Origin of the sequence: Paenibacillus sp. OK003 (assembly GCF_900109515.1) — a bacterium.
GTDB lineage: Bacteria > Bacillota > Bacilli > Paenibacillales > Paenibacillaceae > Paenibacillus > Paenibacillus marchantiae.
In genome coordinates, this window is sequence record NZ_FOBD01000024.1 from 1 (window position 1) to 57,380 (window position 57,380).

The 57,380-nt window shown below is 46.0% G+C and carries 56 protein-coding genes, 15 tRNA genes, 1 rRNA gene, 1 pseudogene and 1 other annotated feature; of the genes and pseudogenes, 58 read left to right on the forward strand and 15 right to left on the reverse strand.

The annotated features are described in order from the left end of the window. The 16 genes from BMW94_RS26770 to BMW94_RS26845 form a co-directional block, all read left to right on the forward strand. Window positions 1-95: ribosomal RNA gene (locus BMW94_RS26770) — 23S ribosomal RNA — on the forward strand; the annotation flags it as partial. A gap of 68 nt (window positions 96-163) precedes the next feature. Then, window positions 164-239: transfer RNA gene (locus BMW94_RS26775), tRNA-Asn, on the forward strand. 3 nt (window positions 240-242) lie between these two features. Next, window positions 243-334 (forward strand) — tRNA-Ser (locus tag BMW94_RS26780). 6 nt (window positions 335-340) lie between these two features. Next, window positions 341-412 (forward strand) — tRNA-Glu (locus BMW94_RS26785). 68 nt (window positions 413-480) lie between these two features. Beyond that, window positions 481-556 (forward strand) — tRNA-Val (locus tag BMW94_RS26790). A gap of 18 nt (window positions 557-574) precedes the next feature. Continuing rightward, window positions 575-648: transfer RNA gene (locus BMW94_RS26795), tRNA-Met, on the forward strand. A 27-nt stretch (window positions 649-675) separates the two neighbouring features. After that, a tRNA-Asp gene (locus BMW94_RS26800) sits at window positions 676-753 on the forward strand. Between the two features lie 96 nt (window positions 754-849). Next, window positions 850-925: transfer RNA gene (locus BMW94_RS26805), tRNA-Phe, on the forward strand. 16 nt (window positions 926-941) lie between these two features. Then, window positions 942-1,017, forward strand: a tRNA-Thr gene (locus BMW94_RS26810). A 9-nt stretch (window positions 1,018-1,026) separates the two neighbouring features. After that, window positions 1,027-1,112, forward strand: a tRNA-Tyr gene (locus BMW94_RS26815). 6 nt (window positions 1,113-1,118) lie between these two features. Then, window positions 1,119-1,192, forward strand: a tRNA-Trp gene (locus BMW94_RS26820). A 30-nt stretch (window positions 1,193-1,222) separates the two neighbouring features. Further along, a tRNA-His gene (locus BMW94_RS26825) sits at window positions 1,223-1,295 on the forward strand. A gap of 13 nt (window positions 1,296-1,308) precedes the next feature. Continuing rightward, window positions 1,309-1,383 (forward strand) — tRNA-Gln (locus BMW94_RS26830). 4 nt (window positions 1,384-1,387) lie between these two features. Next, window positions 1,388-1,462: transfer RNA gene (locus BMW94_RS26835), tRNA-Gly, on the forward strand. A 6-nt stretch (window positions 1,463-1,468) separates the two neighbouring features. Next, window positions 1,469-1,542 (forward strand) — tRNA-Cys (locus BMW94_RS26840). A 26-nt stretch (window positions 1,543-1,568) separates the two neighbouring features. Then, window positions 1,569-1,647: transfer RNA gene (locus tag BMW94_RS26845), tRNA-Leu, on the forward strand. A 327-nt stretch (window positions 1,648-1,974) separates the two neighbouring features. Here the strand turns inward: BMW94_RS26845 and BMW94_RS26850 are convergent. Continuing rightward, window positions 1,975-4,362: a helix-turn-helix domain-containing protein gene (locus BMW94_RS26850; RefSeq protein ID WP_175480867.1), complete on the reverse strand. Its 2,388-nt coding sequence runs from the start codon at window positions 4,360-4,362 to the stop codon at window positions 1,975-1,977. Window positions 4,363-4,860: 498 nt separating this feature from the next. Here BMW94_RS26850 and BMW94_RS26855 point away from each other — a divergent pair, with 498 nt between their 5' ends. From BMW94_RS26855 to BMW94_RS26915, 13 genes are all read left to right on the forward strand, one after another. After that, on the forward strand, window positions 4,861-5,169 hold the full coding sequence (locus BMW94_RS26855; protein ID WP_062324034.1) for a LiaF transmembrane domain-containing protein: 309 nt from the start codon (window positions 4,861-4,863) through the stop codon (window positions 5,167-5,169). A gap of 33 nt (window positions 5,170-5,202) precedes the next feature. After that, window positions 5,203-5,877: a PspA/IM30 family protein gene (locus BMW94_RS26860; protein ID WP_091001783.1), complete on the forward strand. Its 675-nt coding sequence runs from the start codon at window positions 5,203-5,205 to the stop codon at window positions 5,875-5,877. Window positions 5,878-5,881: 4 nt separating this feature from the next. After that, the gene (locus tag BMW94_RS26865; RefSeq protein WP_091001784.1) at window positions 5,882-6,118 is read left to right on the forward strand and encodes a PspC domain-containing protein; all 237 of its coding nucleotides are present in this window, start codon (window positions 5,882-5,884) and stop codon (window positions 6,116-6,118) included. 17 nt (window positions 6,119-6,135) lie between these two features. After that, window positions 6,136-6,642, forward strand: a complete 507-nt coding sequence (locus BMW94_RS26870) for a PspC domain-containing protein (protein WP_091001785.1) — start codon at window positions 6,136-6,138, stop codon at window positions 6,640-6,642. 1 nt (window position 6,643) lies between these two features. Further along, the gene (locus BMW94_RS26875) at window positions 6,644-7,351 is read left to right on the forward strand and encodes a PspA/IM30 family protein (RefSeq protein WP_091001786.1); all 708 of its coding nucleotides are present in this window, start codon (window positions 6,644-6,646) and stop codon (window positions 7,349-7,351) included. A gap of 150 nt (window positions 7,352-7,501) precedes the next feature. Continuing rightward, a complete protein-coding gene (gene liaF, locus BMW94_RS26880) occupies window positions 7,502-8,149 on the forward strand; it encodes a cell wall-active antibiotics response protein LiaF (RefSeq protein WP_091001787.1) in 648 nt (215 codons plus the stop codon). Between the two features lie 31 nt (window positions 8,150-8,180). Next, window positions 8,181-9,302 (forward strand): sensor histidine kinase, encoded by a 1,122-nt coding sequence (locus BMW94_RS26885; protein ID WP_091001788.1) that lies wholly within the window; start codon window positions 8,181-8,183, stop codon window positions 9,300-9,302. Further along, window positions 9,238-9,912, forward strand: a complete 675-nt coding sequence (locus BMW94_RS26890) for a response regulator transcription factor (protein ID WP_254790386.1) — start codon at window positions 9,238-9,240, stop codon at window positions 9,910-9,912. Before BMW94_RS26885 ends, BMW94_RS26890 begins: the two co-directional genes overlap by 65 nt. Window positions 9,913-10,154: 242 nt before the next feature. After that, window positions 10,155-10,892 (forward strand): YwmB family TATA-box binding protein, encoded by a 738-nt coding sequence (locus BMW94_RS26895; protein WP_091001789.1) that lies wholly within the window; start codon window positions 10,155-10,157, stop codon window positions 10,890-10,892. A 247-nt stretch (window positions 10,893-11,139) separates the two neighbouring features. Further along, on the forward strand, window positions 11,140-12,690 hold the full coding sequence (gene zwf / locus BMW94_RS26900) for a glucose-6-phosphate dehydrogenase (protein ID WP_091001790.1): 1,551 nt from the start codon (window positions 11,140-11,142) through the stop codon (window positions 12,688-12,690). Between the two features lie 401 nt (window positions 12,691-13,091). Then, complete coding sequence (locus tag BMW94_RS26905) at window positions 13,092-13,490, forward strand: DoxX family protein (RefSeq protein WP_091001791.1); 399 nt, start codon at window positions 13,092-13,094, stop codon at window positions 13,488-13,490. 359 nt (window positions 13,491-13,849) lie between these two features. Further along, complete coding sequence (locus tag BMW94_RS26910) at window positions 13,850-15,433, forward strand: peptide chain release factor 3 (protein ID WP_091001792.1); 1,584 nt, start codon at window positions 13,850-13,852, stop codon at window positions 15,431-15,433. A 245-nt stretch (window positions 15,434-15,678) separates the two neighbouring features. Beyond that, the gene (locus tag BMW94_RS26915) at window positions 15,679-16,479 is read left to right on the forward strand and encodes a hypothetical protein (protein WP_091001793.1); all 801 of its coding nucleotides are present in this window, start codon (window positions 15,679-15,681) and stop codon (window positions 16,477-16,479) included. 220 nt (window positions 16,480-16,699) lie between these two features. Here BMW94_RS26915 and sspI read toward each other — a convergent pair whose 3' ends face one another. Then, a complete protein-coding gene (sspI, locus tag BMW94_RS26920) occupies window positions 16,700-16,933 on the reverse strand; it encodes a small acid-soluble spore protein SspI (protein ID WP_024634144.1) in 234 nt (77 codons plus the stop codon). A 184-nt stretch (window positions 16,934-17,117) separates the two neighbouring features. On the opposite strand from sspI, the gene BMW94_RS26925 reads away from it, so the two are divergent. The 5 genes from BMW94_RS26925 (at window position 17,118) to BMW94_RS26945 (ending at window position 21,139) form a co-directional block, all read left to right on the forward strand. Continuing rightward, the gene (locus BMW94_RS26925) at window positions 17,118-17,780 is read left to right on the forward strand and encodes a potassium channel family protein (protein WP_091001794.1); all 663 of its coding nucleotides are present in this window, start codon (window positions 17,118-17,120) and stop codon (window positions 17,778-17,780) included. A 103-nt stretch (window positions 17,781-17,883) separates the two neighbouring features. Further along, complete coding sequence (locus BMW94_RS26930) at window positions 17,884-18,672, forward strand: TrmH family RNA methyltransferase (protein ID WP_091001795.1); 789 nt, start codon at window positions 17,884-17,886, stop codon at window positions 18,670-18,672. A 361-nt stretch (window positions 18,673-19,033) separates the two neighbouring features. Further along, complete coding sequence (locus BMW94_RS26935) at window positions 19,034-19,633, forward strand: PBECR4 domain-containing protein (RefSeq protein WP_091001796.1); 600 nt, start codon at window positions 19,034-19,036, stop codon at window positions 19,631-19,633. Window positions 19,634-19,800: 167 nt separating this feature from the next. Next, window positions 19,801-20,391 (forward strand): sigma-70 family RNA polymerase sigma factor, encoded by a 591-nt coding sequence (locus BMW94_RS26940; RefSeq protein WP_175480868.1) that lies wholly within the window; start codon window positions 19,801-19,803, stop codon window positions 20,389-20,391. After that, window positions 20,378-21,139, forward strand: a complete 762-nt coding sequence (locus tag BMW94_RS26945) for a DUF3600 domain-containing protein (RefSeq protein ID WP_091001797.1) — start codon at window positions 20,378-20,380, stop codon at window positions 21,137-21,139. Before BMW94_RS26940 ends, BMW94_RS26945 begins: the two co-directional genes overlap by 14 nt. Window positions 21,140-21,303: 164 nt before the next feature. Here BMW94_RS26945 and BMW94_RS31400 read toward each other — a convergent pair. Further along, window positions 21,304-21,411, reverse strand: a pseudogene (locus BMW94_RS31400) (hypothetical protein); the annotation flags it as partial. 559 nt (window positions 21,412-21,970) lie between these two features. Here BMW94_RS31400 and BMW94_RS26950 point away from each other — a divergent pair. Next, on the forward strand, window positions 21,971-22,366 hold the full coding sequence (locus tag BMW94_RS26950) for a helix-turn-helix domain-containing protein (protein WP_139209438.1): 396 nt from the start codon (window positions 21,971-21,973) through the stop codon (window positions 22,364-22,366). A 43-nt stretch (window positions 22,367-22,409) separates the two neighbouring features. On the opposite strand, the gene BMW94_RS26955 is transcribed toward BMW94_RS26950, so the two are convergent. Further along, a complete protein-coding gene (locus tag BMW94_RS26955) occupies window positions 22,410-22,730 on the reverse strand; it encodes a winged helix-turn-helix transcriptional regulator (RefSeq protein WP_024632671.1) in 321 nt (106 codons plus the stop codon). 415 nt (window positions 22,731-23,145) lie between these two features. Between BMW94_RS26955 and zwf (BMW94_RS26960) the strand changes: the two genes are divergently transcribed. The 4 genes from zwf (BMW94_RS26960) (at window position 23,146) to yunB (ending at window position 27,700) form a co-directional block, all read left to right on the forward strand. Beyond that, window positions 23,146-24,600 carry a glucose-6-phosphate dehydrogenase gene (gene zwf / locus BMW94_RS26960; RefSeq protein WP_091001799.1) on the forward strand — a complete coding sequence of 485 codons (1,455 nt, stop codon included), beginning with the start codon at window positions 23,146-23,148 and terminating at the stop codon, window positions 24,598-24,600. Between the two features lie 393 nt (window positions 24,601-24,993). Then, window positions 24,994-25,887 (forward strand): phosphogluconate dehydrogenase (NAD(+)-dependent, decarboxylating), encoded by an 894-nt coding sequence (gene gnd / locus BMW94_RS26965; protein WP_091001800.1) that lies wholly within the window; start codon window positions 24,994-24,996, stop codon window positions 25,885-25,887. A gap of 86 nt (window positions 25,888-25,973) precedes the next feature. Beyond that, window positions 25,974-26,618, forward strand: coding sequence for a fructose-6-phosphate aldolase (fsa, locus tag BMW94_RS26970; protein ID WP_024632668.1), 645 nt, complete (start codon window positions 25,974-25,976; stop codon window positions 26,616-26,618). Between the two features lie 206 nt (window positions 26,619-26,824). Next, window positions 26,825-27,700: a sporulation protein YunB gene (gene yunB, locus BMW94_RS26975; protein WP_175480869.1), complete on the forward strand. Its 876-nt coding sequence runs from the start codon at window positions 26,825-26,827 to the stop codon at window positions 27,698-27,700. A gap of 122 nt (window positions 27,701-27,822) precedes the next feature. Here the strand turns inward: yunB and BMW94_RS26980 are convergent, their stop codons facing one another. Further along, window positions 27,823-28,893: a M23 family metallopeptidase gene (locus BMW94_RS26980; protein ID WP_091001801.1), complete on the reverse strand. Its 1,071-nt coding sequence runs from the start codon at window positions 28,891-28,893 to the stop codon at window positions 27,823-27,825. A gap of 203 nt (window positions 28,894-29,096) precedes the next feature. Here BMW94_RS26980 and lipA point away from each other — a divergent pair, with 203 nt between their 5' ends. Both lipA and BMW94_RS26990 read left to right on the forward strand, forming a co-directional pair. Further along, on the forward strand, window positions 29,097-29,996 hold the full coding sequence (gene lipA, locus BMW94_RS26985) for a lipoyl synthase (protein WP_091001802.1): 900 nt from the start codon (window positions 29,097-29,099) through the stop codon (window positions 29,994-29,996). Window positions 29,997-30,010: 14 nt separating this feature from the next. Next, a complete protein-coding gene (locus tag BMW94_RS26990; protein WP_254790387.1) occupies window positions 30,011-30,394 on the forward strand; it encodes a YutD family protein in 384 nt (127 codons plus the stop codon). 29 nt (window positions 30,395-30,423) lie between these two features. Here the strand turns inward: BMW94_RS26990 and BMW94_RS26995 are convergent, their stop codons facing one another. Both BMW94_RS26995 and ylbJ read right to left on the reverse strand, forming a co-directional pair. Further along, window positions 30,424-31,227, reverse strand: a complete 804-nt coding sequence (locus tag BMW94_RS26995; RefSeq protein ID WP_091001803.1) for an NAD kinase — start codon at window positions 31,225-31,227, stop codon at window positions 30,424-30,426. Window positions 31,228-31,331: 104 nt separating this feature from the next. Continuing rightward, window positions 31,332-32,585, reverse strand: a complete 1,254-nt coding sequence (ylbJ, locus tag BMW94_RS27000) for a sporulation integral membrane protein YlbJ (RefSeq protein WP_091001804.1) — start codon at window positions 32,583-32,585, stop codon at window positions 31,332-31,334. 562 nt (window positions 32,586-33,147) lie between these two features. Between ylbJ and BMW94_RS27005 the strand changes: the two genes are divergently transcribed. Both BMW94_RS27005 and BMW94_RS27010 read left to right on the forward strand, forming a co-directional pair. Next, entirely contained in the window at window positions 33,148-33,525 is a 378-nt protein-coding gene (locus BMW94_RS27005) for a globin domain-containing protein (RefSeq protein ID WP_024634405.1), read from the forward strand. A 36-nt stretch (window positions 33,526-33,561) separates the two neighbouring features. After that, on the forward strand, window positions 33,562-34,293 hold the full coding sequence (locus tag BMW94_RS27010; RefSeq protein WP_091001805.1) for a DUF2225 domain-containing protein: 732 nt from the start codon (window positions 33,562-33,564) through the stop codon (window positions 34,291-34,293). 17 nt (window positions 34,294-34,310) lie between these two features. On the opposite strand, the gene BMW94_RS27015 is transcribed toward BMW94_RS27010, so the two are convergent. Both BMW94_RS27015 and BMW94_RS27020 read right to left on the reverse strand, forming a co-directional pair. Beyond that, window positions 34,311-34,544 carry a hypothetical protein gene (locus BMW94_RS27015; protein WP_063566143.1) on the reverse strand — a complete coding sequence of 78 codons (234 nt, stop codon included), beginning with the start codon at window positions 34,542-34,544 and terminating at the stop codon, window positions 34,311-34,313. Beyond that, window positions 34,541-34,711, reverse strand: coding sequence for a YycC family protein (locus BMW94_RS27020; RefSeq protein ID WP_064506463.1), 171 nt, complete (start codon window positions 34,709-34,711; stop codon window positions 34,541-34,543). The genes BMW94_RS27015 and BMW94_RS27020 overlap by 4 nt, the downstream gene beginning before the upstream one ends. Before the next feature lie 118 nt (window positions 34,712-34,829). On the opposite strand from BMW94_RS27020, the gene BMW94_RS27025 reads away from it, so the two are divergent. Both BMW94_RS27025 and BMW94_RS27030 read left to right on the forward strand, forming a co-directional pair. Beyond that, complete coding sequence (locus tag BMW94_RS27025) at window positions 34,830-36,629, forward strand: M3 family oligoendopeptidase (RefSeq protein WP_091001806.1); 1,800 nt, start codon at window positions 34,830-34,832, stop codon at window positions 36,627-36,629. A gap of 272 nt (window positions 36,630-36,901) precedes the next feature. Continuing rightward, the gene (locus BMW94_RS27030; protein ID WP_063566141.1) at window positions 36,902-37,315 is read left to right on the forward strand and encodes a hypothetical protein; all 414 of its coding nucleotides are present in this window, start codon (window positions 36,902-36,904) and stop codon (window positions 37,313-37,315) included. Window positions 37,316-37,393: 78 nt separating this feature from the next. On the opposite strand, the gene BMW94_RS27035 is transcribed toward BMW94_RS27030, so the two are convergent. Beyond that, window positions 37,394-37,627: an alpha/beta-type small acid-soluble spore protein gene (locus BMW94_RS27035; RefSeq protein WP_063566140.1), complete on the reverse strand. Its 234-nt coding sequence runs from the start codon at window positions 37,625-37,627 to the stop codon at window positions 37,394-37,396. Between the two features lie 201 nt (window positions 37,628-37,828). Next, window positions 37,829-38,803: an aldose 1-epimerase gene (locus BMW94_RS27040; protein ID WP_091001807.1), complete on the reverse strand. Its 975-nt coding sequence runs from the start codon at window positions 38,801-38,803 to the stop codon at window positions 37,829-37,831. Between the two features lie 250 nt (window positions 38,804-39,053). Then, window positions 39,054-39,319: a binding site (T-box leader), on the forward strand. 65 nt (window positions 39,320-39,384) lie between these two features. Between BMW94_RS27040 and trpS the strand changes: the two genes are divergently transcribed. Continuing rightward, on the forward strand, window positions 39,385-40,377 hold the full coding sequence (trpS, locus tag BMW94_RS27045) for a tryptophan--tRNA ligase (RefSeq protein WP_091001808.1): 993 nt from the start codon (window positions 39,385-39,387) through the stop codon (window positions 40,375-40,377). A gap of 109 nt (window positions 40,378-40,486) precedes the next feature. Here the strand turns inward: trpS and BMW94_RS27050 are convergent, their stop codons facing one another. Continuing rightward, window positions 40,487-40,684: a hypothetical protein gene (locus BMW94_RS27050; protein WP_090904539.1), complete on the reverse strand. Its 198-nt coding sequence runs from the start codon at window positions 40,682-40,684 to the stop codon at window positions 40,487-40,489. A 120-nt stretch (window positions 40,685-40,804) separates the two neighbouring features. Here BMW94_RS27050 and BMW94_RS27055 point away from each other — a divergent pair, with 120 nt between their 5' ends. Then, the gene (locus tag BMW94_RS27055; protein ID WP_017692386.1) at window positions 40,805-41,023 is read left to right on the forward strand and encodes an alpha/beta-type small acid-soluble spore protein; all 219 of its coding nucleotides are present in this window, start codon (window positions 40,805-40,807) and stop codon (window positions 41,021-41,023) included. A 105-nt stretch (window positions 41,024-41,128) separates the two neighbouring features. Here the strand turns inward: BMW94_RS27055 and BMW94_RS27060 are convergent, their stop codons facing one another. After that, window positions 41,129-42,109 (reverse strand): metal-dependent hydrolase, encoded by a 981-nt coding sequence (locus tag BMW94_RS27060; protein WP_091001809.1) that lies wholly within the window; start codon window positions 42,107-42,109, stop codon window positions 41,129-41,131. 253 nt (window positions 42,110-42,362) lie between these two features. On the opposite strand from BMW94_RS27060, the gene cyoE reads away from it, so the two are divergent. Both cyoE and BMW94_RS27070 read left to right on the forward strand, forming a co-directional pair. Continuing rightward, window positions 42,363-43,292, forward strand: a complete 930-nt coding sequence (gene cyoE / locus BMW94_RS27065; protein WP_091001810.1) for a heme o synthase — start codon at window positions 42,363-42,365, stop codon at window positions 43,290-43,292. A 230-nt stretch (window positions 43,293-43,522) separates the two neighbouring features. Next, entirely contained in the window at window positions 43,523-44,137 is a 615-nt protein-coding gene (locus BMW94_RS27070; protein ID WP_368086956.1) for an SCO family protein, read from the forward strand. Between the two features lie 82 nt (window positions 44,138-44,219). Here the strand turns inward: BMW94_RS27070 and BMW94_RS27075 are convergent, their stop codons facing one another. Together BMW94_RS27075 and BMW94_RS27080 are read right to left on the reverse strand one after the other, a co-directional pair. Continuing rightward, window positions 44,220-44,567, reverse strand: a complete 348-nt coding sequence (locus BMW94_RS27075) for a toprim domain-containing protein (protein WP_091001811.1) — start codon at window positions 44,565-44,567, stop codon at window positions 44,220-44,222. A gap of 381 nt (window positions 44,568-44,948) precedes the next feature. Beyond that, window positions 44,949-46,121, reverse strand: a complete 1,173-nt coding sequence (locus BMW94_RS27080; RefSeq protein ID WP_091001812.1) for an MFS transporter — start codon at window positions 46,119-46,121, stop codon at window positions 44,949-44,951. Between the two features lie 216 nt (window positions 46,122-46,337). Here BMW94_RS27080 and BMW94_RS27085 point away from each other — a divergent pair, with 216 nt between their 5' ends. From BMW94_RS27085 to BMW94_RS27125, 9 genes are all read left to right on the forward strand, one after another. Further along, on the forward strand, window positions 46,338-46,793 hold the full coding sequence (locus BMW94_RS27085; RefSeq protein WP_091001832.1) for an ATPase: 456 nt from the start codon (window positions 46,338-46,340) through the stop codon (window positions 46,791-46,793). 18 nt (window positions 46,794-46,811) lie between these two features. Continuing rightward, window positions 46,812-47,960, forward strand: a complete 1,149-nt coding sequence (locus BMW94_RS27090) for a transglutaminase family protein (protein WP_091001813.1) — start codon at window positions 46,812-46,814, stop codon at window positions 47,958-47,960. A gap of 105 nt (window positions 47,961-48,065) precedes the next feature. Continuing rightward, window positions 48,066-50,090 carry a peptidoglycan D,D-transpeptidase FtsI family protein gene (locus BMW94_RS27095; protein WP_091001814.1) on the forward strand — a complete coding sequence of 675 codons (2,025 nt, stop codon included), beginning with the start codon at window positions 48,066-48,068 and terminating at the stop codon, window positions 50,088-50,090. A 395-nt stretch (window positions 50,091-50,485) separates the two neighbouring features. Beyond that, window positions 50,486-52,438, forward strand: coding sequence for a peptidoglycan D,D-transpeptidase FtsI family protein (locus BMW94_RS27100; RefSeq protein WP_254790391.1), 1,953 nt, complete (start codon window positions 50,486-50,488; stop codon window positions 52,436-52,438). 240 nt (window positions 52,439-52,678) lie between these two features. Then, window positions 52,679-53,626 carry a metal ABC transporter solute-binding protein, Zn/Mn family gene (locus tag BMW94_RS27105; protein ID WP_091001833.1) on the forward strand — a complete coding sequence of 316 codons (948 nt, stop codon included), beginning with the start codon at window positions 52,679-52,681 and terminating at the stop codon, window positions 53,624-53,626. Window positions 53,627-53,657: 31 nt separating this feature from the next. Further along, window positions 53,658-54,479 carry a metal ABC transporter ATP-binding protein gene (locus BMW94_RS27110; RefSeq protein WP_254790388.1) on the forward strand — a complete coding sequence of 274 codons (822 nt, stop codon included), beginning with the start codon at window positions 53,658-53,660 and terminating at the stop codon, window positions 54,477-54,479. A 3-nt stretch (window positions 54,480-54,482) separates the two neighbouring features. After that, window positions 54,483-55,442, forward strand: coding sequence for a metal ABC transporter permease (locus BMW94_RS27115; RefSeq protein WP_091001816.1), 960 nt, complete (start codon window positions 54,483-54,485; stop codon window positions 55,440-55,442). Further along, complete coding sequence (locus tag BMW94_RS27120) at window positions 55,442-56,314, forward strand: metal ABC transporter permease (RefSeq protein ID WP_091001817.1); 873 nt, start codon at window positions 55,442-55,444, stop codon at window positions 56,312-56,314. The genes BMW94_RS27115 and BMW94_RS27120 overlap by 1 nt, the downstream gene beginning before the upstream one ends. Before the next feature lie 282 nt (window positions 56,315-56,596). After that, window positions 56,597-57,346, forward strand: a complete 750-nt coding sequence (locus BMW94_RS27125) for a Cof-type HAD-IIB family hydrolase (protein WP_091001818.1) — start codon at window positions 56,597-56,599, stop codon at window positions 57,344-57,346. Window positions 57,347-57,380 lie beyond the last annotated feature (34 nt).

Sequence of the window (57,380 nt, forward strand, 5' to 3'; positions counted from 1 at the left end):
AAGACCCCTTGAAGACGACGAGGTAGATAGGCTGGGGGTGGAAGTGCAGCAATGCATGGAGCTGACCAGTACTAATCGGTCGAGGGCTTATCCAAGATATGCAGGTTTTAATCGCGAATTTCGTTTCGGATCTAGTTTTCAGAGAATAAACTCTGAAGCATATTCCCTGATAGCTCAGTTGGTAGAGCACTCGACTGTTAATCGAGTTGTCACAGGTTCGAGCCCTGTTCGGGGAGCCATATGGAGAGGTGTCCGAGTTGGCCGAAGGAGCACGATTGGAAATCGTGTAGGCGCCACAAGCGTCTCGAGGGTTCGAATCCCTCTCTCTCCGCCATAGTAAGGCCCGTTGGTCAAGGGGTTAAGACACCTCCCTTTCACGGAGGTAACAGGGGTTCGAATCCCCTACGGGTCATATATAACTTCAAAAAAAGAAGTTGATTTACACAGCAGTTTTATGATAAGATCATAAATGTGTTGTTCGGAGGCTTAGCTCAGCTGGGAGAGCATCTGCCTTACAAGCAGAGGGTCGGGGGTTCGATCCCCTCAGCCTCCACCATATAAATTTTAATAACGACGCGGGGTGGAGCAGCCCGGTAGCTCGTCGGGCTCATAACCCGAAGGCCGCAGGTTCAAATCCTGCCCCCGCAATTAACCTTTCTATCAAGAAAGTGATCTGGAACCGTGGTGTAGTTGGCCTAACATGCCTGCCTGTCACGCAGGAGATCGCGGGTTCGAATCCCGTCGGTTCCGCCATTATAATCTTTAAATGAGGAAGCTGTTCACTAAATCTGCTATATGGCACCGAACGCCCTAGATAAAGTGTAACGTTTCAGGATTAAACTTTATTATGGCTCGGTAGCTCAGTCGGTAGAGCAGAGGACTGAAAATCCTCGTGTCGGCGGTTCGATTCCGTCCCGAGCCACCATTTAACAATTTAATATGCCGGTGTAGCTCAACTGGTAGAGCAACTGACTTGTAATCAGTAGGTTGGGGGTTCAAGTCCTCTCGCCGGCACCATGTAATCCTGGAGGATTAGCGAAGTGGCCAAACGCATCAGACTGTAAATCTGCTCCCGTACGGGTTCGGTGGTTCGAATCCATCATCCTCCACCAGTTTTTAGGGGCATAGTTTAAAGGTAGAACAACGGTCTCCAAAACCGTTGGTGTGGGTTCAATTCCTGCTGCCCCTGCCAATTAACTTTTAAGAACATATTGTGATTATGGCGATCGTGGCGAAGTGGTTAACGCACCGGTTTGTGGATCCGGCATTCGGGGGTTCAATTCCCCTCGATCGCCCCTTTGTTTTTTTTGGGGATTAGCCAAGCGGTAAGGCAACGGACTTTGACTCCGTCATGCATAGGTTCAAATCCTATATCCCCAGCCATTATGCGGACGTGGCTCAGCGGTAGAGCATCGCCTTGCCAAGGCGAGGGTCGCGGGTTCGATTCCCGTCGTCCGCTCCAAAATATGGCGCCATAGCCAAGTGGTAAGGCACAGCTCTGCAAAAGCTTTATCCCCAGTTCGAATCTGGGTGGCGCCTCCAGTATATTTTTTATAAAAACATCATATGCCGGCGTGGCGGAATGGCAGACGCGCTCGACTCAAAATCGAGTGGGAAACCGTGGAGGTTCGAGTCCTCTCGCCGGTATTCAAGTAAGTAAAGAAAAGCTCAGTAGATGCAAAATCTAATGAGCTTTTTTTTATTTGGCAGATTTAAAGATGACGTGCGGCAGTTAAGCACAATGCTATGTAATGTACTGAGATTATAGTTTGTAGAAGAGAAGGAACTTACCAACGAACAGTAGACCTATTTCAGCAGTAATCGATTTAGTTGAATTTGTAACGGAGCAGTCTAACTGCTCCATTTTTGGAGTTCATATATATAAGAACTTATTCTTCTACTTAAATAACAAACGTTCTTCTTCTATAGATAGAAATAGTTATAACCCTCGTACTTCATTCCCTAAAGAGCCGTTTACTGCTTCAAGGATAGATCAGGCTTCTTCTTACGCTCCCTATACTGTCCGGGCGTGATCCCTTCCCATTTTCGAAAAGAACGGATGAAGTTCTGCGGGTTGTTATAACGAAGCCGTGCGGCGATATCCTTGACCGTTAGCTCGCTTTCGTCGAGCCACTTTTTAGCTATACTGAAGCGGTACTTCGTCAGATACTCACTGAATGCACAGCCTGTCTCTTTGCGGAACACGCTACTCAGATAGTTGGCATTGTAGTGAAGTCTGGATGCGCATTCCTCCAACGTTAGATCTTTATCGTATTCTTGCTGAATGATGGCAATCATTTTCTCGGAGATGTGCTGATATTGGGCGTACTGTCTTTCCTTTAAAATGTGAATGATCGGTGTGATGATATGAGTGTTAAACCATTGATCAACCTCAGCTGCATACTGTAGACCATGAAGTTCATTGAAAATAGAACCATGTCCTTTGGAGATCTGTCCCAGTCGTATACCGGATTCCTGCATCATCTGCAAAATATGCGTTAACAATCGGGTAAGTGCTACCTGATATTCTTCTGGTGTACACTCCATGCCGAACAGCACTTCAAGCAACTGATGGAGATGAGATGAGGCTTGGGCTTCATCGGCATTTTGGATAGCCTGTATCAGGGTATATTCCAGTGATTCAGGGTATGGCAGTGCCCAATGGGAGGTACGATTATCAATCGCCTCAAATTGAAAAATGATGCCTGCTCCCAGTTTCATTCGATGCTTGAGCGCTTCAAGGGCCTCCGTATAAGCTTGAGGTATCTGAAATAGGGAGGCGTGAGGCTGACTGAAGCCAATGCTTACCTGGAGACTAAGGATCTCACTGATCTGATGTTGTAGTTGTTCCGTTAACGTATGCAGATGTTGTGAAAAACGAACATGATCTTGCTCAGAGGTACCGATAATGGTAACGACAGCCTGATCAAATACTACAGGAAGTAACTGTTGTTCGGCATAAACACTCTCCTCCAGTATGTTCTGAACGGCAAATAGCAACAGATCACGATCCTTGGCATGGTATTTGGTGTGATTCATAAGATCAGCCTGAACTGCAATGACGGCTATTTGTTGCCACTCTTGAAGCTGTGAACCATAACCATTCTCTCTGAGTGTGTCATGAAGAGTGGATGGAGCATTTTTGCCCAGAAGCAGGTTGATTAGAAAATGAGTACGGATCTGCGACTTATATTGATTTAATTTGCTTTCAAGCTGGGATTGAGAAGCAGATAGCTGTGAAACGCCGGCTCTGATTTGCTCAAATTCATCCATATGAAGCGTAGGATTGGTTTCCAAGTTACATCTGGATAAGCGTTTATCACCAAGTTGTACAAGAAGCTTGCGTATGGGTAAAATCATTCTTCTCGATCCTGCCCATGAGACCAAAAGTGAAAGCAGTAGCATAGCAACACTGATATACATGGTGTGCAGCCCAATTTGAACATACTCATGAGTTAGAATGTTAGTAGGCGAAATGAGAATATATGTCCACCCTTTTAGAGAAGAATGCGTATAGGACAGTGAGTAACGTTTATTTGCAATACGTACCTCATGTTGGCCTGAAGAGGCAGCGAATCCACGGATAGATAACAGCTCGCTAAAATTGGCACCCGACTTACTATCTTTTATTCCTGCTGCAGCCAATGGCTGACCAATATATTGGGGATCGGGGTGGACCATGATGCGTTGTTCACGATTCAAAATGATCAGTCCGGCCGTAGAGCTGTCTGGAGAATCCTCTTCCAATGGTTTTTGCAGTGAACATGCGGGAATTCCCGCAATCAGGGCAGCATCAGAAGAAACATTTACATCGGGTATCGATCTGGCAAGTGCAATATGGTAGATGCAGCCTGAATTCACCGGTCGCTCATTATTGTTAAACACAGATGATGGTGTAAGCTGCCAACCGGATGTGAGTGTGTTCGATAACAAGTCTTTCATGGGCAGAGCCATTGGAAAATCAGTATTCAGGTAGAGGCCAGCATGATCGATAAGCCAATCCTGGGTCTGATTTACGAGTGTAATATCCATTAGAGGTTCCCATGACCTCATATTCTTGAATTCGGTCTGTAACTTCTCCGCAAACAAAGGCCCAGTGCCTTGTACCGTTGAAGATGAAGTTAGCGAATGGAGCGTGTCTGGCGACCGAACGGCCTGATCGAGCATATAGCTTACGGTTGCAAGTTTGTGCTCCACGTTGGTTTGCATTTGGATTAACAGTTGTTTATTGGCTTGAGCACGATGCAGCTCCGATTGTTTTGAAGAATAGATAAAAGCGGCGATTCCCGTCAACAGAATGGGCAGGGTACTTAACAAGATTCCGAAGACTATCATTTTATGTAGATAGCTGAATGATCGCACAGGTCCACTCCTGACTGTTGAATTAGTGTCACTCCCTATTTTAGTAAACGCTTACAAATATAACAATCTAAATTTTGTTTATTTGGATAAAAAGTAATGAAAATTCAAGGCTAAAAATAAGGTTATGAAATCGTTCAAATTTATTAGAGGTCGTTTTGGCTTTTATGGAATGTGTAATGGGAAACGTCAGTCGAGGGTGAACGTAGATAAGAGGTATGGACGTCATATTCACACGGGGAAATCGTCTTTGAAGAAGGAGAATAAGAGATATCTATGGACTTAATCAGATACAGTGGTCAATGGTCTGATCCAGGGACAGTCAAAGGTCCAACCCGATCCCCGACCTGAGTCTAGGATGAAAAACCGTCCACGGTCTGTTTTGAAAAGTCGCAGTTTCCCCTAGAATAAGGACATAAGGTTAAACAAGAAACAAACGAACAAACAAACACACAAAGACATACCAAAATTAACGAACCGAAAGGGTGGTGAACAATAATTATGAGATGGAATAAAGGAAATGGCTGGGCGGTTGTACTAATTGCATTGGGTGCACTCCTCCTCTTCGGGAAGTTAACTCCTCTACTGGGACATTTAATGGGTTATCTGATTCCGATTCTGATGATTGCACTTGGGTATTACGGAGTTAAACGAGGAAATGTACTGCTTGGATGGATTGTTCTCTTCATCGGTATCCTCTCATTGCTGGGCAAACTGGCCTGGCTGATCGGACCGATCATCGCGATTGGGTTAATTATCTTCGGATTCTCCATGTTGAGTAATAATCGCAGTCGTCGTGGCCGTTACTAAGCTTTCACGATTATGATAAGGAGGACAGACAAAATGAGTGTATTTCGTCGAATGCGGGACATTACCGTAGCTAATTTAAACGAACATCTGGAGCAAAGTCAGGATCCAGTCAAACTGATTGATCAGTTTCTGGTCTCGACCCGCCAAGACATCGGTGAAGCCGAGAAGCTTCGTCATCAATATGCAAGCCATACCAGACAAATGAAACAACAAGCGGATCAGGCAGCAGGTATGGTACACAAACGGGAAGAACAAGCGTCCATGGCTCTGAAAGCAGGCGAGGAACACTTAGCCAAACTTGCTTTGCAAGAGAAAATCCTCCACGAGGAAAAAATGGAGCAATACAATGAATTGTACGCACAAAGCAATGCGGCTTTACAGGAACTAGACGAACAGATCGACCAACTGAAAGTGGAGTATCAAAATGTATACAGCAAACGCCAATATTACTACGCTCGTATGCAGACGATTCAATTGCAGCAACGAATGAACCAGAGAGGTCACTACAACGGCGGTCAGAATGTACCCCGTATGTTCAACCGGTTAGACGATCAGGTTTCGGATCTCGAATATGAGGCACAAAGTCTCCGGGATTTGCGGCGAATGAGTCAGGATGGTGCAGGAACGTCTGGTACCATGTCATCCTCTACGCTGGACAAAGAACTGGAACGGCTGAAACAAAAGCTGAACAATGACAGAAAGGAGTAGACACATGAATAAACTTTACCGCTCATCGCGCAATCGTATGCTGACAGGTTTGATTGGCGGCATATCTGAAAATCTTGGATTTAGTTCCACGCTGCTGCGTATCATTTTCTTCATCAGTATTTTCGCTACGGGGGGTACATCATTGCTGATCTACTTCATCGCTGCATTGGTAGTGCCAAAAGAACCCTATCACGCTGATCCATACATTTATGGTGCTGATCACGTAAGAGGATACAAGTAAACGAAAGGAGTAAGCACATGAGCAAATTATACCGCTCAACGCGTGACCGGATGCTGACAGGATTGTGTGGTGGGATATCCGAGTCGATCGGCATGGATTCAACCTTGCTGCGTATCATCTTTGTCATCAGTATCTTCGTAACTGGCGGCACGTCGTTGTTAATCTACTTCATCGCAGCACTGGTGGTACCAAAAGAGCCATATCCACCTTATGATCCATACGGCTATGGTCCGGGCCCTGGTCCTGGCGTTGGTAGAGGATACAACAACTTTGATCACGAGCCGCCAAGAGGTCCTTTCCAAAACAATCATACTCAAGGCCCTGGAAACTTTGGTCCTGGCCCAGGATATAACAGCAGACCTCAGTCTGGTCCACGTTCTTACGACAATAACGCCTACGGAGCAGGATCACAGCAAGAAAGTGAACTTGATTCCATGATGAAAGATATTGAGAAAAAAGCATTGAAAAAAGAAGTTGAAGAGCTTCGCCAAAAATTATCTCGTTACGAGAAGGGAGAAAAGTAAAATGGGAGTATTTAAACGGATTAAGGATATGACTAAAGCGTCGGTAAACGATATGTTGGATAAAGTGGAAGACCCGATTGTAATGTTGAACCAGTACTTGCGTGACATGGAGGCTGAAATTCATGAGGCAGAGGTAACCGTCGCCAAACAAATGGCGAACGAGCGTCGCATGAAACAGCGTCTGGACGAAGCAGAACGTACATCGGTACAACGTGAGTCTCAGGCAGAGGCTGCACTGGCTAATGGTCAGGAAGAAGTGGCACGTAAATTGCTGGAAGAGAAAATTTACTTCGATCAAAAAATTACTGAATACAGAGAACTTCATGCTCAGTCCGAAGCTCAAGCCAAAGATTTGCTGCAACAGCTGCATGACATGAAAGATGAGTTCTACAAAATGCGTAACAAACGTAATGAACTCGTATCCCGTGCACAAATGGCGAAAGCCAAAAAACAAATGTCTTCCATCAACAGCTTGCATTCGATTGAAAGTGGCGGTGCATCACTTGGATTCCACCGCATGGAAGAGAAAATCATGCAGCTGGAGGCTGAAGCTGACGTAGCTCGTGCACCTTATCGCAACACATCATCCACGTACACAAATCCTGTAGATGTGGAAAAACAATTCAAAGTGGATCAGCAATTACAAGCCCTCAAGAACAAAATGGGCAATGGTTCCAAAAATGAAGCGAACGGAACTTCAAAAGAATAACTGTTCGCTTAGTGGACAATATGATATTCTATAAATCGTGTATAATGTACGGTTGGTAGAACAAAAGTTAAGCCATACAGGATTTCATTGCCTGGTATGGCTTTTCCGTTGAAAAAAGAGAAATTAACTTACAGAGGAGGTGCGGCGGGGATGAATAAAAAGAGTAAATGGCTTGCAGTTGTCATTATTATCATTGGTACAATGATGTTATTGAATCAGAATATTAACTTGCTGACCGCTGCCGCACTGATTCTGTTAACGGTTGGAATGCTTCAAGTCCGCAAAGGGGATACCCGCAAAGGTTATCGGTATCTTGGCATCGGTGCGGCACTGTTATTGCTGGATAATTTAATGATTGTATTTTTAATTGTACTGGCTTCTTTAGCTTACTTTTATTCAAAAAACAAAAAGATTCATCTGGACGCAGGCGTTATGAAGAAACAGAATTTCATGGCTCGGTACTACTGGGATCAATCATCCTGGACGTTACGTAGTATGAGTCTGTGGCATGCCATAGGTGAGGTTAACGCCGATCTATCTCTTTCGATTCCGGAGGAGAAACAAACGATTGTGCTGCTGCAAGGAGTTATGGGTAATGTTCGCCTTACGCTACCAGAAGATTATGGTGTGGAGATTGAAGCATCGGTTCTTTTCGGCCGGATTAATCTTCTTGGAGAACAAGATAGCGGCATGATGAACAAATTAGTATGGAGAACGCCTGGATATGAATCCAGTGAACATAAAGCAAAATTTGTCATTTCTTATATTGTTGGCGACCTAAGCATCAGTAATCCGTAGTAAAATAGATGAAGAGAAGGAGGAGACCCCGATGAAGACAAAACGACATACCGACATGGTAACCCGAAGTATGGGTGAAGGGATCCTCCTGGTTTTCATTGTGCTCGCTGTTATTTTGTATGTATTGTATACATATGGTTATCTTGCTCCGTTTGCAGGCTGGCGTCATCTGATTCAATCGGGCCTGGCACTATTGCTGCTTCTGATTGGGATCGGTGCGGTCTTTGGGTTCTTTCAGAGTTACCGGGTTAAACGCCGGCTTGAACTGCTGCGGGAAACACTTCTACTGTGGGAGAAGGGCTCTCTATCACGCACTGTACCTGATCTTGGCGATGATGATGTGGGCCGTTTAAGTGAGCAACTCGGACGAATCGGAAAAAAGTGGGAAGATCAGGTATCTTCGCTCCAGCGATTGTCTACTCATAATGCACAGCTTGCTGAACAAGCCAGAATAACGGCCATTGTGGAGGAACGGCAACGGCTGGCACGAGAACTGCATGATGCGGTATCCCAGCAGTTGTTCGCCATTTCAATGACCGCAACAGCGGTTGGACGGAAAATGGAAAAGGATTTTGCACGTGCCCAGCGGCAGGTGGCGTTAATTGAGGAGATGGCTTCGGTAGCCCAGTCCGAGATGCGTGCGTTGCTGTTACATCTGCGACCAGTCTATCTGGAGGGTAAACATTTGGAACAAGGTCTGCGTGATCTTGTATTGGAATTGAAAACAAAAGTACCCATGGATATTGTGCTTGAAATGGATGATGACATCCATTTGATCAAAGGCATTGAGAATCATCTGTTCCGTATCATTCAGGAAGCGATGTCCAATACATTACGCCATGCGAAGGCTGAAAAGATGGAAATTCGGCTGCAGCGTCGGACAGATGCAATTCGTGTGCTGATTCGTGATGACGGTCAGGGCTTCAATCTGGATGAGCAGAAGCAAGCTTCTTATGGTCTAGCCAATATGCGTGAACGTGTCACCGAGATTGGCGGAGCCATTCAATTTGTAACGGCGCCGGGTAAAGGAACACGGATTGAGATTACGATACCTTTGATGATTGATGAAAGTGAGGAAGAACATGTCAATGGAGACGGGAATGGAAACGGAGACGGATACGGAAACGTCGATCAAAGTGTTGCTCGTGGATGATCATGAGATGGTGCGCATAGGCCTTGCTGCGGTACTCGATACCGAAGATGGCATTGAAGTGGTGGGGGAAGCGGGCAGTGGAGAGGAAGGCATCCGGTTAGCCCAGGAATATAAGCCTGATGTCGTACTGATGGACCTTGTTATGGAAGGGATGGACGGCATTGAAGCTACGCGGCAGCTACTCAAAATGTATCCGGAATGCAAGGTCATTGTGCTGACGAGCTATCTGGATGATGAAAAAATGTATCCGGTCATTGAGGCAGGCGCCTTCAGTTATCTGCTGAAAACATCCAGAGCTAATGAGGTGGCAGATGCAATCCGCGCAGCGGCTAGGGGGCAATCGGTTTTGGAGTCACAAGTGGCGTCCAAAATGATGAATCGTTTCCGACAGCCTCAGGCAGTGGCACCAGCTCATGATGAATTGACTGATCGGGAGATGGATGTACTTCGGTTAGTCGCTAAAGGCAAATCGAATCAGGACATCGCAGATGATCTCATTATCGGAATCAAGACGGTCAAATTCCATGTCACGAACATACTAGCAAAATTGGGCGTGGATGACCGTACGCAGGCAGCTATCTATGCATATAAGAATGGACTTGCGGAATAGAAAATAAAGCGTGTGAAGGTTGAAATATGCACTATGGTTTTGTTGGGTAGATAAGGTGAAGTTAAGAAATCGGGGGAGCAAGATTCCGAAGTTTGTTCTGCCCATAAGATGATATAAGTCCGATCAGCCATGAAGATGGTGGATGGGGCTTTTTTTGTATGCCAAAAAGAAGTTTAGCAAATGAGTAATGGGGGCATGCTGTTGATAGATTCATAGAATGCAAGAAAGAGCGGAGGATTCGAATGTTAAATCGATGGATGACAGCAGGCATATTGGCATTGGCAATCATTATACTTGTAGGCATGACTCATGTGTACGCTGAGAAAACGGAATCCGAAGCAGGCAAGCTGGAACAATTGATGAAGACCGCAGATATAGCAATCGATCATGTGGAGCGTTTAGTCATTAAATGGCAAGGCGAAGGTCGTGGGGATGCAAAGGAGCAAGCGGAGCTGCTCGCTCATCGGCTGGGATTGCAGCAGCCTGAACGCGTTGTACAGACGGGGCATGATGTGTATCGCAGTGAGATGGCTGCTGATGCTCAGCACGCAGGCATTCTGGTCAATGTTGTCGTTACGGGGGAAAATAAACACTACGCGATCGTCCAGTTATCAGGCAATGAACATACGGACCAACGTTTATTGATCACATTGCATGAACAAGTATCCCAGTTGCTCACAGACTCCGGAATGAAGGCGGCTTGGAATTTCGCTGTGCAGGGCACAGGAGCAATGGAAAGTGGCGCCAGCAGTCAATTGCAGCAAATCGAGCAACAGCTGTCTGGAGATATGAATATGCAAGCGATAGAACGTTATACGGATAACAGCACTGCCAGCGTGTCATATGAGGCATCGGATTTGCCCATAGTGATTAAAAGCGGTACGCATCTCTTGAACATGCAGCTGGCGGTCCATCAGGATGATGAAAAGGGGACCAATCGCGTTACAGTAGGTTTCCCGGTGATCACGATTGAATATTAATGCAGTATTAAAGCAGATTTATAAGTTTGATCATGAATTTTTATAGATGAAATTTCCATGAATTGTGGAAAAATATTGATAACATTTCTGAGGAAAATTTAGTGCAACCCATGGGGCTTTATGCTAAAATGGCATCACATCCAAGAAGGAATTTGCTGGTAATTGACGGTTGTATGTTACGTATATAACACCATTACATAGCTCGGGGAGAGTGTGGAGATGTCTTCCCGGAAAGAAAGAGGAGCCCATGGTCGAAAAACAAATGCAAGATGAAGTGCAGACACCAGGTGCAGTATTTTTCATTTTTGGAGCAACGGGTGATTTGGCCCGCCGGAAGCTGTTTCCGGCGATCTACAGTCTCTACCGCGAAGGCAAGTTAGCCGAAGACTTTGCGGTTATTGGTGTAGCGCGTCGTCCGAGGTCACCAGAAGAATTCCGGGAAGACATCTATGAATCCATTAAGGAGTTCTGCCGCTATCCGGCGGGGGAACCCGATGAGTGGAATGCTTTTGTCGAACATTTTGAGTATAAATCACTAGATATCAATAACGTGGACGGTTTCAAAGAATTACGTGAGCAGACAGAGAGTCTGGAAGCGAAGTTTAACACGCCGGGTAACCGGCTGTTCTATCTGGCGCTGGCACCTGAGCTCTTTGGCAGCGTCTCATATAGTTTGCGTGATGGTGGAATGCTGGAGAGCCGCGGGTGGAATCGACTTGTGATTGAGAAGCCATTTGGATATGATCTGCAATCTGCGGAGCATCTGAATGAGCAGATCCGTGAAGTGTTCCGCGAGGAAGAGATTTATCGGATTGATCACTATCTGGGTAAGGAAATGGTGCAGAATATCGAAGTGATTCGCTTTGGTAATGCCTTTTTCGAGCCACTTTGGAACAATAAACATATTGCCAACGTTCAGATCACACTGGGTGAGACGGTTGGTGTGGAAGAACGTGGCGGATACTACGATCACTCGGGAGCATTGCGTGATATGGGACAGAACCATATGCTGCAGATGTTGACGATGATTGCCATGGAGCCGCCAAGCCGTTTGTTCCCGGAGGACATTCGCGATGAGAAGGTTAAGGTACTGCGTTCGCTGCGTGCGTTTACCTCTAATGAAGAAGTAAGCACTAACGTTGTACGCGGGCAGTATACCGAAGGGGAGTTTCGTGGTAAGCAGCTTCCTGGTTATCGTCAGGAGGACAAGGTTGATCCGGAATCCAGTACGGAGACTTATTTTGCGGCACGTGTATTTGTGGATAATTTCCGCTGGGCAGGTGTGCCATTCTATATTCGGACAGGCAAGCGCCTTCCGGTGAAAACGACCGAAATCGTGGTTGAATTCAAATCCATGCCGAGTAACGTTTATCTGGGCAAAAAGTATAAGCTGGAGCCGAATTTGCTCGTCATTCGGGTAAATCCGATGGAAGGCATATATATTAAAATCAATGCCAAGAAGCCGGGTTCTGACTCCGAGATTCAGCCGCTGGCGATGGACTTCTGTCAGAGCTGCATGATTGGAATCAACTCGCCGGAGGCGTATGAACGTCTGCTGCATGATGCAGCAGAAGGAGACTCGACCTACTTTACCCGTTGGGATGAGGTTGCTACAGCATGGTCCTTCGTGGACCGGATTGCGGCGGCATGGGCGGAGAATCATGGTGAGCTGCACACATATCCAGCAGGTACGTGGGGTCCTGAAGCAACAGGTAAACTGCTGGAACAGGACGGCTTCCACTGGTGGCCGGTGAACGGTCAGGACGAAGACAGTGTCGTCTGGCAAGTGAATAATTAATCGTGTGAATAACAATCACGCGTGGCAGGGATTTGATTCGATCAAAGTCATTTTATTGGTGAAAAGACTAACACTGTTACAAAGAAGGCTTGGGAAGAACGTAGAGATGCGCTCTTGTCAGGTCTTTTTTACGATGGAGAAGTGAGGGGTGTAAAACTTTACATATAATAAAATAAGTTATTGACAAAAAGTAAGTATGTAACTTATACTCAACACAAGAGGAAAAGAGATTACGCAAACAGATACGAAACCCGATTACGAATCGGATACGTACATCATTCATGAGATAAAATGTGAACCAGGTGAAGGGGTTACGAAATACATTCATGAAGAAAAAAATTTAGCATAATATCTTTAATCTAAGAATACTATTTTGTATATATTGAATGGAGGAAAAGAAAATGTTGGATGTAGGCTTGTTGTTGATTCGTTTGGTGATTGGATTGTCGTTCATGGCGCACGGGGCTCAAAAACTGTTTGGATGGTTCGGGGGATACGGAATCAAGGGAACCGGAGGCTGGTTTGAATCGATGGGGATGAAACCCGGCGCATTGGTTGCGTTACTGGCAGGGCTTGCTGAATTCGGAGGCGGATTGCTGCTGGCTCTGGGTCTGCTCACACCGGTAGGCGGCATTCTGATTGCTCTGACTATGGTTATTGCCATTGTGAAGGTTCATGGTGCGAACGGATACTGGTCCACGCAAAACGGATTTGAATATAACCTTGCGATCCTGGTGATTGGTGTAGCAGTAGCTTTGACAGGTGGAGGACAATACGCTCTGGACGCATTGATTTTCTAAGAGCGGCACGCGAAATGAATAATGAGTACCTGGACGCCATAATGATGGCAGAAGGGTGCTCTTTTTTTGCAATCGGAAAAGAGAAGAATCTGCTGTACGTAATCGGTTATTTTCGGTAAAGATTATGGTACAATAGGAAAGTTGGATACTAAATCAGGTCTACGGCATGAATGGAAGCACAATGCTTAGGGAGGATGAACTCCGTTGTAAATGTGTAAAATTAACATAGGATGCTTAATTGCCTCATGTGCGAAAATGCGAATGTACAATCAACCGGCATAGCCGGATTGCATAAAGATTGAATGGTAGACCGGCCTTGCCGGATTAACGTGAATGAACGGACGAAAGGGATAGAATCTATGAGCAAAGCTGCAGATAACATTCTTCAACAGGAAGTGGACAAACGCCGGACGTTTGCCATTATCTCTCACCCGGATGCGGGTAAAACGACATTGACCGAGAAACTGTTGCTGTTCGGGGGCGCGATTCGTCTTGCCGGTACAGTCAAAGCTCGGAAAGCAAGCAAACATGCAACAAGTGACTGGATGGAAATTGAGAAACAACGGGGGATCTCGGTAACTTCCTCCGTAATGCAGTTTGATTACCTGGGTCATCGCATCAACATCTTGGATACACCGGGTCACCAAGACTTCAGTGAAGATACGTACCGTACACTGACGGCTGCCGATAGCGCGGTCATGTTGATTGACGTGGCTAAAGGTGTTGAGGCACAAACCATTAAACTGTTCCAGGTTTGTGCGAAGCGTGGTATTCCGATCTTTACATTCATCAACAAGCTGGACCGTGAAGGACAAAGTCCATTTGATCTGATGGAAGAACTCGAAAACGTACTGGGTATTCGCTCCGTACCAATGAACTGGCCGATTGGTACAGGTCGTGAGCTATGCGGCGTCTACGATCGGATGAAAAATCAGGTGGAATTGTTCCAAGGGGACGATCACTCCACGATTAAAGTACAAAAAGTGGATGGATACGAAGATCCGATCATTCGTGAGATGGCAGGGGATTATCTGCATGATCAGCTGTGTCAGGACCTGGAGCTACTGGATGTTGCAGGAGACCAGTTCGACATGGAGAAGGTACAACGCGGTGAACTGACACCTGTATTCTTCGGCAGTGCCATCAATAACTTCGGCGTGCAAACGTTCCTTGAGAACTTCTTGCAGCTCGCACCGAAGCCGGAACCACGTCGCAGTACAGCGGGTGAGATTGAGCCAACGAATGAGAAATTCAGCGGTTATGTCTTCAAAATCCAGGCGAACATGAACCCGGCACACCGGGATCGTATCGCATTCCTACGAATTGTATCCGGTAAGTTCCAACGTGGTATGAGCGTGAAGCATAATCGTGTGGGCAAAGAAATTAAACTTTCGCAGCCTCAGCAATTTCTGGCACAGGATCGGGATATTATAGAAGAGGCTTATGCAGGCGATATTATTGGTCTGTTCGATCCGGGTATCTTCCGGATTGGCGATTCATTGAGCCAAGGTAGCGAGGTTATTTTTGATGAACTGCCGACGTTCTCACCAGAGATTTTTGCGAAAGTTACGGTTAAAAATGCATTGAAACATAAACAGTACCAAAAAGGGATTGACCAGTTGACCGAGGAAGGTACGATTCAGGTGTTCAACACGGTTAGCTTCGACGAGACATTGCTGGGCGTTGTGGGTCAGCTCCAATTTGAGGTATTTGAATACCGGATGAAAGGCGAGTACGGGGTAGACGTGCAGTTACAGCGCATGCCTTATCAATTTGCTCGCTGGATCGTGGACGAGAATCTGGACCCAAGTAAATTCCGGATCAACTCCGCTCTGGTGAAAGATAAAAAGGGCAATTATGTAGTCCTGTTCGAAAATGAATACGCGATGAGAACCGCAATGGACAAAAACCCAACGGCTAAATTCCTGGAGACAGCTCCATAAGTCGTTTATTTCTAAAATAGTAAAGACAGCAGAAGCAAATGACCTAAACCCTGATCTGAGGGGTTTAGGTCATTTTGTCGTTTCCGGGTTTTATATCATTAAGGTTTCCGCCGCATAGGAGAAAAAGGGAATAACATTCAGTCATCATTCAGTCTGCTCTCAGGTTAAATTCAGTTTGGCTGCCGATGAAAGTGGAGTGTACGGTACCGCTACTCATTTATGTACACAGAGAGAGGAGATCTATTTTGTCACTATCCATTAACAGGCATTCAATTACCACGTCCTATGATCATTCAGTAAAGGCAAACGAAAACAAGTTAAATAGCCTGGACTACAACACTGCACAAAAAAAAGCCGCTGATTCACTTGAATTAAGCAAAGAATTTGCAGAATATGCCGGTGGAGTACAGGCTTCACTCCCAACAGAAAATTACAGCAGAACCTTCAATCCAAGCGAGGACATGTTTGTACTGACTACGGATCAACAGAAATCACTGTTATCTGATCTGCAAAGTTATCTGGCTTCTTCAGATGCTTCAGCAACAACCAATGAGATTGGTGGCAGCACGGCGAGCCCTTTGGCTTCAATATCTGAATTATTATCTGGTCAGGACTTTTCAGCAGCATCGGACGAGGATATCTCCGATCTGTTTGACCAGGTAGCTGAAATCATGCAAAGCCAGCGCCCTGAACCTCCGCCTACCAATGATTCATCGCGCTCGGAACGCAATGGAACACCTCCAATGATGCAAGCGATGGGTGGGATTATGCCGCCATTTGCATGGAATATTCAAGAGAATTCTAACGAGCAGAACCAAGATAGCTCAATGAACAATGAGCTTACTGTTGATGAGAAGAAATCCTTGCTGAGTGAGTTGCAAAATCTCATTTCCAGCTCGGGAACAGGGGCTTCCTCTTCGGGTGAGGATGAAGAGAATGATCTGCTGGCTGCACTTAAGAATGCATGGGGGAATACGGACACATCCACTGCTGGAGATGAAGAAATATCGGCATTGTTTGATAAAATCGCCAAATTGTTTAATTGAACGGCGTTTTCCTTTTCTAAAACAACGGGTATACACAAACAAGGTACAGTCTCCTGAGTTATGCTCAGTGGCTGTACCTTGTTTGGTTGAGGAGCCCAATTAGTCTAATGGGGATAATTGCCTTGCTCTTCGAGCAAGGCATCATCCTGACCAATGAGCCAAAATCCTTCTTTGCAGACAGAACAACGTGATGATGGTACCTTTCCCTCCAAGACTTCAGTTAACTGATGGGTTGAACGGGAATGGTGTGCAGATGCTCCTGCGCGATTTGAATTAATTCTTCCTGCTTGGCAGGTTCCGTGTTCTTCCAGATCATTTCGAAAATGGCACCAAGTCCGGGTAATGCTGCTTCCGGTCCATCTACAGAACCTTCGATCATCTCCCGGAGCTGATCATCACTTTTATCATGAACCTTATGAACAATCGCTTCACGCAGGCTTAATGTAATGGGCATCGCAAGTCCCTCCTCGTATATTCGGCTGCTCTAATACTGTTCCCTGGGAAGCGTGAGCGCATTCAAGTTTATTGGGCTTTGTGGTATACTACGAAGGATATTTAAGTAAACATTCACCCTTTAATTGAAAAATGGACTACCAATAGATGCGTAATGCTGAAGTGCAGCGGGAGGTTAGACCCTAATGGCAAAAAAACAATATGCCGTCATTGGCATGGGACGGTTCGGATCAAGTGTAGCCAATGCGCTGAGCGGCATGGGATTCGACGTACTGGCCATTGATGCGGACGAGCAGCGGACCCAGGAAATGTCCAATGTGGTGACTCATGCCGTATCGGCAGATTCGACGGACGAAGAAGCGCTTCGTGCGCTGGGCATACGGAATTTTGATGTCGTCGTTGTGGCGATTGGTGAAGATATTCAGTCGAGTATTCTCACGACCCTTATTCTGAAGGATATGGGTGTACCTGTTCTGATTGTAAAAGCACAAAATGAGCTTCATGGTAAAGTATTGCAGAAGATCGGAGCGGACAAGGTAATTTATCCTGAGCGGGATATGGGACTACGCGTAGCCCATCATCTGACATCTCCAAACATTCTCGATTACATCGAGTTATCTGAGGATTACAGCATTTTGGAGATGAGAGCGTCCGAGCAAATGATTGGTAAAAATCTGCTGGAGCTAAATATTCGTGCACGTTTTGGGTGTAACGTGATGGCGATCCGGAGTGGGAATTCGATGAATATCTCTCCGTATGCGGAGGATCGGATTTCGGACGGGGATGTGCTGATCATTGTTGGTCACAAGGACCATTTGACGAAAATGGAGCTTGCGTATCCAAAGTGATAAGTATAATGTGATGGGATGATGGAGCAATCTTTGGTCGAAAAATCTTAATACGTCATGTAATATGTTGATAAAAAATCCCGCAGACGGGAAGGATGGAAAGATGGATATTGTATCACCGCAAAATACACGTGTGAAGGAATGGGCACAGCTGCTGGAGAAAAAGCACCGTAACCGTCAACATAAATATATTATTGAAGGTATTCATCTCGTACAGGAAGCGCTGCGTGCCGGGGCAGATCTGGAATGCATCGTTTACGATGGGGAGCAGGGTGTACCCAAGGAACTGGCTGGACTGGAGGCTCCACTTCAGCGTGTGGAATGGATCAGTGTATCTCCAGCGGTTATCGCCAAGTGTACGGATACGATGACACCCCAACCTGTTTTTGCCGTTGTACATAAAGGTCTTGAGGCGCTTCAAAGCTTGTTGTCTTCTTCCAAGGGGCTGGTCGTGGTATTGGACAATGTTCAGGACCCCGGTAATGTGGGAACCATTATTCGTAGTGCAGATGCAGCTGGTGCAGCTGGAGTTGTACTTGGCGCGGGCTGTGCTGATGTGTATAACCCTAAGACGATTCGTTCGACGATGGGGTCATTGTTTCATTTGCCCATTGTGGAGGGCCAGTTGGAGTCGTTGCTTCCCGAAGCGAAGGCTGCGGGCGTGAAGTTGGTTAGTACGTCTTTGCAGGCAGAGTATTCGTGCTACAGTTATGATTTTACACAATCGGTATGGCTTGTGATTGGCAACGAAGGTAAAGGTATCTCAGACGCTACGGCACGTTTGGTGGATGATGCGATTACGATCCCGATGCAAGGACAGGCAGAATCGCTTAACGCGGCAATGGCGGCAACGATTTTGCTGTTTGAGGCGATGAGGCAGCGGATGGTGTAGGAGAAGAAAATTGAAATTTCTATTCAAGTACTGTGTATAATTTTAAGAAAATGTAAACTTGTGTATACATTTGAGGGTTAAATGGGTATAATATAAGTGTAGCACATATTTAATGTGACTACTGAAAAATACGCGAAAGGCAGTATCTTTGCCGGCACTTTGCGTACCGCGCCGGGCGGCACTATCCATTTAATGGAGTGTAAAACAATGAAGGCGTATCTACGTCACAACCTACGCAATTGGGCGTTGTGTTGACTTGGTCCATCCCGCAGGGAGAAGGTACCCTGCCGTTGCCGGATTACTTTTCGTGAAACGACCTTGATCATATCAAGGTCGTTTCTCATTATTAGGAGATAATATTGTGTCATTATCTGTTTCTGATTTACTTACAATAGATTATATTCCAGAGCCGGAAGACCTCTCATTACAAACAATAGCTTTGTTTTATGAGGAACATTTAATGAACAAACAATTTTTATTTAGAGTGAAGCATAAGGTAGGCGAGATAAGAATCCGTTTTGAAGAGGGAACATTACCTCATCTAATGGCAATACATAAATTTATTAATGGTCAGGCAGGTAAGTCATTAATCGCACATCGAGGTATGATAAACGGACAAATAACTTTAGAATCCTTAAAACAAATGAATGTAGGTTCATACGAGAAGTTTAAGTATAGGATGACCTCACTCCCTTTGATTCATCAAATTGTAAATTGTGATATAGCGAAACCCACATTCATTGAATTAGATCCTAGAGAAAACGAAGCTAGGGCCAATTGGCAGGTATCAAATAAACAGTATGGAAAAATGTTTGTTCAACTTAAACTTCGCCTTGTAAAGGATGGATACCCAAATTGCTTTGCTCCTGTTTCTATCGAAATAAATAGGCAGCTACCACCAAAAAAACGGATAGGGGTAAAAGAAATTATTGAATTACCATTTGGGGACGGATGGCAATAAAGAACTTATATTTTTTATAATATAGAATGGAACAAAAAAATCAGCTTATTCCAACTCGAACGGCGAGTGAGGAATGAGCTTTTTTTATGTTCTGGAAATTTGAAATAAATAAATCGAACGATATGGAGCTGGTATGCCAATATATAGTGTAAGGAGGAAGGGGATGGATGATGAGTGAGGCAGAAAAGTACATAAAACTTGTGGAATTAACCCGGACTGGCAATTACGAAGCATACGGAGAGTTATATGAGCTAACGGTGATGGATGTGTATCGCACTGTCCGTTTTCTGATTCGTGACTCATCTGACGCGGAAGATCTGGTACAGGAAATCTATATTCAGGCTTACCGTTCCTTGGAGCGTTACGATTCGGAGAGAGCGTTTCGTCCATGGTTAATGGGTGTGACGATGCGGCAGGTTCGAAGTTACCGGCGCAGACGGATGACACAATTTCGTTTTAGCAAGCGGCTGGAGAAGTCTGATACGGGGCTGGAGTATGATTTTTCCGGTGACTTAATCAACAAACTGGCAAATCGTCCTTTGCTTGAACAGGTGCACCGCTTGCCATACAAGCTCCAGCAGGCCATCACTCTTCACTATTTGAACGAGTATACGCAAGAGGAGATTTCATGCATATTGGACATTCCGCTAGGAACGGTGAAATCTCGTATTCATGCGGCATTAACCAAGCTGAGGCAGAATCAGAAGTTGGACCTAGGGATTCGGGGAAAGGTGGAGGATTTGCATGAATCTCGATGAACAGCTGCGAACAACCTACAAGGAAGAGACCAAAGACTGGAACATTTCTGATAGAACAAAACATAAAATCTTGCATGCTATTCGAAGTGAATCACGTTTTAAAAAAAATCAAAAAAAATGGCTGGTTACTGTGCTGCTGGCTGCTGTGCTCATCATCCCTACTGGAGCCTATGCGGGGTATACCTATTTGGCTAACGAAATGTATGGTTCACAGGAAAATATATCAGCGGTGGGTGGAACATCGGAGGATTATATGAGACTGGAAGAGAAGCTCCAGACAGCCAAAGCACATTTAAGTGAGGAGGAATTCATTCAATTTATGGATCTGATGAAGCAAATGGGGCAAATGGCTTTGAAGTATGCGGATCAACAGGGAGAGATGCATCCTGAGCAATGGAGTGTCACAGAACAGACGGAATTTAATCGTCTTACTGCAGAACTGGAACCGTTTTTTAAAAAGCTGGAAGCAGCAAGTGTAGACTCTCCAAAAGAACCTTTGGACCAGGAGCAATTTTGGAAGGAACAGCTAGCAATGGCAGAGACGAAGTTTTCCAAGGAGCAGTTTACCGAGTTCAAATCGTTGTATGAACAGATGAAGCACTATGAAGCCATGGTGATGGATCAGGATGGGAACATCCATGAAGAACGATTGTCTGCGGAGCAGAAGAAAGAACTGAAGCAGGTACGTGAGCAGATTTTTCCCTTCTTGGAGAAGTTGGGACTGGATGTACGCAAACCGGGGGAGTAGCTTAAGTAGTGTTCAGGAGCTGAGGAGCGAAAGGATGCCATACCTTTTGCTCCTTTTTTTATTGGATGACCTTCCTGACCTTTTAATCTCCCCTGTACTTTCAGTCGATACTGATGCGGCGGGGTGTCTGTTGCATTGCGGAAGAATTTGCAAAAGTAAGACGGGCTGGACATGCCTACACGGTGGCCAATTTTCGGAATAGTATATGCTGTACCTGTGAGTAATACACAAGCATGACGAATACGGGTTGCTGACGACTTACCGGATGTTATTCATGTGGGTCATGCACGGCAAGTGGAGAATGTGCTAAACGCCGTAGAGACAGGATCACCCCTTCTGGTGGATGGGAAGAGTGGCTTCTCTAATTAACCCTAAGTAGGTTATCTCATGGACAAGGCAGAATCCGACGTAACTACGACATATTGGCAGGCTGTCATGCAGAAGCTGGAAAACAAATTGCCAGAGATGAAAAAAACATTGGAGATACATGTCCTCATTTAGACGGTGATGATGGGAAGTATGATAACATCAACACTGATTGGTTGGTTTCAGATTTCTAGCCGGGTATGCTGTGGATTATGTACAATATGTTATGATAGAAAATATACCAGGACGAGGCATGGTCGTGGAATGAAATTTCGGAGCACTAATTTATAAGACCAACCCCGAATCTTCATCGCGTTTAACCGAGGTTCATCCAGATACACCGTATGAAAGGAATATTTTCTATGTAGAGCCCATTGTAATGGAACGATATTTGGAAGCGTTCCCGGACCGCCGTGCTTTTTTTCGAGGTTGTGGAAAGATAGGAATCAACAGCAGGTTTTGGATTTGAGTTCATCTATGGAGCAGGAGGAACATGCGAGGCAAACACACTTGGTCGAATCACGTCAATTAAGACATGCGGAGAAGATGATGCATTGGATTGAAGAGCACTACATAGATGAAATCAGACTGGATCATATGGCGAATGATATTCATTTATCCAAGTCTTATGCTTCCCGTATCTTTCAGCCAGAAACAGGAAGCAGTATTACGGACTGCGTCACCGCCCGAAGACTCAAGCAGGCATATCTTCTGCTGGAAACGACAACTCTTTCCGTTGAAGATATTGGCAGACGAGCTGGATTTCCCAATGGATCTTATTTCATTCAATTATTTCGCAATTCGGCGGGAACGACTCCGCTACAGTATTGGCAGTATTTTGAACGCAGCAGCAGATATTAAATAACATGAAAGTAACTGCTGATGTTATTAAAAGTATCGTCAGCTACAGCCACTTATCGGCCCACCGTTCCACGGCGCTTAATGCGCGCCCCAGCTCTGTGCCTTTTCGTGACAACATATATTCTGTCCTAACAGGGCGTTCCGTAACCACATGACGGACGACAAGTCCCTCTTCCTCCAGTTCCTTCATCCGTTCATTAAGTACCCGTTTGCTCAGGTCCGGAATATAAGCGTGAATTTCACTGAATCGTTTGGGTTCTTCCATCAATGTATGAATAATGAGGGCTACCCATTTCCGGCCAATGATCTGATAAGACTGTTCCACCTTTTCGCATATTTGCTTGGCATTCTCATCATCGCTCATAAATAGTGCTCCTTTGATTTAGTTATGCTTATTATAGCATTAGTATACTTATTGTAACCTGAGTGTCCACATGCCCTATGTGTAAAATGTCACATACCAATTGTTCTTAATGTTACCACATAAAGCGTTAACATTAAATAAAAACCCTATAAACACTGGTGTTCACAGGTTGGACACGATTGTTGACGAATTGTGACGACAGGTGTAAGATGGGAAACGTCAATTCAATTGGTTACAATTTATAACCTTGATTAAGGTTGTGGAGAGAAGGAATGTTCCATGTTTAATTCAGGTCAGATACACAAGCGGAGGTAAGGCGGGGAACTCCCCCACTAATTCCGTCTTTTGTCATGCTTGGATTTGAACATTTTGCAACATCATATACTATACTGCACAGATCACAGGAGGCACTCCAATGGATGCAATGACATTTGTCCTGTTCGGGGCAACAGGCGATTTAGCCAAACGCAAGATTTACCCTGCATTATATAACTTGTACATGGATCAGAAAATGCCGAAATCCTTCTCCGTTATCGGATTGGGACGACGTGAATTGTCGGATACGGACTTCCAGGTGAATGTTGAAAAGTCACTGCATGAATTCTCACGTCAGACGCCGGAAGAAGCATCTCAGGTTCGTGATTTCATTGGAGCTTTCCGTTATTGTTCTTTAAATAATACGAAGCTTGAAGATTACACTAAACTGTTGGAGTTGGTTCAACAGCGTGAAAAAGAGCTTAACATTCCCGAAAACCGCATGTTCTACATGTCGGTGGCACCGGAATTCTTTGAGCCAATCGCATTAAACATTCAAGAAAGTGGCCTGGGTAGCACTAAAGGCTGGAAGAAACTGATTATCGAAAAACCATTCGGACATGATTTGCAATCGGCTCGTGATCTGAACGAAAAACTCAGTAATACCTTTGCGGAAGAAGAAATTTACCGTATTGACCATTTCCTTGGTAAACCGATGGTTCAAAATATTGAAACCCTCACTTACGCGAATCCGGTTATTCAGGCTTTGTGGTCCAACCGTTACATTGCCAACGTACAGATTACAGCAAGTGAAACAGTTGGTGTTGAAGAACGTGCCGCGTATTATGACCAAAGCGGTGCCCTTCGTGACATGTTCCAAAACCATATGCTTCAGTTGCTGATGATGATTGGTTTGCATTTGCCAAAACGCTGCACACCGGAAGAAATTCAATTCAAAAAGCAGAAGATCGCTGAAGCTCTTCGTCCATTGACGAAAGAGAATATTGCTTCCGAAGTTGTTCGTGCCCAATACGCAGCAGGTGAGCTGCAAGGTACTTCTGTTGTTGGATATCTGGACGAGCCTGACATTCCAGCTGGTTCTCAGAATGAAACATATGTTGCCGCGAGACTGTGGATCGATGATCCATTCTGGAGTGAAGTTCCATTTTACATTCGTACAGGCAAACGCCTGGCTGAAAAATCAACCAGAATTGTTGTTGAATTCAAGGCTCCACTGAAAACAGGTCATGAATCCGAAAATACAACAGAGCCTAACCTGCTAACGATTGAAATTGGTCCGAAAGAAAGCATCTCGCTTCAATTAAATGCGAAAAACCCACTTAACCAAGGCGAAGTGGAACCGATGCATATGAGCTTTAACTCAGGTGAACGCAACATTCCGGAAGCTTACGAAAACCTGATCTTTGACGCGATGCGTGGAGATTCTACATTCTTTGCTCACTGGAACGAAGTTGAACTGGCTTGGCAATGGGTACAGCCGATCTTGGAAGCATTCCAGGAGGGCAGTGTGCCACTCGATACGTACAGTGCAGGTTCGCAAGGACCGGAGTCAGCAGATCGTCTGATTGCAGAGAACGGCTACCGTTGGTGGTAAAAGTAATGTAAGAGCAGCATCAGAGAAGAGAACACTACAATTTATTCTGCTCGATAAATACAAATTTTTATGAAGTACACCGTTCCAATTTTGCATAAGTCCTTCCGGTAATACCCGGAAGGCCGCGAAAATTTTTAAATATAGATGGCCGACGCACTTGATTTGCCTAAGTAGCGACGTAGTGTAGGGGACGGAATCGATTCTGTAGAAGCGAAGCGTTCGCCTTTGTATCCAAATTTCATCAATTTAAAGGCTGATGAAAAGAAATTTGGATACAACAGCGATCGAAAGAACGATCCGTAACCGGAGCGGTTGCAGCGAAACGGGAATGTAGTCTGGTGCTCTGCACAAAGATGAAATTTAAACATTGTTCATAACAGGAGGAACTTAGCAATGAAACTTGGACTTATTGGATTAGGTAAAATGGGATTGAACCTGGGTAGAAACCTGATTGACCACAAACATGAAGTGGTTGCTTTTGACCTTAACGCTGAAGCTGTTAATGAAATGAAAGAATACGGCGCAGCAGGCGTATCTTCTTATACAGAAATGGTGGCTTCCCTTGAATCCCCACGTGTATTGTGGATCATGGTTCCTCACAACGTGGTTGACGCTGTACTGGCTGAAGTGAGCCCACTGTTGTCCAAAGGCGACATCATCATCGAAGCGGGTAACTCGCACTACAAAGAGTCTATCCGTCGTTACGAAGAAATGAAACCTAAAGGCATTCACTACATGGATGCTGGTACATCCGGCGGTATGGAAGGCGCACGTAATGGCGCATGTTACATGATCGGTGGCGATCCTGAAGCTTGGGCAGTAGTTGAGCCTGCGTTCAAAGATACTTCCGTTGAAAATGGTTACCTGTATGCAGGTAAAGCGGGTAGCGGTCACTTTTTGAAAATGGTTCACAACGGTATCGAGTACGGTATGATGGCTTCCATCGGTGAAGGATTCGACGTTTTGGAGAAAAGCGGCTTCGATTTCGACTTCGAACAAGTTGCTCGCGTATGGAACAACGGTTCCGTTATCCGTTCTTGGTTGATGGAATTGACAGAGCGTGCATTCTCCAAAGATGCTAACCTGGACGAAATCAAAGGCGTTATGCATTCTTCCGGTGAAGGACGTTGGACGGTTGAAACAGCATTTGACCTGCAAACTGCTACGCCAGTTATCGCGTTGTCCCTGTTGATGCGTTACCGCTCCCTGGAAACAGACACGTTCACAGGTAAAGTTGTCGCAGCATTGCGTAATGAATTTGGCGGCCACGCAGTAGAAAAAAATTAATTCATATATAACTGTTAACATATACGGATGATTGGGTAATGATGAGTATAGTTGTTTACCAATTCATCAAGTGGAGGGAACATATCATGAAATTTTTCTTGGATACAGGTAATGTTGAAGAAATCAAACGGATCGAACGTCTGGGTCTGGTGGATGGAGTCACGACCAACCCGTCTTTGATTGCCAAAGAAGGTCGCGTATTTAAAGAAGTGATTCAGGAGATCTGTGGCGTTGTTAAAGGCCCGGTCAGTGCTGAAGTGATCGGACTTAAAGCAGAGGATATGTTGAAGGAAGCTTATGAAATTGCAGAATGGGCACCGAATGTAGTGATTAAACTACCGATGACCGAAGATGGACTCTATGCTTGTCATGAACTGACCCAAAAAGGAATTAAAACCAATGTAACGCTGATCTTCTCTGCAGCACAGGGTCTGATGGCGGCGAAAGCTGGCGCAACCTACATCAGTCCATTTGTTGGCCGACTGGATGATATTGCGGTGGATGGTATGAAGCTGATTCGCGATCTGCGTCTCATTCTCGATACGTATGATTTGCCTTCCGAAATTATTGCAGCAAGCATCCGTAATATCAAACATGTGGAGGATGCAGCTCTTTCCGGTGCGCATATCGCGACCATTCCGGGTTCGCTCCTGCCAACATTGTGGAAACACCCGCTGACAGACAGCGGCATTGAGCGCTTCCTGAAAGATTGGGAGTCCGTTCCGAAATAATAAAATGTGGACAGGGATCTGATTCCTCAGAGCCATATTCCATTAAAAAGCCTTCCGTCTTGCAGACAAAATCTGCTGGCGGAAGGCTTTTTTAGTTGTAAGTGATGATATCCCCGTACGAGCAGGTGCTGTCCTTCTTTTTCGGGACAACAGTGCATAAGGATAGTATATAGCCTATAGCTCATCCCGCAGGGGAGGGACGCCCGATGATGAGGAGACGATGGCGAAGCCGAAGACGCCGCAAGCCGCCAAGTGGCAGGCGCAAAATTTGGTTGATTATTTTATTGGTATCAGCGTTTTGTTTGATGCAGGGTTTTGCCTATGTCGATAAGAAAATGAAACCGCCCATTATGCACCTTGCCAAAATCAGAGTGAAGCAAATCGCAACGGAAGCGATCAACAAGGCGATTACAGCACAGGTTTCCGAAGGCAAATCCACCGAAGGATTGATTGACTGGAAAACGGATACGGCTGGGAAAGTGTCCGGATTCATGCTGAATTACGATGAGCACATGCGGATCACTGCAAGTACGATGAACATCGTGCAATCCACTTTGCAGAACGTGCATATGTTAAAAGAAAAAATTCCGCTGGGGCAAGCGTTGGGCAGTCCGGTACTGGCATCCTTTGGTCCAAGTATCCCGGTTCGTATTGAGCCTCAGGGAGCCGTCAAGGTAGATCTGAACACCCGTCAGCAGAATGCCGGCATCAACATGATTCTGGTGGAAGTGTACATTCACATCATTGCCGAAGTCGCGGTAGTGGTGCCCTTTGACATGGAACCTGAGACCGTCGATACGGAAATTCCGATATCTTACCTGTTGGTGGTCGGGGATGTGCCGATGTACTACTACGATAATCAGGGCAAGCCGGTGGGCAGCAACGGCAGTAATGCACCTGCAATTGCACTGCCATCGGGTCAGACGGGTGTTTCGAGTGGTCATGGAGGAACGCCTAATTCAACCTCTCCCAATCAGCAGCAGGCTCCAGCAAACGGTCTGAACGGAAATGGACTGGAGGTTGAGCCGGATTTGTCTGATCCCAACGAGGGATTGAAGCTTGACGTGGAAGTGAACCACTAATGAATCAAAGGTAAATATCGAATACAAAACGGGACCCCTAAGATAGAGGTCCCGCTTTGTATTAAAATTCATCTGAATACTAAGTAGATACTTTTTATCCTTTATTCCAACCTCATTTTGCCTCATTTGCTTTTGGCTTTCTTCTCTTTACGTTCTTCCTGCTCCCAATGCTTCAGATGAGGGTAAGGATCGAACGACCATTCATTCAGCCCGCTGTCACGATAAATGCCATAGTGCAGGTGAGGCGGAAACTTGCCTTGTGTACCTGGTTTTCCATACCCCGAACTGCCCACCCAGCCCAAAACCTGACCAGGGGTAACCACTTCACCGATATGGGCGTTTTTGTCAAAGCCAGATAGATGAGCGTAGTAGTGGTAATGGTTGTTCAGATCACGAATACCGATCCGCCAGCCGCCAAACGGATTCCAGCCTTTGATTTCAACGACACCGTAACAGGTACTGCGCACAGGCAGGCCATGTGGTGCAAAAATATCCGTGCCTTCATGAATACGGTACCCACCCCAACTGCGTTTGGTTCCCCAGGTGCTGCGATATGAATAGTTGGTTCCGAGAGGGACGGGAAAAGCGTGACCAAAGAGATCGAGGCTGTCAAAATGCTCATATAATTTCGCAAATTGTTGAATGCGCTGCACCGCCCTGGAGTTATGATAATATTCCCATAGAGCGATGTTGAAATCCTCCTGCTTGGTCCCATAATTCTGAATAATGGAAGCCATGCTGTAAAGTACGTCGAGGTCATTATTGGCATCTGCTACACCATCACCAGAACCATCACGACCATACCCATTGAAAAAGACAATGGAACCCGGGTGTTGATCCGTCTCATCCGGATTTAGCCAGCCTCTCCAGGCTGGAGAGGTCATGAATATGCCGGTCAGCCGATCCGGATGTTTACGATCTTTCGGATGAGCACGCGAGATGGTTCGTTCATATTGATCAATCGCTGCGAGCCTGTACCAGGGAATTTGGGTCATCTGACCAATGCTTTCATATAGATGTCGGCGCGAAGCGAAAATGTCCGCTGGTTTTTGCTCTACAGCCTGAGGTTTGGAATCAGCGGCGGTGGGTTCACCGTAAACATCAACAGGCAAGAATGGGAGAAGCAGTGTGCCTGCAAGCAATGTTTTGATCCAAAAGGAATACGTTAACCGCGATGTAAAGCGATCTTGCACAGGGAAGCAGCCCCCTTTCCAATGAGATGATGCACATGGTGCCCGGTGAACCAAGCTATAACCTAGCGTTCTTCAAAAGTCTTCATTTTATCCATGTAAGACATGAATGCACAAGATGTGACAAATGGGGGTTTTTCCAGCGCTTTCATGGTATAATATGTTCCGAGCAACAGCCTAACTTCAGTAGAAAGAAGGTTTATGCATTGGCTAAACGTGTTAAAGAACCGAAACCGGACTGGATTCGGATCAAATTGACAACCGGCGATAACTATCAGGAAATGAAAACGATGATGCGTTCCAAAACGCTGCATACAGTATGTGAGGAAGCACGCTGCCCGAATATTTACGAATGTTGGGCTAATCGGACGGCTACTTTTATGATTTTGGGCGACATTTGCACACGGGCATGCCGTTTTTGCGCGGTAAATACTGGCTTGCCAACGGAACTTGATTTGCAGGAACCAGAACGCGTGGCAGAAGCGGCAGAACAGATGAATCTGCAGCACTGCGTAATTACGAGCGTGGCGCGTGACGACCTGAAGGATGGAGGAGCGACGATCTTTGCGGAGACGGTGAAGGCCGTTCGTCGTCGTTTGCCTTTATGTAGCGTAGAAGTATTGATTCCGGACTTTTTGGGTGACCGGGATTCCTTGCAGATTGTGATGGATGCCAAACCGGATATCTTGAATCATAACATCGAGACAGTAGAGCGGCTATCGGACAGAGTCCGTGCCAAGGCGAAATACAAGCGTTCACTCGAACTGCTTGCTCGTGCCAAGGAAATGCAGCCAAATATCCCGACGAAATCGAGCATCATGCTTGGTGTAGGGGAAGAATATCATGAAATTCTGCAAACGATGGATGATCTGCGCGCTGTGGATTGTGATATTATGACGATTGGTCAATACTTGCAGCCATCAGAGAAACATCTGTTTGTAGAGAAGTATTATCCGCCAGAAGAGTTCGCATCGTTGAAGCAGGAAGGACTGAAGCGTGGATTCAGCCACGTCGAATCCGGACCTATGGTTCGTAGCTCCTACCATGCCCATGAACAAGTGAAATCTGCTGCGAAAAATACTGAAAAGGCGGCATCTCACGCATAATGGAGGAGACAGGTTTGGAAGAAGAAAAAGGTTCAGAAGAGATTCAGGAATCGGTTCAGGAGCCTGTACAGGACAAACCCCATGAACCGGTTATTGTTCAAATCGGCGGAAAGAATTACGAAATCGTGCAGAACCACAAAGAAGGCTGGAACCCTGAAGTTTTCCGTGACCGTTACAGCGAAGTGCTGGAGCGGTACGATTACATTATTGGGGACTGGGGTTACAGCCAACTGCGGTTGAAAGGTTTTTACCGGGACAATCATCCCAAAGCAACGAAGGATTCCACGATCTCCAGCATGGTGGACTATATCAATGAATATTGCAATTTTGGCTGTGCGTACTTTGTGCTTCAGAAGAGCAAAGATCAGCCTCAAGCCAAAGCAAAAAGCGGTTCCTGAGAAGGACCGCTTTTTTTGTTGCGTATATTTTAGTCCAAAAAAGCTGTGCGAACTCTGTTCCAAAACGGATAGGGCCGGAAACGGGCAAAACTGACCTTGTGACGGGCCACCTGGCAGCGTACGGATATGAGATCTTCCACCATAACGTTTACGTGGTCAATGGTAAGCAGCAACCGCTGATCCTTGCGTGAGAAGATATCACAGTGATGATGCTTGGGCAAAATAACCGGTGAACCCAGCGTCCGATAAACGCGGTTATTAATCGAAGCAATCTCGGCGATTTGAATGGCCTCGATCGTTGGATGCACCATGGCGCCGCCAAGCGCCTTGTTGTATGCCGTACTGCCTGAAGGGGTGGATACACAGATACCGTCTCCCCGGAACATCTCAAACGTCACGTCATTAATGTCGACCTGAGCAACGACTGTACCGTCTACACCTTTTAACGTAAATTCGTTGAGTGCGATATAGGAGGTGTTGCCCGACTTTTTACGAATCTCAAGCTCCAGCAGCGGATACTCCACAATCCGGGGTTTGAGTCGTTCCGGGTCGCCTTTGCCGCTCATCAATCGAACCAGTTCCTGTAATTCTTCCTTCTTCCAATCGGCATAAAAGCCGAGATGGCCTGTATGAACCCCAACAAAAGCAATGTCCGGGATGCGGTCGATGAAATTGTGAAATGCTTGCAGCATCGTACCATCGCCTCCGATGGAGATAACAATCTCCGGCGATTCTGCATCCAGCTTAAACCCTTCCTCTTTGGCCAGCGCATGAAACTGCTGACTGAGATCAATCGATAACTGGTCTCCGCGGTCTTGAACATAGTATCTCAAGATGAAAGCTCCTTTGTGGTCATTATACTACCGATGATAATCAATTCCAGGGAAGAACACAACGTTGGATTAATATTCGGTTGAATATGAACGCACAAAATGGCTTATTTTTTCATACGTCGGGGTAAGAAAAAGGGACTTAGTAGAGAAAGCAGCAGCAGTAAAAGTAATACGCCTCCAAGAATACCGATTCCCGAAAACAGGATCTGTCCCCAGTCTGGTGTGTACGAAAATAATTCTGGCTTGGCACCCGTTTGGAACCAAACAGGCCATTCTGATCCACCCATCAACGGCAGCCATAACAAAAGTACAAGTATGGGTGCAATGAGAGCATGGATTGCTCTGGCAAACAGAAAGGGGCCATATCTCATTGGAGTGTTGCTAAGAACACTCATAATCTGGGCATGAACGGATAATCCCCCCCAGGAGAGGACGAAAGCAGCAGCAGCAGCTTTGTACACGAGCGGAATGGATATGCCCGCCCCTCCTGCTTCTTTGGCTCCCAAAGTGACTTCGAATAACCCGCCTACGAGACTGTGGGATAAGGCAGGGGGGAATCCCGTATATAGAAGCAGTTGTTCCGTAATGGCATATAACCCGCCTAACCATCCAGTTTGAACGAGTAACTCCATCATAACGGAGAAGAATACAACTAACCCTCCTACGATAATAATAAGGCGAAGGGATGAGGAGACGGCCTGGCGCAGCAATTCACCAAATGCCCGTCCATCAGCCTTTCTTGCCTCGTGCATGGCATATATGGCTCGGAGCAGTCTGTTCCTGTGTACCCCTTCAGAAGCGGAGGGAGAGTCGTTGATCGACTTTTTATCCTTTGCTGAGATGCCGCCATGGAACCGCATGAGCAGGCCCACAAGAAATGCAGCACCATAATGCGATGTGACCAGTATGGGAGCAATAGCTACATTATGAAAAAAACCGACCGATACGGCTCCAATCATGAAGATAGGATCGGATGATGTGGTGAAAGCAACGAGGCGTTCACCTTCTTCCCGAGTAAGCAATTTTTGTTCCCACAATTGGGCAGTCAATTTGGCTCCAGTGGGATAACCGGAAGCACAACTGACAGCAAATACAAAGCCCCCGCTTCCGGGAACGCGAAATAGTGGACGCATCAGTGGATTCAAGAGCGTACCCAAAAAATGAACAATACCGAAGCCGAGAAGCAGCTCGGATAACACCAGAAAGGGAAAAAGGGAGGGAAAAAGCACGTCCCACCAAATGGATAGTCCACGTACACTTGCATGCCAGGTTTCCGCAGGAAACAGCACTATCAGCACACACAGGATCAGGAGAGCTAGTGGGATCAGGACATGGGTGATTCGTTGTGAAGCGGCCATGAATTCTTCTCCTTTATTTTTGAAATGGTCAGTGTGCAGCAGATCGCGGGTGTTGTTGCCATCAATATATGAGACAAAGCGGACAAACAGTACAAATTAATGTTTAGAAAGCGCTTGCAAAAATGGCTGTGTTTTTAAGAGATCTATGCTAAAATGATAAAAACGCCTGAACGTCACCTAATCATGTAGAAGGTGGAATTAAATCGGATGGAGTGATGATTATGAGTCTTGTCACCGGAATCCTGGTTTGTGCTTTTGTTTATGTTATACGTGCCTCGCTTGTGCGCTCTGAAGAAGAGGACTGGCGAAGTTATTAATGAAATATCTGGTGCGCCAAACCTCTTGTTTGGCGCTTTTTTTGTGCCTTCAGTATGAGATAGACCTGTTTGAGCCATGGCTATGTGGGACCATAACCCTTTCATGTTATATAGGACTTTTGGGATTTTTTTGATAGAATGAAGAACAAGGCGTTCGTGGCCTTGTTCTTCATTCTCCTTTCATAATTAAGCATGGGAGTGTAATATATGTCAAAATTCGACACCTGAAAGGAGGGAAAAGCGGAATGAATCCTAGTTTGAGCATCTACGACAATCTTGGTGGAGAGGCAGGCGTTCGCGCACTGGTTGAAGCTTTTTATCCGATTGTTCAGCAGAATGAGAAGCTGGCACCTCTTTTTCCGGAGAATATTCAGCCGGTAATCGACAAGCAATACATGTTTTTGTCTCAGTTCTTCGGTGGTCCTGCATTGTTTTCCGAGGCTTTTGGTCATCCGATGATGCGTGCCCGCCATATGCACTTTGAAGTGACGGTTGAACGGGCAGAAGCTTGGCTGGCATGTATGGATCAGGCGTTGACGCAAGTTGGTGTGGAAGAGCCGTTGCATTCTTTCGTTCTGCAGCGATTGTCGGGGCCAGCACATCATTTTGTAAATACACCTTAGTTCCGATTACAAGCTTGTGGGAGAGGGATGGAATGAGTGGAATTAGAGCCTCTGTATAAGGTAAAGGTGAAGTGTCATTATTGCGAGACCGAGTATGATACCTCACGCGTAAGACCAAGCTTGAAACGGCCATACCGGACGGATTCCGATTTTTGCGCGTACTACAAGCGGGAAAATCCAGATTTCTATGTTGTTCGAATCTGTCCGGATTGTGGATTCGCTTCGACGGAGAATTCGACGGAACAATTAAACGATAAACAGCGCAAGGCTTTCAAGGAGCAGATCGGCAATCGTTGGGTGAAACGAGACTATAGCGGAGCGCGGACACTGGAACAGGCGATGGATTCGTACAAGCTTGGACTGCTGTGCGCGCAGGTTATTCAGGAGAAAGATCGTGTCGTTGCGGGTCTGCTGCATCATATCGCCTGGCTGTATCGTTACATGGAGGATCATACCCAGGAAAACCGTTTTCTTGAATTTAGCCTTGAGGCTTATGTAAAGGTTTATGAACGGGAAGGTACTGGAGGGAATGAAGCCAAGCTTCTTTATCTGTTGGGAGAGTTGAACCGCAGGGTAGGGCGATTCCATGAGGCTGTAAAATGGTTCGGCAGAGTTATTCATGACAAGCGCATTACCGATGCTGCCATGATTCGTGCTTCGCGAGAGCAGTGGGCATTACTGCGGGAACAGATGATATCGAGCAAGCTGGAATTGCCAGATGAAATGATTGAAGCAGACAAAGAGGCTGCGAAACGCAGCCCCATTTGATAAGTGACAGTTGTTCTCTAATTGCGGACAGGACGACTGGATAGCAGGTAATCACTATCATTGTCGATCACGGTCATGCTGGCATTACAACAAGGAAAGACCAGTAATTTCTTTTTGCCTTCGCGAATGCGTACAAGCTCCTTCGGTTTGAGCGGCAGCAGTACATTGTTTGCATGGCAGTACGGACATTGCTGTACATAAATGTCCCCCATTACAATATCGTAAGGCCAGCTGTTCTCAAAGGGGATCATTCTTGCTCGCCTTCTGTAGAGGCAGGTTTAGCCGCTTCTTCTTTGGCCAACTCGGCGATTTTCTGCATCAGGATATGCTGCGGCATATGCATCAGATGTTCGAGGGGAACACCTAGAGATTCTGCTAATTTGACGGCTGTGTCAGCCGAGACTTGTAAAGGTTTCATACGATTACCTCCTGAAAATAGCTTAAACTATTTCTCTAGTATAGAGATATAGCGCTTATAAAACCAGTTCTAATTCAAGGTTAATTATCCATTCTACTGAGAGAGGTGCCTTATTCAAATGAAAACACCATTACAACCCGTCTGGGATCTGGAGTCCATTTTTAGTGGAGGTTCTGCCTCCGAGTCGTTCGCTGCGTATTTGATTGAGCTGGAGCAGGATGTACGCAAGCTGCAAGCTCTTTTGAAAGAAACACCTGCACCCCAATCGCTTGAAGAAACGAATGCGTTTGATTCGATCCTTGAACTGCTTCAGAGCTGTTATATCCGAATTTCGGAAGGTTCCGCATTTGTGTCCTGTCTTTCTTCACAAAACCAAAAGGATAAAAAGGCAGTTCAGCTTCAGGGAACCATTAGTTCTCTTTCTGCGATGTTTAACAGTACCAAGTCCCAATTCGATAATACGCTTAGCCAGACGACAGACTCTGTATGGGAAGCATGGATTGCTCGGGAAGATATTCAGCCGCTTGCCTTTGCACTGAACGAGAGTCGCACGCAAGCTCGTGAGAAACTTTCACCTGAACTTGAAGGTCTTGCGCTGGATCTAGGTGTAGATGGTTACCATGGGTGGGGCAAATTCTATAACACCATTGTAAGCAAGGTTAACATTCCATTTGAGCAAAATGGTGAAACGGTAATGTTGTCCGCAGGTCAGGCTGCCAATAAGTTGAGCGACAGTGACCGGAATGTCCGCGAGACTGTATTCGCTAAATGGGAACAAGCCTGGACGGATGTCGAAGACTTCTGCGCAGATACATTAAACCACCTCGCAGGCTTCCGTCTCAAATTGTATGAGAAGCGCGGCTGGGATGATATTCTCAAGGAACCTTTGGCGATCAACCGGATGTCGCGTCAGACGCTTGATACGATGTGGGACGTAATTAACGGTGCCAAACCTGCGTTGGTTCGATATTTGGAGCGCAAGGCGAAACTGCTTGGTGTAGAGAAGCTCAGCTGGAGTGACGTGGATGCACCTGTAGGCAAGTCGGGTGGAAAAGTCACCTATGACGAGGCAGCCATCAATATTGTTGATCAATTCGCCAAGTTCAGTCCCAAACTTTCCAAATTTGCAGAGATGGCGTTTGAGAAACGTTGGATCGAAGCAGAGGACCGTCCTGGCAAGCGTCCAGGGGGATTCTGTACGTCCTTGCCACTCAGCAAAGCAACACGTATTTTCATGACCTTCTCTGGGACGCCGTCGAATGTGTCGACACTTGCCCATGAACTTGGTCACGGATATCATCAGCACATTATGGAAGAACTGCCGGCCTTGAATCAACGCTACGCCATGAATGTGGCGGAAACGGCATCTACCTTTGCTGAGTTGATTGTAGCTGATGCACTGGTTCAGGCAGCAACGGATGAGCAAGAGAAGCTTGCTCTGCTCGAAGACAAGATTCAACGAAGCGTTGCATTTTTTATGAATATTCACGCTCGTTTCCTGTTCGAAAATCGGTTCTATGAGCAACGCAAACAAGGTTTGGTGAATGCAGATGAGTTGTCCAAACTGATGGTGGAAGCACAGCAAGAAGCGTTCTGTGGTGCGCTTGCATCTGATCATCCGCATTTCTGGGCTTCCAAGCTGCATTTCTATCTGACAGGTGTACCATTCTACAACTTCCCGTATACGTTCGGATATATGTTCAGTGCAGGCATCTACGCCAGAGCGCAGGAGGAAGGCACGGCATTTGCCGATAAATATGATGATTTGCTGCGAGATACAGGCCGAATGACGGTAGAGGAACTGGCTCAGAAACATCTGGGTACAGATCTCACACAACCGGATTTCTGGCAAAATGCAGCGAACCTGGTTATTGCCGATATTGATCAATTTCTTGAGATGACAGAATCCGCAAAATAGTATTCCTATATATGAAATAAGGCTGCAATCCTGTGTAAATGCATACGGGGTTGCGGCCCTTTTTGTGTTTTTAAAAGGTAGACGCTCGCTAAATAATTTGTCGCAATTGAGAGAAATAACTCGCTAAAAGGACGCAAAATGGCAATCAATTGTGCAAATTATAGTTATAATTACCCAAGTTTGTTTGACTTTGTTGAATGCCCACATTTGTTGTCATATAATGAGTCGTAAGTCCTTGTTTTGTAGGATGAAGTGCATAAAGGAGGAGCGTTATGGTAAAAATTGACCAGCTTTCATTAGCACGGCAGTTGGATCTGGTGTTCAAAGAGCTTGATCATGAATTATCAGGATTAGATTCAGGTGTTGTTTTTGTGCAAATACGAAATAATGTAATTGGGAAGTTTGGGATTCGACATAATCCGATAACCGGACGTGACGGTCAAATGGAAGTGGAGGACGGTGGATTAAACGAAACCCAGCGCTCTTCTTTCCGCGCAATGGCACTGGAAACTTTGAAATTCAAGCGAAATTGGACTCATGGAGAAATTGCATATGATTTTACAGTAAGACAAGGCATGATTCTGGTTGATGCCACGATGGAGTCCAACTATAATATGGCGAACCTGATGATTCGTTATCCAAGAACCAATACATACATGGATTCAGGCATGGAGTCGTCTTCATAATTGTGATGAGCACAGGAAAGCGGCACTTCCGAGGAAGGCCGCTTTTTGTTGTTGCATATACGAGCACGAATTACGAGCTTACGAACGACCCGATAATTGCTGCTCAGCGATTTGGACCAGACGTTTAGTGATGTAACCACCCAGAGAACCTGTCTCACGGGAAGTGTAGTTACCGTAGTAACCGTCTTGGGGAATAGTTACACCCAGCTCTTGTGCAGCTTCAATTTTCAATTGTTGCAATGCTGCGTTTGCTTGGGGAACAACCAGATTGTTGGAGCGGCTTCCGCTACCTTGGTTTTGACCTCCGTACATGTGTGTCACCTCCTTATGGCTTGGTGATGTTAGTATGGTTAGAGAATGAGGAAATATGCATGATATGGCGTAAGGGAAAATTTGGATAATAGAAATAAGATATAACATGAAAAAAGCCGACCCAGTATGGATCGGCTACATAGAATAAAAGGAAAAAATAGGGGTTATGTTCCCTAGAAGGTCCCTGAGAGTATAAGATTACTACTCGGTTGGCGGAACAATCTCAATACGTGTAAATAGCTCAACGGGCTGTTCAGGTTCTAGACGAATCAGTCCCGTTTGCGCGTCTGTTAAATTCAAATTGGGTGCATCAGGAAGCCATGTGTAGGGTTCAATGCATAGGAATTGATCGGATTCGCCCTTTGTAAAGAGGACCCAGTGTTTGAAAAATGCTTCATCCGCTGAATATTTCAGCGTATATCCATCCTGTCTGCGCAAGTGAGCTACTGCTGGTTGTCCTTCGGCAGCTTTCAAAATGGTATCCCAGTTTCGTCCTTGCATGTTCATGCCTTCGTTCAAAGAAGACCATTCTCCAAGAGATTCAATCTCACCTGTAGGCAGTTGTTCATCATTCTGAGCGTAAATTCCGGACACAGGAAGTTGAAGTGTCCATTCGGCAGGTTTGCCGTCAAGCAGAAACCATGTATGATATCCCATTCCAAAAGGAGCAGGAGTGGAGCTCAGATTGGTCACACGCAGACGCTGGCTTAACACCGCGTTTTGTAGTCTGAACGTCATCTCAAGCTTCAAAGGAATTGGAAATTGAGCCATCCAATGCTTTTCATTTTCAGTTAATAATTCCGTTGTGATTGCACAGCCATCTTCATCTTCTTCGATGTCACTGACACACCAGGACTGGCTGCGGTGGAGGCCGTGAATATGGTTGTCATTGGCCGTATTCTGATCGAATTGGTAATGGACTCCCTCATATTCGAATTGTCCTCGATGAATGCGGCCTGGCGGAACAAGAAGCGGAACGCCGAAGTGATACGGCTTCTGCAAATAAAAGGCAAGTTCGTCTTCTTCCGGACTGCGAACGACATCACGGCCCTGCACCAGATCGCGAATCGAGATAATATTATTTCCAAGACGCGGCAGCAGGGTAATCTCCAATTCACGGCTATGTAGGATATACGTGTCGTAACCATTCCATTGGCCTTTGGTCACTTTTTTCATATCGATGCTCCTTTTCCCACTTGAAATCTGTCTGCAAACGGCTAATGCTATCTGCCGTTGTAGGCGTGTCATTGTGTACATGCTACCTACCCCATTAGCATACCGAATGAATGCAGGTGATCAGGATAAGCAATTCCATCATAACAGATTTCTGTGAAGTGGGTAAAAAAAAGCTATTCCCATTTTGACATTCTGCTCCGCGCGGATTAAGATGGTATTCTGAACGATGCGTTTTATCCAATGAATGATAATTAAAGCGATGACAGGGACAAGTAAGCCAAGAGAACTCTCTTCAGAAAGCCGGTGGATGATGTGAACCGGTGTGAACTCTTTACCGAATGGACCCTTGAGTGCTGGTTTGAACAGGCGATGTCTGATCTTGGACTACCCTTAGTAGAATTGGACGTATACTCCACGTTACGGAGAAATGAAGGCATTTCTTCTACGTGATTTAATCAGGTCTAGAGGAATGGAGAAATGCGAATAAGGGTGGCACCACGGTCTCACGTCCCTTGCGGATGTGGGGTCTTTTTGCGTTCGCGGAGAATAGGAACAAAACAAATAGGGAGGCGTTATGTGAAATGAAAACAGTACTTTCGGGAATTCAGCCGAGTGGCAAGCTCACATTGGGCAACTACATCGGAGCAATTAAAAACTTTGTGAAATTGCAGCATGACTATCAATGTCACTTCATGGTGGTTGATCTTCACGCTGTAACGGTAGCTCAAGAGCCAGCAGCGCTGCGTGAGCAATCTGAGGCGGTAGCTGCCTTGTTTATTGCAGCGGGAATCGATCCTACGAAATCCAATGTGTTTCTGCAATCCCATGTACCGCAGCACGCGGAATTGGGCTGGTTGATGACTACACTGACATCGATGGGCGAGCTCGAACGCATGACTCAGTTCAAGGACAAATCATCCGGTAAAGATTCCGTTGGCGCCGGGCTGTTTGTCTATCCTTCATTAATGGCTGCTGATATTTTGCTGTATAATGCTGATCTTGTGCCTGTAGGCGAGGATCAGAAGCAGCATCTGGAACTGACACGCGATCTGGCGGGACGCTTTAACCACCGTTATGGTGAGTATTTCACGATTCCAGACCCTTATATTCCACAGGTGGGTGCTCGTGTAATGTCACTGGATGATGCATCTTCCAAAATGAGCAAAAGCAATCCGAATGCAGGCAGCTACATTGCCTTGCTTGATCCGCCAGATGTTATCCGCAAAAAAATCAGTCGTGCCACAACCGATTCCGGTCGTGAAGTTGTATATGATCCGGCAAACAAACCTGAGGTCAGCAACCTGATGAGTATCTACGCTGAATGCGCAGGTCTGTCATTGAAAGAAGTCGCGGAGCGTTATGAAGGCAAAATGTATGGTCCATTCAAAAAAGAACTGGCTGAAGTGGTCGTATCCGTTATTGAACCTTTACAGGAACGGTATCGTGAGATTCGTGAGTCTGGCGAATTGGCCGACATCCTGGAAGCTTCAGCTCGTCGCGCAGAAGCGGTGGCTTCCCAGACACTTAATGCGGTTAAAGAACGTATGGGGTTTGTTCCTAGACGTACGTTGTAGTAGGACGAGGCAAGTAACTTAAACTAGATGAATTGTTCACATAATAAAAAGGAGCCTTGATAAGGCTCCTTTTTATTATCGTTTCGGACTACCTATGAAGTTTACCGGGTTAAGAGGCAGTTTCCGAGGTGGTACGTGCTTCACGACGCTCTTTCTTTGCGCGAATAACGAATCCCCAGCCGATGTTGGCAATGGACACGACAAACAGCAGCGTAGCTAACCAGCCAGAGTAAGAGATCATGATCGCCGTAACCGCTAACAACATAATCGAAGAGAATGCAAACCATAGCGATAAACCTTTGCTCATTGGGAAAAACCTCCATATAGAAATTTGATGAAATTCCGTATAACCTGAAGCGCACGAGCCATAATAATCTTGCAAGCTTGCAATTACATTACAGACACAGATTGAAGGGAGATTTTAAATATGGCTCAAGGATCTCGTTCTAACAACTTGGTGGTACCTCAAGCAAACTCAGCACTGCAACAATTGAAAATCGAAGCTGCACAAGAACTGGGTGTAACTATCCCACAAGACGGTTACTACGGTAACTACACTTCCCGTGAGACAGGATCTCTGGGCGGGTACATCACCAAACGTCTGGTACAAATCGCTGAGCAGTCTCTGGCTGGGTCTGGCAAATAATTATTATAACCAAAAAGCAACAAGCAGAAGCCCGGAGCGGAAACGCTCCGGGTTTTCTCGCGCATTCGTTCCTATGTCTGATTGTGCCCTTCCATGCACCTTTCGTCAAGAGCGTGCGGATAAAAGTTTTTTATCCATTTTCTCGTCGCTTAACCAGCCGACATACGTATCAATCGTTTCAAAATTTCGATCCATAACAACTACAGCGACAAATGGGTACTGTTTGCGGTGTCGATAACGCACATCTGCCCAGCGAACCTTGTATCCTGCTGGTAATTCTTCGACCTCTGCGACAGCATAGGAGGTGAAGTACAGAAACGCAGTGACTTCAGGAGATTTGCGTGAGGCGGCAACAGCGGCGTGAGTGGACGATGAAGCATGGAGATTCCAGGTTAGGACGGAATGATCCATTTTGCCAATCTCATAACTGCCGTCTGCATATCTTTTCACCACATGCCATCGGTTCCAGGATATCGTTGGGATCACCATATAATGAGCCTCAGTATTATCTTTGTCGAGTCGTTTCACCTGTCTAACAGCCATAGCACGTGCTATAGTTCGCCATACATAATACAAACCAATCAAAATATACAGTGAAACAAAGAGTGGAGCAGGGGCGATCAGATCGAAAGCCCATAACAAAATGGCCAGCACATGTGTGGTAAACAGAAACGGATCAAAGATATGAATGATGTTCCAGGCAATCCAGCGTTCTGTAAAAGGTCGTGCTGCCTGGGTTCCATAGGTATTGAACAAATCGGTAAAAACGTGAACGCCTACGGCAACCGCAGTCCAGGCCGCGACGTGTCCGATAGCGACACCGGGAAAGATCAATGCAATGACACCAGTAATGAGCAGAACCCATAACAGGAGAAATGGCAGTGAATGGGACATACCCCGGTGATTCCGGATGTAGAGCGAGTTGCTTTTGAGACGTAACGCCGTATCGATGTCAGGAGCCTGCGAGCCTGCAATGGTGCCAACCATGACCGCTGCTGCGAGCATGGGGCTCGTCGCGACAACAGGATCGACATAAGCCAGACCGGCCAGACCAATCCCCATGACAAAATGTGTAGAAGTATCCATAAACGTCTCCTTTGTGTGGTGTATCGTTAATGCAAGTTGCTTCTCTATCTAGGTGATACCCATATATAGTGTATATTATCCGCCTACCCGGAAGCAAAACACCCTAATTTCCAAAGATATGACAAGAACCTGTTGAATTGACAGCAATTGTACGAGCATTGTCAAACTCTTTTTCCTTTTCCTGTGATAAACTTTATATCGGAGACAGAGAGAGAAACCTCCACGAGATCAAGAACAAGGGGGATTCACAAGCGTGGACAATCCACTGAGATACCAGGCTTCTTCCGATTCGGCAACACGATCTGCGCCTCCGATGAAATCAGGGACGTGGAAAGACTTTATCCATATTACGAAACCGGGCATTCTTCGAACCAACCTTATTGCGGTTTTTGGTGGCTTTTGGCTTGCATCCCAGTGGGACGTCAACTACGGCAAAATGCTGCTGACCCTGCTTGGAACGGTACTGATTATGGCTTCTTCATGTGTATTTAACAATTACTTTGACCGTGAACTTGATCTCAAAATGGAACGTACCCGCAACCGGTCCTTGCCGACAGGACGTTTAACACCCAAAGTTGTTCTATCCTATGCCATTATTTTGGGTGTGCTTGGATTATCCGTACTCTTTTCCTTTTCCGGGGTACTTGCCGGATTATGCGGCATGTTTGGCATGTTTGTCTATGTGATTATGTACACCCTTTGGTTAAAACGTTCATCGACATGGAGCACCTCCATTGGCGGTCTGTCTGGTGCAATGCCGCCAGTCATCGGTTATGTCGCAGTAACAGGACGGATGGATCTTGGCGCATGGCTGCTTCTGGCCATGTTGTTTTTATGGCAGCCTCCACACTTCTGGGCGCTCGCAATCCGCAGGGTGGAAGATTATCGGGCTGGTGGATTTCCACTACTACCGGTTGTAAAGGGTATTGAACGGACCAAGATTCAGATGATTCCTTATCTGGTTTTGCAAATCTTTGTCCCGGTCCTCATGTATGCTTACGGGTACGCAGGAATTTTCTATCTTACCGTTTCACTGATACTTTCTGTGCTGTGGCTGTACTACGCACTGAAAGGCTTTCGTGCACAAGATACAGATGCCTGGGCCAAAAAGGTATTCCTTTACTCCATTAACTATCTATCCTTGAGTTTTATATTGATGATTCTGGATACAGTGCACAAATGAGCAGCATGAAATGTTGTAATAAACATTAGATAGGCACCGGTCCGTGAAACAGCTACAATAACAAGGGAGCCCATTGTCGGTTTGGGTTCTTCGTATACATATGCATCAAAGTGGTATGGGAATGAGGAAATGTCATTAAAAACATGATCCAGAGTCCATGGATTTTATAGAGGACTGTTTCAACTTTTATGTATGCGTATTCATATGATCTGATATCGGAAGGGACGATAATGATGCTGAAAAAGTATAAATGGACATGGATGCTGTTAGGGCTTGCACTAATTATGGCGGTGTATTTAATGTGGGGCACCGTATTTGCCAGCAAGGAAAAGTTACCCGAAATTCGGGAGATTCAATCTTTTTCGATGGAAAATGTGGATGGAAGCACAGTATCTCTGGATGATACCAAAGGCAAAGTGCGTTTGTTCTACTTTTATTTCACCAGTTGTCCGGATGTGTGCCCAATTACAACGTTTACGTTATCTCAGGTGCAGGATCTGTTAAAAGAGGACGATACCTTTGGTAAGGATGTCTCCTTTGTATCCATCTCGTTTGATCCGAAAGTGGATACCAAGGAGAAGATTAAGGAATTTGCAGATCGATTCCACGCGGATTATAATGGCTGGTACTTCCTGCGGGGGGATATGGATCAAACGAAGCAGCTCGCCAAGGATTCATTCCAAATCCTTATTGAGGGTGAGAACAAAGACGATTTTGCCCATATGAACATGATAGGATTGGTGGATCGGAATAATCAATTGCGCAAGGTATACAATGCGTTTAATACAGAGGATGTTGAGCCAGCAGTCATTGCGGAAGACATTCGCACTCTGATCAAGGAATAAAAGATGCGTCCATAATATTAAGCCAACAAAGAGGCTGCTTCCTGGGTTGAATGAATACCCCAGGCGAGCAGCCTCTTACGGTTTAAAACGATGGGAGTTCAGGATATTGGATATACGATTCCAATCCGGCTTTCTCCAGCTGGGCGATGATGTATTCATCGGGAGTTCCCTCTACACCCGCATAACCGCGTCGTGTATACATCTGTACTGCGTCCGGGAATGCATCTTTCAGCACAGCCCTGATTTTTTTACCGGAACTGTCATTATCCATAAATAAGTAGACCTCATCGTAACCAACCTGTTTGCGCAGTGACTCAAGTTTGAGGGAATTCAGTGTTCCAAACGTGCACAAAATGTTGATTTCGGGTCCTACAAGTCGTTTAAGTTTGCTGCGGTCATTTTTACCTTCCACAATGACATGAATAGGCATCATATTCACCTCTTGGTCGAGAGCTTATGTCGACATTCCCCGGGAAATGTTGCAGCGAAAATCGACTGGATTATATAAAATGGACCTCCTAATTTTTACACGAGCGACTACGATGACAGAAACATCTTTGATTTCTAACTTCTTTTCCACCACATTCTGAACTGAATGTCTGAGCAGCAGTGGCTGTTCCGTTTACGGATCGTTCTTTCCTAATGAGCATAGTTAAGAAGAAATCTTGAAGATGAAGAAGTCACCTCGTTTGTGTGTAAAACATCAGTCCATTTTATATAGTTTAGCTGTAAATGGGGGAATGATGCAAAGCCAAGAAAAATACAAGCCTTTCTGTTGTCAAAGGGTATGGATATGATCATCTTGATATGGTTAACCCAGTATGCTTTTAGGATCAGATAGGGAAGCTTCGCGTCTGGCTGTGAAATAAGGGAGCAGCATAATGCCGATCATCAATAATACAAAAGCAATGAAATACGGCGATAAACCCACACGAAGCTGTCCTGCTGTGATGGGGCCGATGAAAGAACCGATGGAGGTAGCAATGGATTGCAATGAGAAGATGCGACCCAGCTTGTTTCCACCGCTTAAATGAATAAAGAGTGTTGCCATGGCTGGGAAAATAATACCTTTAGACATCCCCAGAACGAAAAGCACCGATGACAACGGAATCTGTGGTATGGCCGCCATAGCAAAGAAACATAAAGACATGAGCAGCACCCCTGCAATCAACCGCAGTTTGGGAGAATAGCGGTTGAGAAATAGCATGCTCAGGGTAAATAGTGCTCCAATACTGATAATGGAAAACAAAAGCCCGGTAGACATCATGGACGAATGTCCGCCGCCACGCAGAGGTAGTTCAAAAAAAAGAATTCCTTGGGCACAAGCAATGACAAGGGGCAGAGCAAAGTAGCGCCAGGATACGGGCAGGAATTTACTTTTTTCTCCTAGGTTGCTGGGCATGGCGGGCTCGGTCACTTTTTCGTGCTGAACCTCAGCGAGGCCTTTGGGCATGGATAACCATGCGATAACGCCGGACAGAATGAGCAGATAACCGAGACTCGCAAAGGTGGCGGAAAATCCAAGAGCTCCGACGATCAATGCGCCTGCAGCAGGGGACACCACGGATGCCAGCGTATGTACGACGCCATGGCCTGACATATACTTGCCTTGCTTGATTGGATCACTTGACAGTTGCGCAAGCAGTGCGAGACAGGCCGGAGAGAGAAAAGCAAGTACAAACCCGCTGATGGAGCGCAGGGCGAGCAGCTGCCATGGCGTATGGATTTGTGCCTGAATAAGCAAAATGATGCCTGCACCCAGCAAACTGAATACAATGTAACGACGGCTGCCATGTTTGTCGATTTGGGTTCCGGCGATCAGATTGCCTGGGAGATGAGTCAAGGAATAGATGCCCATCATCCAGCCGATGAAGGTCGGGGCCGCCCCGAGCGAGATTGCGAAAGGGGTCAAGATTGGATACTGGGCGTGCAAATCAAAAACAGCAAGGAACAAAAATAGATATAGCCAGATGGCCGTTTTCACAGAAGCCCCTCCTTGTTAAGCGATGCATATTCAATAACTGGTCATGACGTGTTCCCCGTTCCTTGGACAGAACCTCATGGTACTACTTGTACGCCCGGCGGGACGAACTTAGACCGTTTATTTTTACATAGGAGGGCTTAGCTGACAGCAGCTTCGGAAATCATGTATAATATTCGGGAAGTGTTAATAATCAACTCTAATACGGAAGGTGTAGTCATGAACATAGAAGTAATCAAAGAGTTTGTGATGCAGAACTGGCTGGTGATCGTGGTTGCGTTGATCATTTTGTTCTTTGTTCTGAACGTGGTCAAAACCGTATTGAAATGGGCGATTGCCATCATCATTATTGCGGCTCTACTGATATACAGCGGCATCTCCATGGATCAGATCAAACAGACAGTTACTGACGTACAATCGAGTACGATGGACACATTGAAGAAGGAAGCGACCAGTATGATGCTCAAGGAAGCTTCCAAAGCAACATACACCAAGGAACAGGATGGTGCATTTACCATCACAAGTCCCAATGTGGAGATTAAGGGTAGAACGAATTCGGATAAAGTTGATGTTACATTCCGGGGGATCTCCGTGGGTGAATGGAAAGTCGACAATGAAACGATACGTACGTTTGTCAAACAGGCACAGGAGAACGGAACAGCACCGGCTTCGTAGTAAAGGAGGAATGGATACGTGCTGCAAAGTTGGCTGGATAGTCTGAAAGAATTCAATGGCATAACGATTATGCTGCTGCTGATTGTGGCCGCTTCATTGCTTCAGGGGTGGTCCAGAGGTGCTTCGCGTTCGGCAGGAAGACTCTTTGGATTCCTCATGGATGGCATTATGGCGGTCATTGGTATTCTGTTATCCATCGGTTTAACCTTATGGCTTGCGCCATATGTTCAGCAATGGTTATCTGTGCATGCGGCAGACATGCCAAATCGTGAATTGAACCGATGGGAGCAGATGTATTATACATTGATTACAGCCATTGCTGATTTTCCGCTGATGCGGTTTGCCGTGTTGTTTGTGCTTAGTTATGGCTTCATCCGATTGATTCTCGGATTGCTCTCTTCCCTTATTTTCAGCAGAAGATACAGTTCAGCAGAGCAAGAGAGCAGACCCAAAGGATTTTTCAGCCGTTTTACAGGTGCAGTGATCGGTACAGTCATTGGCTCCGTACGTGGGATGATTGTGATTGCCGTGTTGTTCATGATTGTAAGTCTCTATCCGGGCAGCATGTTTAGTCGCTATGTAGAGGCTTCACCCATTTATATGCAAGGGGCCAAATCGGTTATAGAGCCATTATCAGGTACATTCATTAAGGACAATCTGCCTGTGTTTACTCAAGCCGTGCAAAAGGAAATTGGCGCGATCCTGCAACGCAAATATGAAGTCATTGACCATAACATTCCGGCGGATATTGAATCTGCGGCAAAAGAAATTGTGAAAGGTCAAACGACAGATGAAGCCAAAGCCAGGGCATTATATGACTGGGTAGGTTCTCGCATTCAATATGACTATGGTAAAGTGGATGATTATGAGCAAAAAGGCATATGGCACGAGCAGACGCCACAAAATACATTTGATACACGTGAAGGCGTATGTATCGATTACGCTCGTTTATATGCAGTCATGGCTCGTTCACAGGGTCTGGAAGTCAAAGTGGTTACAGGACTTGGTTATAACGGGCAGGGTGGATATGGTCCACATGCCTGGAATGAAATATATTTGAGTGATTCGGAAAGCTGGATACCGCTTGACCCTACTTGGGCAATTAGTGGTGATTGGTTCAATCCTCCTAACTTTGCCGATACCCATCTGAAAGATCAATCAGCTTAACATTACGCCGGACATGGGTCCGGGAGATGACGACGTTGCCAGGTTATCATGCCGAGGCTGTACAGCCTGGACGGTATGCATCAAGTCATGAAAGAGGTAGGATGAATGAAAAATCATTCAAAAGAGAAGGACGAACTTACGGACAAGCGGCGCTTCAGTTACCGGATGAACGTATTTTTCTTCGCTTCCTTTGTTATTTTTAGCGTTATTATTGTACGGCTGGCATTTTTGCAATTCGTGGAAGGCCCTGAGCTCAGTCAGGAGGAAGCGAGTAATATTACCAAAGATGTACCACTCGCTCCCGTGAGAGGAACCATATATGATTCCACGGGCGAGGTGAAGCTGGCTTACTCCAAGCCAATTCAATCCTTGTATCTGACCTTATACAAAAATTATGGGGATGTGGATGGCAAACCCAATCCGAATATAGCGGAAGTGGAGGACATTGCTACCCGGCTGCATGATGTTTTTGAGCAGTATAAGAAAAAGGATTCCGAGGCCCTTACGGTCGATAACATCTTAGAAGCAATGGACCTCAATTCGCGTAAAGCGAATGGGTTCATGCCACGTCTGATCAAGAGTGATCTGTCCGATGAAGAAGTGGCCTACTTTCTACAGCATAAGGATGAATTCAAGGGAATTCAGATTGTAGAGGAAAGTGTGCGTTACTATGATCCGGATACGGTAGCCGTTCAGACGATTGGTTATCTCAAAAAGTTCAAAAGCTCCAAAACACTTAATAAATACAAAGAGGTTGATGAGGCCAATAAAAAGCAAACGGACCCAGGTCTTGTATACACCGAGAATGAGTTTGTTGGCTTCGATGGACTGGAACTGCAATACCAGGATGTTCTGCGGGGGAAAAGCGGTTATAACTCCGTTGATGTTGACTTGCGGAACTTGCCTGAAGGTGTGGCAGGCTCTACCCCACCTGAAAAAGGGTATGATCTGGTTACAACGATTAACAAAAATGTTCAGGTGAAAACGGAACAAGCGATACTGGATCAACTTAGCTGGCTTCATCGGAACCCGGTGTCGGGCAAACTGCATCCGAACGCCAAGACGGGTTTTGCGGTGGCGATGGAAGTGGATACAGGGAAGATTGTTGCTGCTGCCAGTATGCCGGATTACGACACGAACGTTTGGAGAACTGGCGGTATAAGTACTGAAGATTACGATAAAATAAAATATATTTATCAAAACGGTACCATTCGTGGATTCCCGCCAGACGATTCAGGTAAACGAGCGGAATCGGTTGTATTGCTTGGTTCCACAATCAAACCGCTTAGTGTATTGATTGGTTTGAAGGAAGGTTTCTTCACAACAAATACAGTATATTCAGATAGAGGCTCAACGACTTTTGGTGGGGATAACCGCAGAGTACAGAATTCCTCCGGTCACGTGTATGGTTCGTTAACTCCTCGTGATGCGATTCGACATTCCTCGAACGTGTTTATGATCGACGAGATCGGGAAGAAACTGTACTCGAAGTATGGTGCAGAGGGTATTGGCGTATGGGATAAGTACATGGAGCAATTCGGTCTTGGTGTGTCTACAGGAGTAGACTTGCCTAATGAGAAGTATGGGCTCAAAGAATATGAGAATGAATTGGAGAGTTCTTTAACACGTCTGGTATATGCTTCCTTTGGACAACAAGGGAAATATACAACGATGCAGCTTGCCCAGTATACAACGATGCTAGCGAATAAAGGAAAACGAATGCAGCCACAATTAGTCAGTGAGTTCCGTGATTCAGAAGGCAATGTGGTTGAGAAAATGAAACCGAAAGTGCTCAGCACAGTCGATTTTAATGATGCTTACTGGAATGAAGTACAGCGAGGCATGGCAACCGAAGTAACGGCGTTTAGTGGATTCCCTTATGACTTTGCAAGAAAAACAGGTACATCCACACAGTTAGTCGGAGGCAAATTGGTGGATAACGGGGTGTTTATTGCTTATGCACCACGTAACAATCCGAAGCTGGCTGTAGCCGTGGTTATTCCTGAAGGGGGCTTTGGTTCGAGCAGTGCTGCCCCTGTTGCACGTGCGATCTTCGATGCGTATGACGAGGAGTTTGGTCTGGAAGGTGTACCGAAGAAAGATAAAAATAAAGACTCAGATACACAGTAATGTGATTCTTTGATTCCAAAAGAAGGGACCCTTTCGAGGGTCCTTTTTACGTTTGCCAGGACTGAGAGGTCTCTTTTCCACAAGCTGCTGCAAATCAATATGTAACAAACATCATGCATGTCACGTTTATATAAGAGAATGAAAATTTATTTCAGGATTAAAGAGATTAACGATATGTCTGTATTGACATCGTTTCGAAAGAGTCGGCATATGTCTCTTCTGTTTACGAAAATGTAACCAAAATCTGGAGGACATGGCAGTTGACCTTTGATAGACTTGTAGAAGGAAAGGTATGTTATTTGAACCGATTAATGCAATATGCGTGATAGATGAATCTACTTTTACATAAGAACGGAGAGGCTTATCCCATGTTTAACCGATTGAGGAAAAAGAAAATGTCCAATGAAGATACACCAGTCAACAACAAGCCATCTAGTGTAAGAATGAATATGTTTTTTTTCGCTGCGTTTGTGATATTCAGTATCCTAATTTTTAGGTTGGCCTTTGTACAATTTGTCGAGGGACCTGAACTGACCTATATGGAAACCAGCCGTAATACCAAAGATATTCCGCTCGCCCCTGTTCGTGGGCCAATCTACGATGCGACAGGGGAAGTTGCGCTGGCTTATTCGGAACCTGTGCAGTCCCTCTATGTATTGTTGTATGAGGATTATAGAAATGATGACCGCAAGCAGGAGGCACAGGAACTTGCTGATGAACTGGCGGCTGTGTTTAAACAGTTTAATCCGGGGGACAATGAACAACCAGATGCAGAAGAAATCTTAAAACGCCTGGATCTGGAATCTCAGAAGGCACATGGGTATACTCCTCGTCTGGTGAAATCGGATCTCAACATGAAGGAAATTGCTTATTTTATGGAGAAAAAGTCTGAATATCCAGGTGCTATGGTACTTGAGGAAAACGTAAGAAAGTATGATCCGGATAGGGTCGCAGTTCAGGTGATCGGATATACAAGAGAGTTCAAAGGCCAACAGGACAACTTGGATAAGTATAGAGAAATCAGCAAATCGGAAGCAACAGAACGCGACCCAGGATTGCGCTATACCCAGCAAGAAAAAGTTGGAGTTGATGGCCTTGAATTTCAATATCAGGAAGAGCTTCGTGGGCGTAGCGGCTACCAATCCATTGATATTAATTTGCGTAATTTGCCAGAGGGTACGATGCAACAGACTCCGCCGGAGAAGGGATACAGTCTGGTCTCCACAATCAATAAGGAAATTCAGATGGCAGCACAGCAGGCAATAACGGATGAATTGCGTAAACTTCCGAACGCCGTTACGGGATATGCGGTAGCCATGGAAGTGGATACAGGCAATGTAGTGGCTATGGCGAGTATGCCTGATTATGATCCGAATGACTGGGATTATGACAAGATCAAGTACGTTTATCGCAACGGAACAATGGCTTCCTTCCCGCCGGACGATTCGAAAAAACATACGGAATCCGTTGTTTTGTTGGGTTCCGTTATTAAGCCACTTAGTGTACTAATTGGATTGAAAGAGGGTCTGTTCAGTACAGGGCAAACCTACTATGACCAAGGGTATGCTACTTTAGGGAAAGATGGGAGAAAGGTTAGAAATTCACACTCGGCATTTAACGGCTCTATTACAGCGAGACGGGCTATTGAGAAATCTTCCAATGCCTTTATGATTGATATGGTAGGTAAGGGTCTCTATAACAAATATGGGGCGACCAAGGGTGTAGAAGTGTGGGACGAACATATGAAAGAGTTCGGTTTGGGCGTGTCTACAGGAGTGGATTTGCCGAAAGAGTATCTAGGTACACTAGAATACAATAGTGATAATGACGAATCAGGTTTGACGAGGCTAGCGTTTGCCTCATTTGGACAGCAAGCGAAGTATACAACGCTTCAACTCGCACAATACACGACGATGCTTGCCAATAAAGGCAAACGGATGGAGCCTCATTTGGTAAAGGAAATCCGTGACGCAGAAGGTAATGTGGTGAAGAAAATTAAACCAAAAGTGTTAAACGAGGTTGATTTTGCGGATGCATACTGGAATGAAGTGCACAAGGGTATGGTTACCAAAGTAAGTTCGTTTGACGGTTTCCCCTACGATTATGCGAGAAAAACAGGAACCTCGGAGCAGGGAACAGGGCCGAACAAAAAGGAAAACGGAGTATTTATCGCATTTGCACCAAGGGATAATCCGAAGCTGGCTATAGCGGTTGTTGTGCCCGAAGGTGGCTTTGGATCGGTCAGTGCTTCTCCAATTGCACGTAAAATTTTCGATGCCTACGATCAAGTGTATGGCCTCGACGGGACCCCAAAAGGGAAGAAAGATCAGGAAAAAGATACAGAGTAACGTGAAGCAGCGTAAAAGAATAGGACAGAAGATAAGCGGAAAAGAAAACAGGCTAATTAAATTGCCCATATACTCTTTTGGAAAGGCAGGGGAAATTATCCCTTGCCTTTTTAATTTTCATCGGCTAGAATTTGCACAAGGGAAACATTATTAGTCTAGTATAAATTTTAATACCTTGTACAACAAAATTAGATGAGGACAATTATGTTAGGAGAGGGAAAGGAGAGGTTTGAATTGTTGATGGTGAAGATGAGGAGCATTCAAAGAGGGTTAATGACGCTGGCAGCTGTTGTTCTGGTTATCGTGCTAACAGCATGCTCAAGTACAGCGGAAACAGGAGGCAGTGAAGGGAAGGTACAGGTCACAGCAACAACAGGCATGATTGCGGACGTAGCGCGTGAAGTCGGCGGGGCATATGTTGATGTTACCGGGCTAATGGGCCCAGGGGTAGATCCTCACTTGTACAAGGCTTCGCAGGGAGATATTCGGAAGCTGGAGCAAGCGAAAGTTATTTTCTATAACGGATTGCATCTCGAAGGCAAAATGACAGACATTTTGGAGAAAATGTCCAAGAGCAAAATAGTAACAGCTGTCTCGGAGAACATTCCGGTGGAGGAATTGCGTTCAGGAAAAGACACAGGCGGAACGGAATACGACCCACACGTCTGGTTTGATGTTAGCCACTGGATGCATGCGACAGAGGCTGTGCGCGATACGCTCGTGGAAGCAGACCCGAAACATGCAGAAGAGTACAAGGCCCAGGCAGAGCAGTATCTAACGAAACTGGAGGCATTGGATTCCGAGGTGCGGGAAAAAATTCAGGAGATTCCGGAAGCCAGTCGGGTATTGGTCACTGCGCATGATGCCTTTGGATACTTTGGCCAAGCTTATGGCATGAAAGTGATGGGGCTTCAAGGAATCAGTACAGCAGCAGAATATGGTGCGAGGGATGTCAGTGAGTTGCGGGATTACCTTGTAGACAACAATATCAAAGCGGTATTTGTAGAATCCAGCGTACCAGCAAAAGCGATGGAAGCCATTATTGCTGGTGCAGCCCAAAAAGGACATACCGTAAACATTGGTGGTGAACTGTTCTCGGATGCGATGGGTGCTGAGGGAACAGAAGAAGGAACGTATATCGGCATGATCCGCCACAATACTCAAACGATTGTAGAGGCATTAAAATGATAAACCATATGAAGAGAGGAGTGAATAGAGCATGAGAGATGTAATTTTATCCGAAAAATCTCAACCACAACGAAATGCTAACCATCTGAAGGGAACACAGCCTACATCAGCTCCTCTTAGTGTTCGGGATCTGGCGGTGGCATACCATAAAAAGCCGGTGCTCAGTGGGGTATCTTTTGACATCCCGGAAGGTCAGCTGATTGGCATTCTTGGCCCCAATGGGGCAGGGAAATCAACCTTGATCAAAGCCGTTCTGGGACTAGTGCCCAAAATGCACGGTGAGGTGAAAATCTTTGGTCAGTCCTACCGAGAACAGCGTCGCCGGATCGGCTACGTACCTCAGCGTGAATCTGTTGATTGGGATTTCCCGACTCACGCCCTCGATGTTGTCATGATGGGGCGTTATGGACATCTGGGCTGGTTCCGCCGTCCAGGCAAAAAAGAACGGGATCTGGCAGCTCACTGCCTGGAGCAAGTGGGCATGGGTGATTATATGTACCGCCAGATCAGTCAGCTTTCTGGAGGACAGCAGCAGCGTGTTTTTCTGGCAAGAGCACTGGTACAGGATGCGGAATTGTATTTCATGGATGAGCCGTTTGCAGGTGTGGACGCCACAACGGAGAAAGCTATCATTTCACTGCTGGAACAGTTGAAGAAGCAAGGAAAGACCGTACTGGTTGTTCACCATGATCTGGCGACAGTGGAGGAATATTTCGACCATGTGTTGCTGCTTAATGGACGGCTGGTTGCAGGTGGACCGACGAATGAAGTATTTGTACCGGATACTTTGCAGGAGACGTACGGAGGCCGGATCGCGATGATCGGAAGCCGGTCGGAGAAAGGCCAGGTGTAGTGCATGTGGAACTGGATAGTAGCCATTTTGTCCGATCCCAATACACGCTGGATATTGCTTGGCTGCTTGTTGCTCGGCTTCAGTAGTGGAATTATTGGCTCTTTTACATTTTTGCGTCGTCAGAGTCTCATGGGAGATACGCTGGCGCATGCAGCTCTGCCAGGAATTTGCATCGCGTTTATGTTGACTGAAACCAAATCCGTAGGATTATTTCTGTTCGGTGCGCTTGTAGCTGGAATCGTTGCGACCTTCGGCATATCGTGGATTACACGGTATTCCCGGATCAAGCAGGATGCGGCAATGGGGATTGTGCTGACTGTATTTTTCGGTATTGGTGTAGTGATGCTTACTCGGATTCAGCACGGTGCAAGCGGCAGTCAGAGTGGACTGGATAAATATTTGTTTGGTCAGGCCGCATCCATGGTGATGACGGATGTGTATGTCATGGGCGGTGTCTGTCTTGTATTATTGATCGCCTGTCTGGCATGGTTCAAGGAATTCAAGCTGGTGAGCTTTGATCCGGGATTTGCGCGTGGCATGGGACTGCCAGTTGGCATGCTGGAACAACTGATTCTGCTGTTGACCGTGATTGCGGTTGTTGCCGGGATTCAGGCGGTTGGCGTGGTGCTTGTCGCCGCTTTGCTGGTTACCCCGGCGGCGGCAGCTCGCTGCTGGACGGACTCGCTCTCGCTTATGGTACTGTTGGCCGGCGTATTTGGAGCACTGAGCGGTGCGACAGGTACAATCTTCAGCACCTTGGTGCCTAATCTGCCGACAGGGCCAGTAACGGTACTGGCAGCGACAGTGCTATTTGCAAGTTCCGCATTGCTTGCTCCACGGCGCGGACTGTTAGCACGCCGTTTACGAAGTATGCAGGCGAAATCCGCTTACTTGAGAGAAGAGCATGCCACGCTACAGACACTCTCTGCACAGCGAGCACAGCAGGAACGGGGTGAGTTGTAATGGCAACGTATTGGATTATATTGACGGCTATCCTGGTATCCTCCGCCTGCGCTATTCTTGGCTGTTTTCTCATATTAAGGCGGATGGCACTGGTTGGAGATGCAATCAGTCACGCGGTGCTTCCGGGTATTGCGATTGCTTTTCTATGGAGCGGCTCACGTGATTCGTTATGGATGCTGCTCGGCGCAACGGTATTTGGATTACTGACGGTGTTCTTCATTCAAAGCTTGCAGGCTGGAGGACTATCATCGGATGCTTCCATCGGAATAGTGTTTACGGCACTCTTCGCAGTAGGTGTCATTTTAATCAGTCTGAATGCTGGGCATATTGATCTGGATCTGGACTGTGTCTTGTTCGGTGAGATCGCTTATGTCCAGTGGGATACGCTAACCCTTGGGGGGATGGATGTAGGCCCGAGGGCAGTCTGGATGTTGGGCATCACCTTGCTGGTCATCCTCCTTGTAATCGGCTTGTTCTACAAGCAGTTCAAGTTGTGTGCTTTTGATCCGGCACTGGCTGCGGCCTGCGGCATTCCGGTGGTGCTGTTCCACTATCTGCTTATGGGGCTCGTTTCCATGACATCGGTGGCTTCATTTGAGAGTGTAGGGTCTATTCTCGTGGTAGGCATGTTGATTGTACCTGCAGCGACGGCTTACTTACTCACGGATCGATTGGGCAAAATGATTCTGTACAGCGTGCTCGTAGGAGCAGCTTCCTCGGTTGGGGGCTACATCATGGCTTATGCGCTGGATGCTTCCATTGCAGGTTGCATGGTGGCGGTAGCAGGAATTCTGTTTGTGCTGGCCCTGCTGCTGTCTCCAAAGCATGGCATTGTCTTCCGGTATGCTCGTCGCAAATTCGCGGCACGTTAATGGATAAAAAGTAGCAGCCGCCTGCATTGCAGGCGGTTTTTTCATGGATACGGGTAAGTTTTATCTCATACCAGACTTTTACACGAACTGGGAAGACACCTGTTGCCATGTTGCAAAGGTTCACCCGTATCGCGGGTTACTTTGTTGCAGGGCGACGATCTGTGGTAAAATGTCGTTAGCTGTGACGTCCGGAGCATCCGCCTACGCGGATGCCGGGCGATCTTTTTGTGAGAGTATGTTAGATAGGGAGAAGTAGAGAGACAACTTAGGAGGAAATACGGCATGAGTGAACTAAAATACAAATTGCTTGCATTGGATATGGATGGAACATTGCTTAACGATAATCATGAGATCACACAGGAAACCGCCAAATGGATTCAGATCGCCATTCGTCGGGGAGTGCATGTGTGCCTTTCGACGGGAAGAGCTGTTTTTCATGCGATGCCTTATGCGGTACAGCTTGGGCTGGAGACCCCGATGATAACGGTCAATGGCAGTGAAGTCTGGAAAGCTCCGCATGATCTGCACATGCGTCATCTGATGGACCCGGCATTGATCCGCAAAATGCAGGAGATTGGCGAAAAATATAATAGCTGGTACTGGGCATACTCCGTGGAAGAGCTGTTCAACCGTGATCGCTGGACGGACAATATTGAAGGTCTGGAATGGCTGAAATTCGGATTCAATACTGAAGTGGATGAAGTGCGTCACCAGATTATGATGGAGCTGCAGCAAATGGGCGGCTTGCAAATGACGAACTCCTCACCTGTTAATATTGAGATTAACCCTGGTGGAGTCTCCAAAGCTAGCGGTGTAGCTGAAGTCTGCAAGCTGCTGGGCATAGAGATGTCCGAAGTGGTTGCTGTTGGAGACAGCTTGAATGATCTGGCCGTTATTGAAGCTGTGGGTCTTGGTGTTGCCATGGGCAACGCGCAGGAGCAGGTGAAGGAAGCGGCTGACCTGATCGTAGCGAGCAACAACGAAGATGGCATTGTCGAAGTCATCCGTGATCATATTTTGAAGGGGGAATAACCTTTGCTCGCAACCGTTGGCTGGATTTTAATTG

Bases quoted from the DNA above. Each gene is read 5' to 3' on its own strand.
- BMW94_RS26925 (WP_091001794.1), top strand. From the start codon at position 17,118: ATGGCAAAAAAACAATATGCCGTCATTGGCATGGGACGGTTCGGATCA.
- sspI (WP_024634144.1), bottom strand. From the start codon at position 16,933: ATGCCCATTACATTAAGCCTGCGTGAAGCGATTGTTCATAAGGTTCAT.
- BMW94_RS27015 (WP_063566143.1), bottom strand. From the start codon at position 34,544: ATGATCCCCTTTGAGAACAGCTGGCCTTACGATATTGTAATGGGGGAC.
- BMW94_RS27085 (WP_091001832.1), top strand. From the start codon at position 46,338: ATGAACATAGAAGTAATCAAAGAGTTTGTGATGCAGAACTGGCTGGTG.
- BMW94_RS26870 (WP_091001785.1), top strand. From the start codon at position 6,136: ATGAGCAAATTATACCGCTCAACGCGTGACCGGATGCTGACAGGATTG.
- BMW94_RS26905 (WP_091001791.1), top strand. From the start codon at position 13,092: ATGTTGGATGTAGGCTTGTTGTTGATTCGTTTGGTGATTGGATTGTCG.
- BMW94_RS26860 (WP_091001783.1), top strand. From the start codon at position 5,203: ATGAGTGTATTTCGTCGAATGCGGGACATTACCGTAGCTAATTTAAAC.
- BMW94_RS26940 (WP_175480868.1), top strand. From the start codon at position 19,801: ATGATGAGTGAGGCAGAAAAGTACATAAAACTTGTGGAATTAACCCGG.
- BMW94_RS27020 (WP_064506463.1), bottom strand. From the start codon at position 34,711: ATGAAACCTTTACAAGTCTCGGCTGACACAGCCGTCAAATTAGCAGAA.
- BMW94_RS26875 (WP_091001786.1), top strand. From the start codon at position 6,644: ATGGGAGTATTTAAACGGATTAAGGATATGACTAAAGCGTCGGTAAAC.
- zwf (WP_091001799.1), top strand. From the start codon at position 23,146: ATGGATGCAATGACATTTGTCCTGTTCGGGGCAACAGGCGATTTAGCC.
- BMW94_RS26945 (WP_091001797.1), top strand. From the start codon at position 20,378: ATGAATCTCGATGAACAGCTGCGAACAACCTACAAGGAAGAGACCAAA.
- liaF (WP_091001787.1), top strand. From the start codon at position 7,502: ATGAATAAAAAGAGTAAATGGCTTGCAGTTGTCATTATTATCATTGGT.
- BMW94_RS27105 (WP_091001833.1), top strand. From the start codon at position 52,679: ATGGTGAAGATGAGGAGCATTCAAAGAGGGTTAATGACGCTGGCAGCT.
- BMW94_RS27025 (WP_091001806.1), top strand. From the start codon at position 34,830: ATGAAAACACCATTACAACCCGTCTGGGATCTGGAGTCCATTTTTAGT.
- BMW94_RS26895 (WP_091001789.1), top strand. From the start codon at position 10,155: ATGTTAAATCGATGGATGACAGCAGGCATATTGGCATTGGCAATCATT.
- BMW94_RS27110 (WP_254790388.1), top strand. From the start codon at position 53,658: ATGAGAGATGTAATTTTATCCGAAAAATCTCAACCACAACGAAATGCT.
- BMW94_RS27035 (WP_063566140.1), bottom strand. From the start codon at position 37,627: ATGTACGGAGGTCAAAACCAAGGTAGCGGAAGCCGCTCCAACAATCTG.
- BMW94_RS26885 (WP_091001788.1), top strand. From the start codon at position 8,181: ATGAAGACAAAACGACATACCGACATGGTAACCCGAAGTATGGGTGAA.
- BMW94_RS27125 (WP_091001818.1), top strand. From the start codon at position 56,597: ATGAGTGAACTAAAATACAAATTGCTTGCATTGGATATGGATGGAACA.
- BMW94_RS27050 (WP_090904539.1), bottom strand. From the start codon at position 40,684: ATGAGCAAAGGTTTATCGCTATGGTTTGCATTCTCTTCGATTATGTTG.
- BMW94_RS27005 (WP_024634405.1), top strand. From the start codon at position 33,148: ATGAATCCTAGTTTGAGCATCTACGACAATCTTGGTGGAGAGGCAGGC.
- BMW94_RS27030 (WP_063566141.1), top strand. From the start codon at position 36,902: ATGGTAAAAATTGACCAGCTTTCATTAGCACGGCAGTTGGATCTGGTG.
- BMW94_RS27095 (WP_091001814.1), top strand. From the start codon at position 48,066: ATGAAAAATCATTCAAAAGAGAAGGACGAACTTACGGACAAGCGGCGC.
- BMW94_RS26930 (WP_091001795.1), top strand. From the start codon at position 17,884: ATGGATATTGTATCACCGCAAAATACACGTGTGAAGGAATGGGCACAG.
- BMW94_RS27075 (WP_091001811.1), bottom strand. From the start codon at position 44,567: ATGCCTATTCATGTCATTGTGGAAGGTAAAAATGACCGCAGCAAACTT.
- BMW94_RS26865 (WP_091001784.1), top strand. From the start codon at position 5,882: ATGAATAAACTTTACCGCTCATCGCGCAATCGTATGCTGACAGGTTTG.
- BMW94_RS27115 (WP_091001816.1), top strand. From the start codon at position 54,483: ATGTGGAACTGGATAGTAGCCATTTTGTCCGATCCCAATACACGCTGG.
- fsa (WP_024632668.1), top strand. From the start codon at position 25,974: ATGAAATTTTTCTTGGATACAGGTAATGTTGAAGAAATCAAACGGATC.
- BMW94_RS26955 (WP_024632671.1), bottom strand. From the start codon at position 22,730: ATGAGCGATGATGAGAATGCCAAGCAAATATGCGAAAAGGTGGAACAG.
- BMW94_RS26890 (WP_254790386.1), top strand. From the start codon at position 9,238: ATGGAGACGGGAATGGAAACGGAGACGGATACGGAAACGTCGATCAAA.
- BMW94_RS27100 (WP_254790391.1), top strand. From the start codon at position 50,486: ATGTCCAATGAAGATACACCAGTCAACAACAAGCCATCTAGTGTAAGA.
- BMW94_RS27055 (WP_017692386.1), top strand. From the start codon at position 40,805: ATGGCTCAAGGATCTCGTTCTAACAACTTGGTGGTACCTCAAGCAAAC.
- trpS (WP_091001808.1), top strand. From the start codon at position 39,385: ATGAAAACAGTACTTTCGGGAATTCAGCCGAGTGGCAAGCTCACATTG.
- zwf (WP_091001790.1), top strand. From the start codon at position 11,140: ATGGTCGAAAAACAAATGCAAGATGAAGTGCAGACACCAGGTGCAGTA.
- BMW94_RS27060 (WP_091001809.1), bottom strand. From the start codon at position 42,109: ATGGATACTTCTACACATTTTGTCATGGGGATTGGTCTGGCCGGTCTG.
- BMW94_RS27070 (WP_368086956.1), top strand. From the start codon at position 43,523: ATGATGCTGAAAAAGTATAAATGGACATGGATGCTGTTAGGGCTTGCA.
- BMW94_RS26910 (WP_091001792.1), top strand. From the start codon at position 13,850: ATGAGCAAAGCTGCAGATAACATTCTTCAACAGGAAGTGGACAAACGC.
- BMW94_RS27120 (WP_091001817.1), top strand. From the start codon at position 55,442: ATGGCAACGTATTGGATTATATTGACGGCTATCCTGGTATCCTCCGCC.
- BMW94_RS27040 (WP_091001807.1), bottom strand. From the start codon at position 38,803: ATGAAAAAAGTGACCAAAGGCCAATGGAATGGTTACGACACGTATATC.
- ylbJ (WP_091001804.1), bottom strand. From the start codon at position 32,585: ATGGCCGCTTCACAACGAATCACCCATGTCCTGATCCCACTAGCTCTC.
- BMW94_RS26855 (WP_062324034.1), top strand. From the start codon at position 4,861: ATGAGATGGAATAAAGGAAATGGCTGGGCGGTTGTACTAATTGCATTG.
- yunB (WP_175480869.1), top strand. From the start codon at position 26,825: ATGATGAGGAGACGATGGCGAAGCCGAAGACGCCGCAAGCCGCCAAGT.
- gnd (WP_091001800.1), top strand. From the start codon at position 24,994: ATGAAACTTGGACTTATTGGATTAGGTAAAATGGGATTGAACCTGGGT.